Genomic DNA, 55309 nt, shown 5'->3' on the forward strand with positions numbered 1-55309 from the left:
CCCATCCCCCGGCCCAGCCCCGAGCAAAGCCCGCCCTAGTGGCGAACCCCAGTTGATCAACCCGTGCCCGGCATCCGCCTCATCCTCGCCTACCAGCCGCACCACCTGCTCCTGGTCATGCGTGTCGACAAACCGCACCCGGCTACCAATCCGGACCTTGCTATGCGAAGTCGCCGCCGGTACCACCTGGGCGCTTTGCACCCGCGCGCTGAAGTAGCGCAGATCCCGCTCGGTATCGGCCAGCCGTTGCTTGTCACCCCGTTCGCCCTGCGCCTGCAGTTCGCTGCGCAAGGCATTCAGCTCGGCCACCCGCGTTTGCAGCTGGCGCAGGCCACTGGCCGTCACATAGTTGGGCTGTTCGCTGATGCGCCGCTCGACCGGCTGGTCGGCCTGGTCGGCGGCTTGGTCTTCGTTGACGAATGCTCGGCTCATGTAGGGCCTCCTTGTGCATGAGACCATCATGGCAGGCCGCCGGTTTAAAGGAATGTCCGTTTGCGACTCAATTGTGGCGATAGGCCTTGGCAGCGCCGCGGTCCTTTTCCTGTTCCCACTCGCGGTCGCGCTGGTCCCAGAAGCGCTCGTGGTATTGGCGCTGTTCTTCGCTGTTCTGCATGGCGTGACACTGGCGGAAGCCATCGTCCCAGCCGGTTTCGTACTGACGCTCGTGCAGGTAGCGCGGTACGTTTTTGCGAAAGTTGCCCACCATCAGCCCGGCCGCCTGGCGGCCACTGCTGCAGCCGTCCTGGAAGCCATCCGCATAGGCAGGAGGGTAACCGTGGCTGACCATCTGCTCGTGGGTGGTTTCGCAACCTGACAGCAACAACGCAATGCACACGCCAAACCAGTACCGCGACATAGCCACAAAGCCCTCCAGTTGATGATGGGAAGTCTAGGTGGCGGTTTGTCGGGTAGGTGTCAAAACAGTGTCAAAGAGTTGGTTCAGTCACACTGCTTTGCTGGCTTAACTGGCCAATTCGCGGGCGTGCCCGCGAAAGGCCGTAAAACGGCCTCAGTAGTGATACCACTTCAGCTCCAGCATCACCTCGTTTTGCGCCGTAGCCAAGTGGCTGAATTCCCGCGAGGCACTCAGCCGCAACCCCAGGTTCTGGCTGATCTCCCACTGCTGGTTCAGGCTCACACTGCGTCGCACTTCGCCGTTGGTGAAGTAATCGCCCTTGGCCTCCAGCGTCATGTTGCCCAGCCCGTTGCGCCACAGCAGCCCGCCATTGAAGCCAGCCGCCGGGGCAATGAACTGAGCGAAGTCGTTGTGATGCTCGACCCGCACCGTGCCCAAGGCAAACCCCAGCAAACCGTCGGCCAGCTGCCAGGTGCCGCCAGCGCCACCATTCACATGGCTCACCAGCACTTCGTCATCATGCTTGCCCGGCACCCGCTCCAGCCCCCCAGCCACTTGCCATGACCAAGGCTTGAGCAGCTCGTTACGGGGTGTCAGTGAACGGATGGTGGCCAGGTCCAGGCGCTGCACCTGCCAATCGTTTCCTTCGTACTGGCGCAGCTTCAATTGCAGGATTTCGATCTGTGCGCCCAGCGGGAAGCCATAGGCGTTGTCATTCAGGTCGTGGTAGGCCATGCGCAGGCCATATTCGGCGTAGGCGCGGTCTTCACGGGTGCCCACGCCCAGTTGCCAGGTGCGCGAGTCATGGCCATCCTCGGGCAGGCCGGGGCGCTCGATCTGCAGGGGCGGCGGCGGGTTGCTGTTGATCGCCCGCAGCAACTCGAAGCTGCGTTTGGCCTGCCCTGGATCGCGTTCCTGGCCATTGGCCCGATACCGCTCAAGACGATACGCGGCATCTTGCACCAACGCTTGGCGTTCGCGAGGCAGGGCCTGGAATTCAGGGCTTTGCAATTGCGCAGTGTCGGCGCTTACAGCCAGCACCTGGCGCTTTTCGTTGGGGGCGAGTGGCTCGGCCCTGGCCAGCAATTCACGTTCGCGAGAGGGGCGGTAGGTTTCGCTGGCGACCAGGCCGGATTGCTTCACGGCTTTTACCGTGTCGGTGGGAATGGCGGTCAGCGGGAACTGAGACGTCAGGTCCAGGCTCGGCCGGGCCACTTGCAGCAGCTCCAGCAGGCGATACGAGCAGTTTTCGTCGAAGAAGAAGTAGTCGAACTGGATCTGCTTCAGCTCCCACACATGCTCGACCATACGTCCGGTTTCTTCGGGGGTCAGGTCCAGCTGGTATTCCCACAGGTCGCGGTTTTCCAGGCTGCGGTATTCGGACAGTTTTTCCTGGTAGGGCATCAGCGCGAACAGCCCCGGGTAGCCACCCATCAGGCCTTTCCAGGCGTACAGGATGCTGTTGTCGCTGCCTTCGATATAGGCACCGAAGTTGATGGCGTAGCTCAGCAGCGTGGTGTCGTCGCTGCGGGTGTTGGACTGGTCGATGCGCAGCAGGGTGTGCCCGAACATCGACGACGGGCTGTTCAGGTAGGCTGCCGGGAAGATCAACGCGGCGCTGTGCGGGTCGATCGACTGGTACCAGGTCTTGAATTCCTGGCAGTCCGGTTGTGGCAAGTCTTGCAGGTCGAGCTGTTCGCGCAGCCAGCGGGTGCGCGCGGGGAATACGCACTGGGCGTGCTTGTCACCGAGACTGGCCGGGGCATACAGCGCAGCGACCGTGGCCTTGAGTTCCTGGTCCGGATGGTGCGCGCCATCTTCGGCGAGGAAGAACGCATCATCATCCACATAGCTGCGCCAGCCGCCGAGCTTGGCGGTTTCGTAATGTCCAATGGCGAGCCAGTAGGGGGTATTGGCCAATTGCTGGAGACGGCCTGGATCCAGCAGGGGGGCGGCATGAACAGGGGCGCAGGCACACAGCGCCAGGGCAGCGAGGCGTTTGAGCATATCGGGCAACTACTTCTTGACGATGCCGAAAAAGGCGAAACCCGCCCCGGGTGGGGCGGGAGCAGCTGTGCTTAGGCCTCGGTAGCGTATTTGGCCAGGCGGGGGTCGCTCTTCAGAACGGCCAGGGTGTTGCTGTGGACAGTTTCGGCAGTGACGTCGGCGCTGCTGAAGATCTGGTTGAAGTGCTGGTGGGTGACCGAGTTGAAGTAGCTGCGGTCCTCCGGTGCTACGCCGAGAACGACGGCATAGGTGGTCAGTGCTTCGCCCTGGCCCATGGCCATGTCTTCGGAAAGCTCGTTCATCATGCCGTTCATGGCGAACCAGGACTTGCCGCCGTAGGTCAGCGAAGCCTTGGTCGAGCAGCCGTTGGTGCCGGAGGTCATGCCGAAGGTGGCGTTACCGGAGGTGCCGTTGGTGGTAGAAGCCAGGAAGTGTGCCGGCGTGCCGCGCTGGCCTTCGAACAGCATGTTGCCCCAGCCGCAGTTCGGGCCGCCAGGCGCTTCGGCCATGGCGTTCAGCGAGACCACGGTGAACAGAGTACCCAGAAGAATCCGTTTCATAGCATTTGTTCTCTTTGTCTTAACCAAGGGTCAGGGTTTCTGGCAACTCGGTTGCCAGGTCGGGAAAGCTTTTCACCCACCCGCGCAGCTTGGAGTTTAGGCACGATCTAAAGGTTGCGTTGTTGATTGCGAAAAATTTGCTGTCACAGGACTGCACCGGCTGCGACATAAAGTCCCGTGGAGCCTTGCAAGGCGCGCGCGGGCAGCGCCAGAATGCTGCGTATCTGCCCGCCGAAGTAAGGAAACCCAATGCCCGATCCTGTCGCTGCGCGCCTGCGTCTTGCGCCTGAAGCCCTGACCCGGCGTTTCTCCCCCGAGCAGTTTGCTTTTACCCATACCGACGATCTGGAGCCGTTTCGCGGAGTTCTGGGCCAGGAACGTGCTGTCGAGGCCCTGCAGTTTGGCGTGGCCATGCCGCGTCCTGGTTACAATGTGTATGTGATGGGCGAGCCCGGCACCGGGCGCTTCTCGTTCGTCAAGCGCTACCTCAAGGCCGAGGGCAAACGCCAGCAGACCCCGGCCGACTGGGTCTACGTCAACCACTTCGACGACACCCGTGAACCACGTGCACTGGAGCTACCGTCCGGAAGCGCCGCCGAGTTCATCAGCGACATGGGCGGATTGATCGACAACCTGCTGTCGACGTTCCCGGCGGTGTTCGAACACCCGTCCTACCAGCAGAAGAAGGGCGCCATCGACCGCGCTTTCAACCAGCGTTATGACCGTGCTCTGGATGTGATCGAGCGCGCGTCGCTGGAAAAGGACGTGGCCTTGTACCGCGATGCCAGCAACGTCGCCTTCACGCCGATGGCTGATGGCAAGGCGCTGGATGAAGCTGAATTTGCCCAACTGCCGGAGGAGGTGCGCGAGCAGTTCCACGAGGACATTGCCCTGCTTGAGGAGCGCCTCAACGAGGAGCTGGCCAGCCTGCCGCAATGGAAGCGCGAATCGAACAACCAGCTGCGCCAGCTCAACGAAGAAACCATCACCCTGGCACTGCAGCCGTTGCTGGCGCCGCTGTCGGAAAAGTACGCCGAAAACGCGGCGGTGTGCGCCTACCTGCAATCGGTGCAATTGAACCTGTTGCGTACGTTGGTCGAGCAACTGGTCGATGACAGCAAGTCCGACGCCGTGGCCCGCAAGCTGCTCGAAGAGCAGTACGCGCCCAGCCTGGTGGTGGGCCATCACGCTGACGGTGGTGCGCCGGTGGTGTTCGAGCCGCACCCGACCTACGACAATTTGTTTGGCCGTATCGAATACAGCACCGACCAAGGTGCGCTGTATACCTCCTATCGCCAACTGCGCCCAGGCGCGCTGCACCGGGCCAACGGCGGCTTCCTGATTCTGGAAGCCGAGAAAATGCTGGGCGAGCCGTTCGTATGGGACGCGCTCAAGCGTGCGCTGCAGTCGCGCAAGCTGAAGATGGAGTCGCCGATCGGTGAGCTGGGCCGTGTTGCCACTGTCAGCCTGCAGCCGCAGGTGATTCCGCTGAACGTCAAGCTGGTGATCATCGGCTCGCGCCAGCTGTACTACGCGCTGCAGGACCACGACCCGGACTTCCAGGAGATGTTCCGCGTGCTGGTGGACTTCGATGAAGACATGCCGATGGTCGACGAGAACCTGGAGCAGTTCGCCCAGCTGTTGCGCACCCGCACCAACGAAGAGGGCATGGCGCCGCTGACCAGTGACGCGGTGGCGCGTCTGGCCACCTACAGTGCGCGTCTGGCTGAAAACCAGTCACGCCTGTCGGCGCGTATCGGCGACCTGTTCCAGCTGGTCAGCGAGGCTGATTTCATTCGCCAGCTGGCCAGTGACGAAATGACCGACGCAGGCCACATCGAGCGTGCGCTCAAGGCCAAGGCCACCCGTACCGGCCGTGTGTCGCAACGGGTGCTGGACGACATGCTCGCCGGCATCATCCTGATCGACACAGAAGGCGCGGCCATCGGCAAGTGCAACGGCCTGACCGTGCTGGAAGTGGGTGACTCGGCGTTCGGCATGCCCGCGCGTATTTCGGCCACCGTCTACCCCGGCGGCAGCGGTATTGTCGATATCGAGCGTGAGGTCAACCTTGGCCAGCCGATCCACTCCAAAGGGGTGATGATCCTCACCGGTTACCTGGGCAGCCGCTATGCCCAGGAGTTCCCGCTGGCGATCTCCGCGAGCATCGCCCTGGAGCAGTCCTACGGCTACGTGGACGGCGACAGCGCCTCGCTGGGCGAAGCCTGCACGCTGATCTCGGCCTTGTCGCGCACGCCGCTCAAGCAGTGCTTCGCCATCACAGGTTCCATCAACCAGTTCGGTGAAGTGCAGGCGGTGGGTGGGGTGAACGAGAAGATCGAGGGCTTCTTCCGCCTCTGCGAGGCGCGTGGCCTGACCGGCGAGCAGGGGGTGATCATTCCGCGTGCCAACGTCGCCACCCTGATGCTTGACGAGCGCGTGTTGCAGGCGGTGGAGAACGGCATGTTCCACGTCTACGCGGTCAGCCAGGCTGATGAGGCGCTGAGCCTGCTGGTGGGCGAGGAGGCCGGGGTACTCGACGACAAGGGGCTGTTCACCGAGGGTAGCGTCAACGCTCGGGTGGTGGAGCGCCTGCGTGAAATTGCCGAGATGATCAGCGAGGAAGACATCGAGAAGGCAGAAAAGGAACGCCTGGAAGAGGTAATTGCCCAGGCCAAACCGGCCTGAGTCAATAAACTGGCGCTGGCGGCGATGTGCTACCGTTTAGCGCCAGTTTTCCATCTTTCTGTACTGTTCCTCTATGCTGGAACTTAAGGACGGTACAGCGTTCAGGATGGAAACAGCCTGAGGGTTTCGGGCTGAACAAGGCTCATTGGAGGGGACGCGGCCATGCGCAACCTCAGCCTCACACGCCAGTGCCTGGGCCTGGTGACCCGTATCGAATGCAGCATCCGCCCGCTGGCCGGTGACAACGGCATGTGGACGTTGCTGTTCGCCGCCGGCATGGCCGGTGAACAACCCTCCGCGATCAAGGCGCAGGGCCCGTTTCATGGGCCACTGGTGGCCGAGTCGGTGCTCAATGCCATTGTCGACAGCCTGACCCTGCATGGGTACCAGGTGGCCGAGGACCCGCAGATCTGGTGTTTGCATTTGCAGGCGCAGTTGCGGCGGATCAATGGTGAGCGGTGTCGCAACCTGGGGGATTACCAGTTTCATCCTGAGACCTGAAGAATGCCGGGGCCGCTTTGCGGCCCATCGCGACACAAGGCCGCTCCCACAGGTAAAGCATCGCCTTGCTGTGGGAGTGTGGCCTTGTGTCGCGATCAGGCTGCGGAGCAGCCCCCGGGCTTTTGCTGTAACAGGTGGCTGGCTATACTCGCCGTCGTTTTTCAGTCACCTGACGAGTCTCAAAACCCTCCATGGAACGTATCCTCGAAAATGCGATGTACGCCTCGCGCTGGCTGCTCGCCCCGATCTACTTCGGCCTGTCCCTCGGCCTGCTGGCCCTGGCGCTGAAATTCTTCCAGGAAGTGGTCCACGTCCTGCCCAACGTCTTTGCCCTCAGCGAAGCCGACCTGATCCTGGTGATCCTGTCGCTGATCGACATGTCGCTGGTCGGTGGCCTGCTGGTGATGGTGATGATTTCCGGTTACGAAAACTTCGTCTCGCAGCTGGACATTGATGAAAGCAAGGAAAAGCTCAACTGGCTGGGCAAGATGGACTCCTCGTCGCTGAAGATGAAGGTTGCCGCGTCGATCGTGGCGATTTCGTCCATTCACCTGCTGCGGGTGTTCATGGATGCGCAGAACATCTCCACCGATTACCTGATGTGGTACGTGATCATCCACATGACCTTCGTGGTCTCGGCGTTCTGCATGGGCTACCTGGACAAGCTGACCAAGCACTGAGTCCCGCCAGGCCTCACTGCAGCTCCTGTGGGAGCGGGCATGCCCGCGAACACCGGCAAAGCCGGTGCCAGCCACCGCGTGGCCTGCTTCGCGGGCTCGCCCGCTCCCACAGAGATCGAGGCTCAACTGACGAGTGGCGTCAGTCATGCCTTGCGCATTCTCCCTTCCTGTACAAAAAATGAGCTCTCATGCGTGGTTCCCATCGCGAGGTGCTCTCATGAACCTGCATCAGCTCAATACCGAGGCCAGGGCTGGCCATGTCGACGAACTGAACCTGATCGCCATCGAAGGCGGTGACTACCTGCTCGAGGCTCGGGTCAAAGGCCATCCTCACCCCCTGTCCGATACCCGCGGTGAACGCTTGCGCGTGCACTCGGTGGAAGATGCGCGCAAGTTGCTGCAAACCATCCCCTTGCTCTCGATGAACCTGGTGCACTGGTCGGTGCAGGACGAAATGTGCGGCATGGGTACGCACCCGGAAGAAGACCTGAAGGTGCCGATTTCCCAGCGTTCGGCCTGGTAGCTGCTCGCAGCGCCCCAGTGTGCTAGGCTGCTCGCCCTTTTTATCAAGGGCGCGGCTGCATTGCGCCCTGCAGTGGAGCACGACAATGTCCGAACTCAACCTGTCTACCGACGAAACGCGCGTCAGCTACGGTATCGGCCGTCAGCTGGGCGGCCAGCTGCGCGACAACCCGCCACCAGGCGTTAGCCTGGAAGCCATCCTGGCCGGCCTGACCGACGCCTTCAACGGTGCCGACAGCCGCGTCAGCGAAGCCGACCTGTCGGCCAGCTTCAAGGTCATCCGTGAGGTGATGCAAGCCGAAGCTGCAGCCAAGGCCGAAGCCGCCGCTGCTGCTGGCAAGGAGTTCCTGGTCGAGAACGCCAAGCGTGAAGGCATCACCACGCTGGCTTCGGGCCTGCAGTTCGAAGTGCTGACCGCTGGCGAAGGCGCCAAGCCGACCCGCGAAGACAACGTGCGTACGCACTACCACGGCACCCTGATCGACGGCACCGTGTTCGACAGCTCCTACGAGCGTGGCCAGCCGGCTGAATTCCCGGTCGGCGGCGTGATCGCTGGCTGGACCGAAGCCCTGCAGCTGATGAACGCTGGCAGCAAATGGCGCCTGTACGTGCCAAGCGAGCTGGCTTACGGCGCCCAAGGCGTTGGCAGCATCCCGCCGCACAGCGTACTGGTGTTCGACGTCGAGCTGCTCGACGTTCTGTAATGCCCTAGAGGCCGGCCCTGCCGGCCTCAATTCCAGTCTGTCCCCTCAGGGCGCAATGCCCGCGCATAGCAGAACAGAAACAGATTCCGTACCAGTTCCTTGAGCACCCCCGGCTCACTCGAATTCAGCCCGCTCATGTCCAGGTCACCCTGGTCACGCAGTTCGTCGAGGGCTTCTTCTTCAAGCACCGCGCACACTTCGCCGGTTTCCCGATGAAGAATGCGCAGGTAGGGGTGAGGGCGTTCCAGCCAGGCGTCGATCAGATAAGTCATGGCGATTCTCCTTGGACAGCAATTCCAATGAGAATAATTCTTATTACCAGAATAGCAAGCGCCAATTGCCGTTTTTTTGCCTGATCAAACTTTGCGGACGAACTCGGACTTCAGCTTCATGGCGCCGATGCCGTCGATTTTGCAGTCGATGTCGTGGTCGCCGTCGCACAGGCGGATGTTCTTGACCTTGGTGCCAACCTTGACCACCAGGGACGAACCCTTGACCTTGAGGTCCTTGATCACGGTGACGGTGTCACCGTCTTGCAGGATGTTGCCGACCGAATCCTTTTTCACCACCTCGTCACTGGCCGCCTCGGCATCGCCGCCGGCCGACCACTCGTGGGCGCATTCAGGGCAGATCAGCTGAGTGCCATCCTCATAGGTGTATTCGGAGTTGCATTTTGGGCAGGGTGGCAGAGTGCTCACTTCGGTTCCTCAAACAAACAGACGGGCGGTTAAAAGCCCACATTGTAAAAGGTAATTTCCCGGAAGTGATTATGTCCGGACAAAAAGCATCGCGGGCAAGCCGGCTCCCACAAATGGTGTAGGAGCGGGCTTGCCCGCGAATGAAGGCGACTCGGTCTGTCAGTGCGTACGCGCGACCGCAAACTCGCTCAGTTCAACCAGCGCATCCCGGTATTCACTGGCAGGCAGCACTTCGAGGCAGGCGATGGCACGCTTCACGTAATCGCGCGCCAGCTCGGCGGTGTACTGCAGCGCGCCCGACTCTTCGACCGCGACGCGAATCTGTTCCAGATCTTCCAGGCCACCCTTCTGGATCGCCTGGCGTACCAGCGCCGCCTGCTCGGCAGTGCCTTCGCGCATGGTGTAGATCAGTGGCAGGGTAGGTTTGCCCTCGGCCAGGTCGTCACCGACGTTCTTGCCCAGGGTCTGCGAGTCACCCTTGTAGTCCAGCAGGTCGTCGACCAGTTGGAAGGCCACGCCCAGATGGTCGCCAAAGGTACGCAGGGCTTCGCGCTGCTCGTCGGTGGCCTGGGCCAGTGCCGCAGCACTGTGGGTAGACGCTTCGAACAGCATCGCCGTCTTGCCGCGAATGACCTCCATGTAGACTTCCTCGGTGGTGCTGGCGTCGCGTACGCGCGACAGTTGCAGCACTTCACCTTCGGCAATCACCCGGGTGGCCTTGGACAGAATCTGCATGACCGGCATCGAGCCCAGTTCGACCATCATTTCGAACGAGCGCGAATAAAGGAAGTCGCCCACCAGCACGCTCGGCGCGTTGCCCCACAGGGCATTGGCAGTAGAGCGGCCACGGCGCATGCCGGACATGTCGACAACGTCGTCGTGCAGCAGGGTGGCGGTGTGCAGGAACTCGATGGTGGCGGCCAGCAGGCGCAGGTCGTCGCCTTCGCGGCCCAAGGCCTTGCCACACAGCAGTACCAGCAGGGGACGCAGGCGCTTGCCACCGGCGGACGTGATATAGTCGCCGATCTTCGATACCAGCGGCACGCGCGAGGTCAGCTGCTTCTTGATGATCTCGTCGACGGCGCTGAAATCATCAGCCACCGCGCGGTAGAAGGTTTGGGGTTGCATCGGCTGCTCCAGTGAGGTTGCGCGGCATGCTAGGTCGCAGGTCCCGGTGTGTCAAGGCGCGGTGCCCGCAGGCCGGGGGCGGCACTTGCAAGCAAAACCGCGGTTGCGTACAATCGCGCACCCTAACTTCCTGGGCAGCACCTGCCTTACGCAATTGCGCCGGGCCGTTCCAGCCCTGTGCAGCCATGCCAGCCAATACTCATCATATAAAGCGCTGGGTGAGCAGGATTATCGGAGAAATACCATGTCTTACGCAGTAATCGTTACCGGCGGCAAGCAGTACAAAGTCGCTGAAGGTGAATTCCTCAAGATCGAAAAACTGGAAGTCGCCACTGGCGAATCCGTGACCTTCGATCGCGTTCTGCTGGTCGCCAACGGTGAAGAAGTCACCATCGGTGCTCCAGTTGTTGCTGGCGCTAAAGTAGTGGCCGAAGTCGTTTCGCAAGGCCGCCACGACAAGGTTCGCATCATCAAGTTCCGTCGTCGTAAGCACCACATGAAGCGTATGGGCCACCGCCAGTGGTTCACCGAGATCAAAATCACCGGCATCCAGGCTTAATCCCCTAGATCCCCTGAATTTATTTGGAGAATTGAACCATGGCTCACAAGAAGGCTGGTGGTAGTACTCGTAACGGTCGCGACTCAGAATCTAAACGCCTTGGCGTGAAGATGTATGGCGGCCAGGTTATCAAGCCAGGCAACATCATCGTCCGTCAGCGCGGTACCGAATTCCACGCTGGCTACGGCGTTGGCATGGGCAAGGACCACACCTTGTTCGCCAAGATCGAAGGCGTGATCAAGTTCGAGAAGAAAGGCGAGTTCATGCGCCGTTACGTGAGCATCGTCGCCGCTTAATCGCGACGTCGCTCCAGAAGCCCCGTCATGCGACGGGGCTTTTTCGTTTGTGGTGAGCCTCTTGCAAAGCTGTTTGTCTGGGTTGCCGGCGTTGGTTTCTACGGTCGTACGGGGCCGCCGCGCTCATTTTTGCAAGAGCCTCATGTTTTTGAGTCATTCAGCTCGTCTACCGACGAGAGGCGGTTTTAATGAAGTTTGTTGACGAAGTATCCATTCGGGTCAAGGCCGGTGACGGTGGCAACGGTTGCATGAGCTTCCGTCGCGAGAAGTTCATCGAGAACGGCGGCCCTAACGGCGGTGACGGCGGTGACGGTGGCTCGGTGTACATGATTGCCGACGAAAACCTGAACACCCTGGTCGACTACCGCTACACCCGTCACCATGAAGCCCAGCGTGGCTCCAACGGCGGTAGCACTGACTGCACCGGCAAGAAGGGTGAAGACCTGTTCCTGCGCGTGCCGGTCGGCACCACCGTGATCGATGCTTCCACACAGGAAGTGATCGGTGACCTGGTTACCCCCGGCCAGAAGCTGATGGTCGCGCAAGGTGGCTGGCACGGGCTGGGCAACACCCGTTTCAAGTCGAGCACCAACCGTGCACCGCGCCAGACCACCCCAGGCAAACCGGGTGAGCAGCGTGACCTGAAGATGGAAATGAAGGTGTTGGCCGACGTCGGCCTGCTGGGCTTGCCGAACGCTGGCAAGAGTACCTTCATCCGTTCGGTCTCGGCCGCCAAGCCGAAAGTCGCCGACTACCCGTTCACTACCCTGGTGCCAAACCTGGGCGTGGTCAGCGTCGACCGCTGGAAGAGCTTCGTCATCGCCGACATCCCCGGCCTGATCGAAGGCGCCTCTGAAGGTGCCGGTCTGGGTATCCGCTTCCTCAAGCACCTGGCGCGTACGCGCGTGCTGCTGCACCTGGTGGACATCGCGCCGCTGGACGAAAGCAGCCCGGCCGATGCCGCCGAAGTCATCGTCAACGAGCTGACCCGCTTCAGCCCGTCGCTGGCCGAGCGTGAGCGCTGGCTGGTGCTGAACAAGGCCGATATGGTCATGGACGACGAGCGCGACGAGCGTGTGCAGGAAGTGATCGATCGTCTGGAGTGGGAAGGCCCGGTCTACGTGATCTCGGCTATTTCCAAGCAGGGCACCGACAAGCTCAGCCACGACCTGATGCGCTACCTTGAAGACCGCGCCGACCGCCTGGCCAACGACCCGGCCTACGCCGAAGAGTTGGCCGACCTCGACCAGCGTATCGAAGACGAAGCCCGTGCCCAGTTGCAGGCCCTGGACGACGCCCGTACCTTGCGCCGTACCGGCGTCAAGAGCGTGCACGACATTGGCGACGATGACGGTTGGGACGATGATTTCGAGGACGACGAAGACGGTCCGGAAATCATTTACGTGCGCGACTGATCGGTTGCAGTACACTAAACGCCGCTCTCTGGAGCGGCGTTTTTGTATCCACGGTATCTACAGATTCGACATAGGTTGGAAGAAGATGCGAAGCAAGGTGACGGGCGCCAAGCGCTGGGTCGTTAAGATTGGCAGTGCTCTGCTGACCGCCGATGGCAAGGGCCTCGACCGCGGTGCAATGGCCGTTTGGGTCGAGCAGATGGTCGCGCTGCGTGAGGCAGGCGTGGAGTTGGTACTGGTCTCCTCCGGGGCCGTGGCTGCCGGCATGAGCCAGCTGGGCTGGACCAAGCGACCGAGTGCGATGAACGAGCTGCAGGCGGCTGCCTCGCTCGGCCAGATGCGCCTGGTGCAGGCCTGGGAGTCGAGCTTCGGGGAGCACGGGAAGCACACCGCGCAGATCCTGCTGACCCATGACGATCTGTCCGACCGCAAGCGTTACCTGAATGCCCGCAGCACCCTGCGCACCTTGGTCGATCTGGGTGTGGTGCCGGTGATCAACGAAAACGACACCGTGGTCACCGACGAGATCCGCTTTGGCGACAACGACACCCTGGCGGCGCTGGTGGCCAACCTGGTCGAGGCCGACCTGCTGGTGATCCTCACCGACCGCGATGGTATGTTCGATGCCGACCCGCGCAACAACCCCGAGGCGCAGTTGATCTACGAAGCCCGTGCCGACGACCCCTCGCTGGATGCCGTGGCCGGTGGTACCGGTGGTGCCCTGGGCCGTGGCGGCATGCAGACCAAGCTGCGTGCGGCGCGCCTGGCTGCCCGTTCCGGTGCCCACACCATCATTATCGGTGGCCGCATCGAGCGCGTGCTGGACCGTCTGAAGGCGGGCGAGCGCCTGGGCACCTTGCTGTCCCCTGAGCGCGGCATGCTCGCTGCGCGCAAGCAGTGGTTGGCCGGTCACCTGCAAACCCGTGGCACCTTGGTGCTGGATGCCGGTGCCGTGCAAGCGCTGCGTCAGGCCAACAAGAGCTTGCTGCCGGTTGGCGTGAAGACAGTGCAGGGTAGCTTCCGTCGTGGCGAGATGGTGGTGTGCGTCGGTCCGGACGGTGTTGAAGTGGCTCGCGGCCTGGCCAACTACAGCGCCCTGGAGGCGCAGAAGATCATTGGTCAGTCGTCCGAAGCCATCGAGTCGATCCTTGGCTATAGCGCCGAGCCGGAACTTGTACACCGCGACAACCTGGTGCTGGTATGAGCCTGCTGAAGAGCGTAATCGCGGTGGCAGCGTGCGTGCTGCCGATGTTGGCTGGCGCCGAAGAGATCGGCCAGGTGTCCACCGTGTTCAAGTTCCTCGGGCCGAACGACCGCATTGTGGTCGAGGCGTTCGATGACCCTAAGGTTGAGGGCGTGACGTGCTACCTGTCACGTGCCAAGACTGGCGGAGTGAAGGGGGGCTTGGGGCTGGCCGAGGACCGGGCGGAGGCATCGATTGCCTGTCGTCAGGTCGGGCCAATCAACTTCAAGGGTGAGCTCAAAGATGGCGAGGAAGTGTTCAAGGAGCGCACCTCGCTGGTGTTCAAGACCATGCAGGTGGTGCGTTTTCTCGACAAGAAGCGCAATACGCTGGTGTACCTGGTGTACAGCGACCGCATGATCGAAGGCAGCCCGCAGAATGCGGTGACTGCCATTCCGATCCTGCCTTGGGCTCATTGATAGCCCGCGCCTACATACGCTCGGTGGTTGGACACAGGCCGTCGTACGCATCGGTGGTTGGGCGCAGGCCGTCGTGTAGGAGCGGGTTCACCCGCGAAAGGGCCGGCCCTGCTGGCCAATTTCCACCAACCGTTCACCGTTGCCGCCGCCACCGTATTCGCGGGTAAACCCGCTCCTACATACGCTCGGTGGTTGGACACAGGCCGCCGTAGGAGCGGGTTCACCCGCGAAAGGGCCGGGCCTGCTGGCCAATTTCCACCCGCCGTTCACCGTTGCCGCCGCCACCGTATTCGCGGGTAAACCCGCGCCTACATACGCTCGGTGGTTGGACACAGGCCGTCGTGCGCATCGGTGATTGGACACAGGCCGCCGTAGGAGCGGGTTTACCCGCGAATGGGCCGCAACGCGGCCCCGGCTATCTCAGGCCAGCTCCTCGGCCTGATCCTCACGCACAACCGCTTTCACTTCATCCAGCCGGCTGATGAACTTCCAGTCCGCCTCGTCGATGTAGATGCCGTTCGGCCCGCTGCCACCTTCCAGGTCGATCGCAACGTGCGCCGAGACCTGTGGTTTCACACTCGCCAGGATCGGCACGAAGCCCAGTTGCTGGCTGGTCTCCAGCAGTGCCGCCTGGTTGCGTTCGTCGATGTCTGCCGCTTCGTCCAGGTAGTACGGCAGGCGAATGCGCCCGGCCAGGTCACGGTCCATCAGGTGCAGCAACAGGTACATGTTGGTCAGCGCCTTGATGGTCATGGTGGTGCCGTTGGACGCCGCACCGTCGATGTCGGCGTGGATGATCGGCTGGCCATTGACCTTGGTGATCTCGAACGCCAGTTCGAACAGGTCCTTCAGGCCCAGCTGGTTGTGGTTGGCCGCCACCAGCCGTGCCAGGTACTCCTTGGCCTCTTCGTTCTTGTTGTCCTGATCGGCACTCTGGGTCAGGTCGAAGACCGACAGGGTTTCGCCTTCTTCGTACTGGCCGGCACTGTGGATAATCTGGTCGATGTGCTTGAGCGCTTCCTTGTTCGGCGCCAGTACCACGCGGAAGCTTTCCAGGTTGGACACCTGGCGCTTGTTGATCTCGCGGTTGAACAGGGCCAGCTGGTGCTCGAGGCTGTCGTAGTCGCTGCGGATGTTGCGCAGGGTTCGGGCGATGTCGGTGACCGCAGCGCGGCGTGCCTTGGCCAAGGTCAGGGCTTCGTCGGTACGGTGCGCGTAGGCGTTCACCAGCAGTTGCAGGCGGCGTTCCATGTCGTCTTCGCTGTCGAACTTGGCCACGCCTTTGAGGCGCACCTGGGCGTACAGCGCCTCGATCTGGTTGTCCACCCGCTGCAGGCCTTGCCAGCTGTCCTGGTAGTCATTGAGCAGCGGCAGCAGGTTGTCCATCGAGTCGTCGATGGCTTCCATGTATGGCGTGCCGTAGGGCAGGTCGGCCGGCAGCAGCTGGCGACGGCGCAAGGCGTCTTCCAGCGTGCGCTGCTTGGACTCGAGGTCGCCGAGCTGACGGCCGACCAGTTGCAACTTGGCTGACAGCTGCTGGACGCGCTCGGTGAAGGCGTCGCTGGAGCGCTTGAGTTCGTCCTGGGCCGCTTCCAGCTGCGAGAGCTGTTCCAGCTTCTCGGGCTCTTCGGCGGTGAGGGTTTGGCTACGGCGGAAGTCTTCCAGCGCCTTCTGCGCGTCCAGCACTTCCTGGTACAGGGTTTCGGTCTGCGCTTTGGACGCGGAGCGGTCGGCGGCCACGGCCTGCTGGGTCTTGAGCTGCTTGAGTTCTTTTTCCAGGCGCTCTTTCTGGTCGCGCAGGGCGGCGCGGTCGGCCAGGGCCTGCAGGGCCGGTGGGTCGATGTGGGTCAGGTCGATGGCCAGGCCCGGGGCCTCGAAGCGCTCGCCCTTGAAGCCGTCGAGCACCGCTTCCAGCGATTTTACCCACAGGTCGCTGTCGTCCAGCTCGATGCCGCGGTCGCCCAGCGGCAGGCTGAACAGCGCACCGTTGAACAGGCGCATCAGGCGGTCGACGTCCTGCTGCGAGAACTCCTCGCGCAGGCGGGCATAGCTGTTGTTGTCAGCGTGATCCAGCTGCTGCTTGACCTGCTTCAGGCGTTTTTCCAGGTCGCGTACGCGCTCGTCGAGGTCTTCGGCACTGAACTGCCGTGACTGGGCCAGCGCGCCGGCCAGCTCGTCGTGGGCGTCTTTGGCCGCCAGCAGTTGCTGCTCCAGTACCTTGACGTCATCGACCAGCGCAAAGCGGTGCTTGAGCACCGACAGCTCGCCTAGCCAGCGCTGGATACCGGTAATTTCACGCTCCAGGCGCATCAGCTCCTGGGTGCCGCCACGCTGGTCGTTCTGCAGGCGGTCCTGCTCGCCACGGTAGTGCTCGGACTGGATGACCAGCTCTTCCTTGCGCGCCATGGCGTATTCCTGCCAGGTGCCCAGCAGGGTGTCGAGCACAGGCGAAATGCGGTGCAGCTTGCCACGCAGGATGTCGCGCTGGGCCACGCCACCGGCCAGGGCCTCGACCAACGGGCCGGCAGCCACCAGGGCGTTGTAGTCCTGCTCCATGCGGCGTACGTCGCGGAAGGCTTCCTCGCACGCAGCGATGTAGTCGACGCTGCCCGAGCGCAGGCTGTGCTCGAAGGCGTCGAGGAACAGCTGCTTGAGCTTGGCGGCGGTGATCTCACGCATGTGCAGCAGGTTGATGAACAGCGCGCGGAAGGTTTTCAGGCTTTGCTCGCTGGTGGAGCGCAGCGGGATCATGGTCAGGTCCAGCGGCACCGAAGTGTGTCCGCCCACCAGCAGCCGGCGCAGTTCGTCCGGCTTCAGTTCGTAAGCCTTGAACCCCAGGCGTTCAAGGTTGGTGAACAGCTCTTTCTGACGCAGGCAGGTGTCGTTCTTCTGGTAGTGGGCCAGGTCCAGTTCGCCTTTGTAGGCGAAGAACTGGTGGCCGAAACCGCCACCCGGGCCGCGCCCGACCACACCGATCACGTGCGGGCCGTGGGGCAGGCTCAGTTCGCAAAGAATGTACGACGTGTCGCTGGCGAAGTAGAAGCGGCGCGACTGCTCAAGGCTGTACTTGCCGAAACTCATGTCCGACATACGTGCCAGGATCGGGAACTGCAGGGCATTGATCGATGCCGATTTACCCAGGTTGTTGGCGCCGTATACCGACAGCGGGTGCTCCAGCGGGAACAGGCCAAGGCTGTAGCCGGCGGTGTTGAGCAATGCGAAGCGGCGGATGCCGTAGCGTTCCTGGCTCATGCGTCAATCTCCTGTTGCTCTTCGCGGATGGCCCGGGCCAGGGCGTCCTCTTCGCTTTCCTCGCCCTGGAAAGGCGTGAGGTCGAGCGGGTCGTCGGTACGGTTGAGTTCTTCGGCGCTTTCTTCCTCGACCAGTACCGGGGTCGGCAGCGGCAGGGCGCTGTGCAGGGTGGCGGCCAGGTCGCGGTCCTGCTGCACCGAAAGGCACACATCGAGGAAGCGATGCATGGGCGGCAGGAAGCGGTAGATGCCGCCTTCCTCATGGGCGAAGCCGAGTTGGGTCATGCGGCGCAGGATTTTTTCTTCCAGCTCGTCCACGGTCTGCACTTCGGCCTGCAGGAACAGGTCGCGGTACTTGTCCAGCAGCGAGGGCAGTTCGTCGCGACCGATGCTGCCGCCATCGAGCACGGCCATCGGGTCGCGGCCCTGGTCAGCAAGGTGCTCGACCAGGATGAAGGTGAACAGCGACAGGCGCTGCGCGGTCTTGTTGACCTGCGCGGCGGTCATGTCGGGCACGAAGTAATAGAAACCACGGGTATCGCACACCAGTTCGAAGCCCAGGGCCTTGAACAGGGTGCGGTACTGGTCCTGGAAGTTCGACAGCTGGGCGTACAGCTCAGGGTCGCGCCGGCTGACGTGGAAGCCTTTGAACAGCTCGCGGAAGATCGGCGCGAGCTGGGACAGTTCGGAAAGATCAAGATGCATGGGCTGGGCTCGCGTTGGGTTCGGTAGGCGCGCTAGGGGCGTCTTCGCGGCTGGAGGTCAGGGCGAACGAATGCAGGCTGACCAAATGTTCCTGAGTGGTGTATTCGCGGCGGTCGAGGCGTTCGCGCTTGAAGCGCTTTTCCCGCGACAGGCGCGAGAACCAGTACAGCAGCTCGTCGGTGGCGCCTTCGGGCTCCTGCTCCAGCAGCCAGACCATCAAGTCTGGCAGTGGCAGGGCCTGTTCGCAGCGTTCGGCCATTTCCTTGACCGTGCGCGGGGCACGGGGCAGGGCGCCGGACTGGGTCTTGTGGGCTTTGGGGAAGCGCGCCGGTTTGGGCTCGAAGCGGGCCAGTGCGTAAACGTAGGCCTCGACCTGGCTGGCACTGCCAAGGAAGGTGCTTTGCGGGCGGGTGAACATCGGCATGGCCGCCTGCGGCACGGCATCAATGCCCTTGCGCCGGATCACCGACAGGGCCAGTGCAGCGCCGCGGGTCACGGCGTTGTGGCGGCGGGCTTCTTCGCGCAGCGGCAGCAGCAGTTCGCGGGCGTGGCGCAGGGTCAACTGGGCGCTGGTCTGCATTTCCAGAATGCGCGCGTGGGTGCGCAGCAGCATGTCGTCGTCGACCAGGTGGCCCAGGCGCGCCTGTTCGCCCAGCAGTTTCAGCAGCACGGTCTCGACCTTGCGTACACCCTGTTCGAAGGCGCCGTCGGCGTTGACCAGCTGGATCATCGGCTCGACGTACTCGTCCCAGGTGGCCAGCACTTCGGCATATCGTTGGCGCAGCGGAATCTGGCGGTTGCTGGTCTTGGCCCGTTCGGCCACGGCCACCAGTGCCTGCTCGTCGTTGTCGAGCTTTTTCAGCACATCGCGCACACGCATGTCGAGCAGGCGCAGCTGGCGTGCCAGGTCGTCGCTGTCGCGGTTGTCGAAGGCATCCTGGATGTGCCCGGCCAGGCGCTCCAGGTGGCGCAAGTAGGCTTCGATCTCCAGGCACAGGCCCAGCCGGTGTTCGCGGCGCAGGTAGGCGAGGAAGTCGTGGATCTGCGCGTTGAGCTCGAAACGGTTCGGGCTCTTGGCCACCGGGACCAGGATATCCAGGCGGATCCACACGTCGAGTAGCTGGGTGATGTCCTGCGGGGTGCTTTCGAGCTGCTGGCGGGCCACATGCTGGCGCAGTTCGACCAGGCTCAGGGTGCCCTGGTCGAAACGCTCGCACAGCGGCTCGATCAGGGCCCAGTGTTCGGCTAGGGCGCGCAGGACGCGCTTGGGTTCGATCATTGGCTTCGACTCGTTGCCAAGAAAAAGGGGGCGATTGTACTGCATTCGCGGGGGTGGTTTTTACCCCTTGGTCTGTAATGAGAGATAACCTTTAGGTTTGTGGGTGTATGTCGTTGTTCTAGTGGCACTCGTGAGATCGAGCGCCGCCCGCGCGGCGCTCGGTCTGATAGGCGCTGCAAAAACCACGGCGTACACGTTAGAATGCCCAATTGCCTTCACCCCCTCGGATATCCGCCCCTTGCTGACCGAACCCCGTCGCCGCGCCTACCTTTCCGCCATGCAAGTGGTGCACTGGCTGCCGCGCGCCGAGCTGCCGTTCGCCGCACCGTCGCGGCCCGAGCTGCTGCTGCCGGTTGTGCCAGTCGAGGACATCGATTTCGAGGTCAGGCCGGCATCGGTAACCAACGAAGCGCCTGTCACCCCCCAGGCCCGCTCCGGCGAGCGGCCGAAAATCGAGATCCCGCGCCCGGGCAGTGTGGCAAAACCCGCCGTCAAGCCTGCCGAGGCACAAGAGCAGCCCGCTGCTCCGCGCCCGGCACCGGTGCCGCCACCGCGCTTCTCGCTGCAGTTGTTGCGCGCCGGCAGTTGCCTGCTGCTGGTTGAACTGGCCACCGGTCAGCCCTTCCAGAGCCGCGATCCCTCCTATCTGCTGCTCAAGGACATGCTGCGCGCCGCCGGCCTGCCCGACGCCCCGCAGATCATCGGCGAGCCGGTACGCTGGCCACTGCTGGTGCGCGGCAACATGGACCAGGGGCCGGAGGCTGCGCGCGATTTCGTCCAGGGCTTCGTTCAGGCGCGCCTGGAAGACGCCCCGTGTACCTGTCTGTGGCTGGTCGGCCTGCCGGCACTGCGTTTTGCCGCCAATGTCGACGCCGACGCCTATTACCAAACCCTGACGCTCGACAGCCTGGGCGACGCCTGGGCATTGCCGGGCCTTGAACTGTTGATGGACGAGCCGCAGCGCAAGGCGGACGTCTGGAAAGCCATGCGCCAGCTGATGGCGCGCTGGAAGAGCGTTGAATGAGTGACTCGATCAGCTTCCGCCCGATGACCGAGGCGGATCTGGATGCCGTACTTAAGATCGAATATGCCGCATTCAGTCATCCCTGGACCCGTGGAATCTTTCAGGATGCGCTCAAGTCGTACGAAGTCTGGCTGATGTTCGATGGCCAGCAGCAAGTGGGCCATGGTGTGATCAATGTGATCATCGATGAAGCGCACCTGCTCAACATCACCGTAAAACCGGAAAACCAAGGCTGCGGCCTGGGCCTGCGCCTGCTCGAACACCTGATGGCCCGGGCCTATCAGCTCAATGGCCGCGAATGCTTCCTGGAAGTGCGCGCCAGCAACCAGTCGGCCTATCGTTTATATGAACGTTACGGCTTCAACGAAATTGGCCGCCGCCGCGACTATTATCCGGTCGCCGGCGGCCGTGAAGACGCCCTGGTGATGGCCTGTACCCTGTTCGAAGACTGACTTTCCAGCGGCTTACCCCGTCACGCAGGCACCCCTCTGCTTCGGCCACCCGCTGACGCTGCAGTAACGGTTGCGCGTTGAACTAGTATGAATTCCGGTGGGAGCGCAGGCTTTGTTCTCAGGGACGGATAAAGAATGAGAAAACTGCTTTTGGCAGCGGGCTTGTGTTTAGCGAGCATTGCCCACGCTGACGAACGCGACGTGTGGATGTTCGCCCAGTGGGCGGGTGATCATCAAACCCGCCCTTTCCGCGAAATGCTGGTAGATGCCCGGCTTTACGGTGTAGTGCCAATTCACCAGTTGCTGCGCTCGGCTTCGGACTGGAAACTGTGCCACGCATCGCCTTTCGCTGTACCGCCCCCCGGCAATTGGGCGGCTGTACGCTCGACCCTCGCGTTGATCAAGGCACTCGACGATCAAGGCATCCTGCGCCAGTTCGAGGTCGTTTCGGCTTACCGTGAGCCGCGCCTGAACGCCTGTGCGGGCGGGGCAGCCAACAGTGCGCATACCCGCGCGTTCGCCGTCGATATACTGCTGCCGGCCTGGGCCGACCCCAATCCGCTGTGCCGTTTCTGGCAGCAGCACGGCCAAGCCTGGAACATGGGCCTGGGCCGCTACCCGTCAGGCCGCATTCATGTGGATACCGCCGGCTATCGCACCTGGGGCGGCGATGGCGGTGCGGGGTCGTCGTTCTGCGTCAAACCCAAATGAGCCAGGCAACCCCGGCATTCGTCCATTAGCCACTCTGCGAAGCGCTGGCACTTGCTGCTGTCGGCCAGAGGCTGTGGGCTAAGCAGGTGGTAGGCCGAGCCATCGCGCACAAAACCGTACGGTGCCTGCAATTGCCCGCTGTCGAGTTCGTCGCACACCATCAGGGCTGAGGCCATGGCCAGGCCCAGGCCGGCGTTGGCGGCCTGGATCGACAGGTAGAAATGCTCGTAGTCGCTGCGTTCGCAGTGCCGCGCCTGTTGGCCGCTCAGGCGCAGCCAGGTGGGCCAGGCAGCAGGGCGTGTGGTGCTGTGCAGCAGCCGTTGGCCATCGAGTCTGGCGCTGGCGGCGGGGTGGCACACCGGGCCGATCCATTCATCGCAGACCTTCTGGTTGAACAGCTGGTTATTCCAGTGGAAGTCGTCACGGCGGATGGCCATGTCGACCCCACTGCGGGCGAAGTCCAGCGGCCCGCCGGCAGCCACCAGGTGTAACTGCAGGTCGGGATGGGTGGCATGGAAGCGCGGCAGGCGCGGGATCAGCCAGCGCATGGCGATGGTCGGCTCGCAGGACAGCACAAGCACATTGTCGCGGACCTGGTGCTGCAAGCGCTGCACGGCGCCTTCCAGTTGCTCGAAGATCGCCTGGGTGGTGCCATGCAGGGCGCGCCCGGCAGGGGTGAGGAAAATGGCCCTGTTGCGCCGTTCGAACAGTTCCACGCCAAGGCTTTCTTCCAGCAGGCGTATTTGGCGGCTGACCGCGCCGTGAGTGACGTGCAAGTGCTCGGCGGCGCGCACGAAGCTCTCGGTCTGGGCGGCAATGTCGAAGTAGCGGAAGGCGTTGAGTGGCGGCAGTTTCATGATTTCCCTGTTCAGCTGTGCCGGCCTCTTCGCGGGTAAACCCGCTGCTACATGGCCACATAGTTCCCTGCAGGAGCGGATTTAGCCGCGAAGAGGCCAAGGCAGGCTGTACGTATCTGTGAGCAAAACTATCAGATCCATCTCAGCATAAATCGTTTTTTCCGCATCTGTAAGCGCTCGATAATCGGCGGTCTGTGCATTTCCATCGCCTATCGAGAGCCATCAGCATGACCGAACTCATCGCCGTCGCCCTGTTTACCCTGCTCGCCGTCATCAGCCCTGGCGCCGATTTCGCCATGGTCACCCGCAGCAGTTATGCGCAGGGCCGCAAGGCCGGGCTGGCGGCCGCCATAGGTATCGCACTGGGGGTGCAGGTGCATGTGTTGTACACAGTGTTGGGCATTGCCGTAATCATCAGCCAGAGCCCGGCGCTGTTCCTCGTCATGAAAGTGCTGGGTGCGGGCTACCTGATCTACCTCGGGTACAAGTCATTGACCAACACCCGACGCATCAGCCTGGACGGGGTTGGCCAGTCTGCTGCCAGCGTACTGCAAGCGCTGCGCACCGGCTTTTTGACCAACGCCCTCAACCCCAAGACCATGCTGTTTGTCATCAGTGCCTTCACCCAGGTGGTGCAGCCTGGCAGCCCGCTGGCGCTGAACTTCGCCTACGGTGCGTTCATGTCCGTTGCCCATTGGCTATGGTTCAGCCTCGTGGCGGTATTTTTCTCCAGTACGGCATTGCGCAGGGCGATGATCGAGCGGCAAGTGCTGGTGGACCGGGCCATTGGTCTGGCATTGATCGGGCTTGGCCTGGCTGTGGCGGTGACCGGAATACGTTGAGGCGACGATAGCAGCGCCGAAACCTGTGGTTCGGCGCCCGGCTGCTGCTGGATGGGTTAGCGCGGGCACCAGCAACTTTTTCGCAGGCAAAGAAAAAGGGCTTACCTTGCGGTAAGCCCTTCGTCTTGTTTGGTGGCTACACAGGGACTTGAACCCCGGACCCCAGCATTATGAATGCTATGCTCTAACCAACTGAGCTATGTAGCCGATGGCGCGCATTATTCTCTTGAACGCCCCCTCTGTCAACACTCATTTCAAAAAAAATTTGCACGCTTTCAAAAACTTAGCGGCCAGCCCCGGTTTCAGCGCACCACAAGCCAGTGCCCGAGCACGCCCAGCAACTGCAACTGCTGGGCTGCAGCCAGGGATTGCAGGCTTTGGTCAGGCCGGTCGAGGTTGAAGTCGCCGCTTACACGGCGATGAGCCACGTGTTCATCCATCATCCACAGACGCTGCCCTTGGTAACCGGCAAGGCGCTCCAGCACCTGCCTCAATGGCATGTCTGTGGCTTTAAGGCGACCGTTGCGCCAACTGTCAGCGGTTTTCAGATCAGCCTTCCGCACCGGATCGATGCGTGTGTCATCGAAGGTTACTCGCTCACCTGCCGAGACCATTCGCTGCTCCCCCCCCTGGGTGACCATCGCCTTGCCACTGAATACCACGAGTTCGTCACGCCCCGCATGGCGGGCTATCTGCAAGCGAGTGCCGTATACCTGGATGCGTGCGTTGCCCACTTCCACGTCCATGGCCCGCCCGTCGAGCACGACTTCCATATGCACCTGGCCCTGCACCAGGTGCAGTTGGCGGGTGCGGCCGCGCAGGTCGACGTTCATCGCGCTGGCGCTGTCCAGGTTCAATGTCGTGCCATCCGCCAAGCGTATGCTGCGGCGCTCTCCCACATCAGTGTGCAGCTCGCTGGCCAGACGCTGTATCAGCGGCGAGTACAGGTAAGCAGCAGCGCCTAACCCTAGCAAGAACACAAGCGCCAACCCTTTACCCAGATGACTGCGACGGACAGTGACATGCCGTGGGCGAGGGCGGGCAGGTGCGGGTTGCAGCTGTTGCCAGAACGTCTCCAGCTCGGCGTAGGCGTGGGCGTTCTCTTGTACCTGGCACCAGGCTGCAAATGCCTGGCGCTGGGTTTCGTCGCAACCGGGCTGGCGCAGCAACGAAAACCACGCCAGCGCTTCCTGTTGTGGGTCGGGCTGCAGCTGCTTGGCGGACATCGGGCTCATGGGGGGCGGTCTGCTCACGATAGGGGCCGTTTGGCCTAACGATGACGGGAGTCATTGGCAGAAGATGCTAATTATATTGAGAACCATTTTCAAGTGCGTGGCGACAGGGGGATAAAAAAGGTAGCTATGTATCTATTTGATTCCTGATAATCGGATCCCAAACCAGAGGACGGAGATTCAGGCAAATGGCCACCAGTAGTGCCTCCACCGCATCCACCCCGGCAGCGGCAAGCCAAGCCTCGCCGATGGTGATGCGCATCATCGGTTTCTGCGCCTTGGCGCACTTGATCAACGACCTGATCCAGTCGGTGCTGCCGGCGATCTACCCGATGCTCAAGGCCAACTACGACCTGAGCTTCGCCCAGATCGGCATGATCACGCTCACGTTTCAGATCACCGCCTCGCTGTTGCAGCCTTGGGTCGGCTTCTTCACCGACCGCCGGCCCACGCCAAATCTGTTGCCGCTAGGCACCCTGTGCACGTTGGTGGGGATCGTGATGCTGGCCTTCGTTGGCAGTTTCCCGATGATCCTGCTGGCGTCGGCGCTGGTGGGCATTGGCTCGTCGACCTTCCACCCGGAAACCTCGCGTATTGCACGGCTGGCCTCGGGCGGGCGCTTCGGCCTGGCCCAGTCGACCTTCCAGGTCGGTGGCAACACCGGCTCCGCTCTGGGCCCGCTGCTGGCGGCGGCCATCGTCATTCCGTTCGGCCAGACCCATGTGGCCTGGTTCGGCCTGGCCGGGCTGTTCTTCCTCGGCGTTACCCTGATGCTGCGCGGCTGGTACAAGGAGCACCTCAATCAGGCCAAGGCGCGCAAGACGGTTCAGGCCACCCACGGCATTTCGCGCAATCGGGTAATTGCGGCGCTGATCGTGCTGGGCTTGCTGGTGTTTTCCAAGTACTTCTACATGGCCAGCTTCACCAGCTACTTTACCTTCTACCTGATCGAGAAGTTCGGTGTGTCGGTGGCCAGCTCGCAGCTGCACCTGTTCCTGTTCCTCGGCGCAGTGGCGGCGGGCACCTTCTTTGGCGGGCCGATCGGTGACCGTATCGGGCGCAAGGCAGTCATCTGGTTTTCAATACTGGGCGTGGCGCCGTTCACGCTGGCGCTGCCGTATGCCGACTTGTTCTGGACCACGGTGCTGAGCGTGGTGATCGGCTTTATCCTGGCTTCTGCGTTTTCCGCGATCGTGGTGTATGCGCAGGAACTGGTGCCGGGCAGCGTGGGCATGATTGCCGGGATCTTCTTCGGCCTGATGTTCGGCTTTGGTGGCATTGGCGCTGCGCTGTTGGGGTACGTAGCAGACCTGCGTGGTATCGAATACGTGTATGGGTTGTGCTCGTTCCTGCCATTGTTCGGGTTGTTGGCGGTGTTTCTGCCAAGTACAGGTAAACGCTGAAAGCGCCGGGGGCCTGGCAGAGGCCCCTGGGCAATTGACGAGCCCCCCGGAGGTGGCTAGAGTGCCGCCTCTTTTTTCAATCACCTGCGTAGTAGCCAAAGCAATGCGCCGTACCCAGTCCCTCCCACACGCCCGCCAGCCTGCCTTCCAGGCACTGCGTCGTGCATGGCCGAGTGACACGGTGCTCAAGCGCCGCCGCAGCGTGCTGTTTGCCTTCACCTTCTCACCACACCTCGCCTGAACGGATCTGCGCTTTAGCGTCGCTCGCCGTCTCGGCGTGCGCGCCTGTTTCTGCACGTCTTTTCGGTTTGCCAGGAGTGGTACATGAACATGCGTTTGTTGGCGGGCTTGTTGTTCGCTGTTTCTGTCGTGGGTTTCAGTTTGGGGGCCAGCTTGCCGCTGGTGTCGTTGCGCCTGCATGAAGCGGGGGCGAGCACCCTGGAAATCGGCATCATCTCGGCCATCCCTGCCGCCGGCATGATGCTCTCGGCTTTTCTGGTCGACGTCTGCTGCCGCCATCTCACCCGGCGCACTATCTATCTGCTGTGTTTCAGCCTGTGCACGGTCAGCATCGCCTTGCTCGAGTCCGCGTTCGGCTCGTTGTGGCTGCTGGCGTTGCTGCGCCTGGGCCTGGGGCTTGGCATGGGGATCGCCATCATCCTCGGCGAGTCGTGGGTCAACGAACTGTGCCCCGAACATAACCGCGGCAAGATCATGGCCCTGTACGCCACCAGCTTTACGGGCTTTCAGGTGCTGGGCCCGGCCATGCTGGCAGTGTTGGGCGCAGATAGCCCGTGGATCACGGGTGTCGTCACGGCCTGTTATGGGCTGGCGTTGCTGTGCATTGTGCTGACGGTGCCCAACGACCATGTCGAGCACGAAGAGGGCGAAAAAAGCTTCGGCCTGGCCGGGTTCTTCCGTGTGGCACCGGCGTTGTGCATGGCGGTGCTGTTCTTCTCGTTCTTCGATGCCGTGGTGCTGTCGCTGCTGCCGGTGTACGCCACCAGCCATGGCTTTGCCGTTGGCGTGGCGGCGTTGATGGTGACGGTGGTGTTTGCCGGCGACATGCTGTTCCAGCTGCCGCTGGGCTGGTTGGCCGACCGGGTTGAGCGCACAGGGTTGCACCTGGCGTGCGGGCTGGTGGCGATGGTGATCGGCATCGGTTTGCCTTGGCTGCTGAATCTGACCTGGCTGCTGTGGCCGCTGCTGGTGGTGCTGGGCGCGGTGGCGGGGGGCATCTATACCTTGGCGCTGGTGCTGATCGGGCAGCGCTTCAAGGGCCAGGACCTGGTCACTGCCAACGCCAGTGTGGGCTTGCTGTGGGGCGTAGGCAGCCTGGTCGGGCCGCTGGTCAGTGGGGCGGCCATGAATGTCGCGCCGCATGGTTTGCCCATGGCGCTGGCACTGATGGCCGGGCTGTTCGTGTGCTTTGCCAGGCAGTCATACCGGCGCCGTGGGCGGATGCGGGCTGTGGCGCAGTGATATCCCTTTACGCCGCGCCGATGCTTACCCAATAGCGTGTCCTGTACTCGACCCGCACGGGCAGGCTGCGGGTGAGCAGTTGCAGGATTTGCCCGGTGTCAGCCAACTGATAGGTGCCGGAAACCTTCAAGCCCGCCACTTCTGGAGCACAGCGCAACAGGCCCGGTCGGTAGCGGCCGAGTTCGCTGGCAAACTCGGCAAGCGGCATCTGCTGCACGCTGAGTACACCTTCGGTCCAACCCCAGGGGTCGTTGTGCAGTGTTCTGGCCTGAATGCTGCCGTCGGCTCTGACTTGCAAGGTTTCACCGGGCAGCACCTGCCTCGCTGAGGCTGAGGCAGGGAACAGCGTGACTTCACCACGACGCACCGACAGCAGCAGCCCCTGGCTGTTTTCGCGCAGCAACAGCTGGCCATCGAAGGTGGTCAGCGGGCCGACACGGGTGGCGACGTGGAACGGGCGGTTGTCGTTGGGGTTGCTGTCGAGGCTGACCTCGCCATGGATCAGTTTCAGCTGGCGTTGCTCCGCGCTGTAGTGCAAGTCGATGGCACTGGCGGTGTTGAGCTGCAGACGGCTGCCGTCACTGCCTTGCCATTGGCGCCGTTCGCCTGTGGCAGTGCTGGTGTCGGCCAGCAGCTGTGGCAGGCCTAGCGGTTCGCGCGCGGCCCAGCCCAGGCTGCCGCCCACGGCCAACAGCCCCAGCAACTTCAGGTGGTCCCTGCGGCTGGCTTTTGGGTACTGGCTAGCGTCCAGGGTGCGCCGGCTCAAGTCCTTGGGCAGCCCGGCCAGTTCATCACCCAGATTACTGACTCGCTGCCAGGCCAGGCGGTTGTGTGGGTGGCTGGCCAGCCAGTGTTGAAACTGCTGCTCGGTGCGCGGGCTGGGGGTGTCGAAACGCAGCTTCACCAGCCAGTCGATGGCCTGATCGACCTGCGCCTGTGCGGGCGTACCATCAGGCATCGGCATAGCGCAACCGGTAGCAGACGCCCAAGGCCTTGGCCAGATCGCGCTCGACGGTGGCCCTGGACACCTCCAGACGTTGGGCAACCTGCACGATGCTCAAACCGTCTAGCTGGGCCAGCAGGAACGCTTGGCGGACGCGCGGTTTCAACTGGTGCAAGGCGCGGTCGAGGCGTTCAAGGCTATCGAGGATGACAAGCTTATCCTCTTCGCTGGGCACTTCTGCTTCGGGCAGGTGAGCCAGGCTTTCCTGGTAGGCCCGCTCCAGCGCGCGGCGGCGGAACTGGTCGATCATCAAGCCACGGGCGATGCTGCTGAGGTAGGCGCGCGGTTCTTTGAGCGGCGACACGTGGCGGGCGCGCAACAACCGCACGAAGGTATCCTGGGCCAGGTCTGCGGCATGTTCACTGCAACCGACCCGGCTGCGTAACCAGCCGCGCAACCAGGCATGGTGAGACTGGTAGAGCAGAGCGACCTCGGTGGGCTTGAGCGTGTCGTTGATCTGCATCGTAGAGAAGGCCCAGTCCAGTGATGTGTGCGATTGTGAATAGTTCTCAATTCTATGCGGGGAAGATGGCGCCGAGCAATGGCATGCCAAAGATTAGCTGCGCAAGAACCGGCGTTTGCCCGATGAACGGCTGCGCTAAGCTGGACCTGCAATCGACTTGATGGAGGTGCCATGATGCTGGCCGACCTTTCGCCTGAGGCCTATCACGAGGCCACGCAACACCTGGCGGCACTTGACCCGGACTGGTCGCGGCATATCGCAGCGATCGGGCCCTGCCTGCACCAGGCTACGCCGCGACGTGAGCCTTATGAGGCATTGGTGCGGGCGATTGCCTACCAGCAACTGCACGCCCGCGCCGCCGAGGCGATCCTGGGGCGTTTGCTGGCGCTGTTCCCGGCAGATGATTTTCCGCAGCCAGAGCAGTTGCTGGCGGTATCCCCGGAAACCCTGCGTGCCTGCGGCTTTTCGGCGAGCAAGCTGGTGACGGTCCAGGGCATTGCTCAAGCCACCCTGGAGGGCTTGGTACCGACGCGGGAGCAGGCGTTAACCATGGCTGACGAGGCGTTGATCGAACGCCTGGTGGCGCTGCGTGGGGTAGGGCGGTGGACGGTGGAGATGCTGCTGATCTATAGCCTGGGGCGTTCTGACATTCTGCCGGTGGACGATTTTGGCGTGCGCGAGGGGTATCGCCGGCTCAAAGGGCTGGAGACGGCGCCGACACCGGCGCAAATGCGTTCGCTGGGCGGCGCCTGGCGGCCGTTTCGTACCGTGGCGGCCTGGTACCTGTGGCGGGCCTGAGGTTTTTGCATCGCCCGTACAGGCAACAACATATCCGGGAAACAAAGATGAACCCCTACACCACCCCCGACCAACGCTGGCAAGCCGTAGAGAGCCGCGACACTGCCGCCACAGGCCACTTTGTCTACGCCGTACGTACCACTGGCGTCTACTGCCACCCCGGCTGCAAATCACGCCAGGCCAAGCGCGTGAACGTCGAGTTCTACGACACTGCCGCGGCTGCCGAGGCTGCCGGCTACCGTGCTTGCAAACGCTGTATCAGCAAGGCCAGCGCCACCCGCCATAGCCAGCTGGTTACCCACGCCTGCCGCTTGATCGAAACCAGCGACCCCGCGCCAAGCCTCGACCAACTCAGTGCACAGCTGGCCGTCAGCCCCTTCCACCTGCATCGGCTGTTCAAGGCCGAAACCGGAGTTACCCCCAAAGCCTACGCCACGGCCTTCCGGGCCCGGCGCCTGCGTGCGCATCTGGAAGACGGCCAGCACTCTGTCACTGATGCTATTTACAACGCCGGCTACAACTCCAACAGCCGCTTCTACGAAAGCGCCGACCAGCGCCTGGGCATGCGCCCCCGGCAATACCGCGCCGGCGGTGCCGGGGCAAGCATTCACTTCGCCCTTGGGCAGTGCTCGCTGGGTGCAATATTGGTCGCCCAGAGCGACAAGGGTATCTGCGCGATTCTGCTGGGCGACGACCCCGAGGGCTTGTTGCACGAGCTGCAGGATCAGTTCCCCAAGGCCCACCTGATTGGCGGCGACAGCGCCTACGAACAGAGGGTGGCCGAAGTGATCGGTTTCGTCGAAGCGCCCGCCTTGGGCCTGGCCCTGCCGCTGGATGTACAAGGCACCGCGTTTCAGGAGCGGGTGTGGCAGGCGCTGCGTGAGGTGCCGGCCGGCAGCCGGGTCAGCTACACCGACATCGCCGAGCGCATTGGCGCCCCCAAGGCCGTGCGGGCGGTAGCCATGGCCTGCGCGGCCAACCGTATTGCCGTGGCCATCCCTTGCCACCGCGTAGTGCGCCGGGATGGCGACATCAGCGGTTACCGCTGGGGCGTGGAGCGCAAACAGCAATTGCTGAAGCGAGAAACGGCACTCTCCTGACAGCACGAAGCCGCGTAGAATCCCCCGCCAAATCGAATTGCAAAGAGGAATATTCGATGAGGCGTGTCAGCCTTGCCCGTTATTGCCCAGGTCTGATTGCCCTGCTGGCCCTGATGCTGTTGCTTGTCAGCCCGGCCAGGTCGGCCCCGGCCACGCCATTGTCCAACCTGGCGGCTGCCGAAGCGCCCGCACTGGACGAAAACGCCAGCCTCGAACAGCTGAGTGACCGCTTGGACCTGATCCGCCAAGGCGTCACCAGCGAGGCCAACGACGACGTGCTGTCGCAACTGCGCCTGGGCGCGATGCAGGTTCAGCGTCAAGCTGATGCACTGAGTACACAGCGCACTGCCGATGTGGGAAAACTCGACGATCAGCTGAAGGTCATCGGCCCGGCCCAGCCGGACGAGGCTGCTACCCTGACGCAGCAGCGCAAAGCGCTGGAGGCCGAGAAAAAGGCGCTGGTAGCCCAGCAGGATCAGGCCACCAAGCTGACCCAGTCGGCCCGTGACCTGTCCACGCAAATCGTCAACCTGCGCCGCAGCCAGTTCAACTCGCAAATCACCAGCCGTGCAGCCTCGCCGCTGAGCCCAGCGTTCTGGCAGAGCATCATCCGCCCCACCCAGGACGACGTGGCGCGCCTGCGTGACCTGCGCAGCGAGGCGGCCGATGCCATCAGCAGCGCCTTCAGCGCCGAAAACCGCTGGCTGTTCGTTGCCAGCCTGGTGGCGGCGATTCTGGTGTGGACGTTGGTGCGGCGCGTGCTTGAACGCTTGCTGGCCAGTGCCATGGTTCACTGGCTGCCGGAGGGCCGCCTGCGCCGCAGCGCCTTGGCTCTGGGCGTTAGCCTGGCAACCCTGGGCACCATCGCCGGCTCGGTGTCGTTGCTGCGCTGGGGGCTGGAAAGCAATGCACGCTTGGGTTCGGATATCGCCAGCCTGACCAATCACATTCTCACCCTGGTGGTGTTCAGTGCCTTCATCACAGGCCTGGGCCGCGCCATGCTGATGCTGCAGCGTCCGTCCTGGCGGTTGCCGGCGATCCACGACGAAGTCGCCAGTGCGCTGGGCTGGTTCCCGAAGGTGCTGGCATTGGCACTGATGGTCATGATGACCATGGAGCGCATGAACAGCGTGATCGGCGCCAGCCTGGCGCTGACGGTGGCCGTCAACGGGCTGACCGCGCTGGTGGTGGCGCTCACCTTTGCAGGCGCGCTGCTGTGTTACCGCCGCACCCTGCGCAAGCATGGCCTGGAGCGCCCGACGGGCCTGGCCGGGCTGATCCCGTTCGTGATGGTCATCTGGCTGACGTTGATCCTGCTGGCACTGCTCACCGGCTACCTGACACTCGCCTATTTCCTCACCGCCAAGCTGTTGTGGGTCAGCCTGGTGATCACCTGCGCCTACTTGCTGACCACCTTCTTCGGCGACCTGTGCGAAACCCTGCTGTCACCCCGCCAGCCCGGTGGCCTGGCTCTGGCGTCGACCCTGGGCCTGGCGCCTCGCCACCAGGCCCAGGCCAGTACCATACTGGCCGGCATAGGCCGCACGGTCGTGCTGTTCCTGGCACTGTTGCTGGTGTTGATGCCGTCGGGCACCAGCCCTAGCGAATTGCTGTTGAGTCTGGGCGACTGGGATGGGACCGGCGGCAAGCTGCTCGGTAACCTGAACATCGTGCCGCAGGACATCCTGCTGGCCTTGGCCATCTTCCTCGGCGGCCTGTTCGCCATCCGTGTGGTCAAGCGCTGGCTGAGCGACCGCCTGCTGCCGGAAACCGAGATGGACGCCGGCATGCGGGCCTCGCTGGTAACCCTGGTGGGTTACCTGGGTTTCCTGTTCCTGGCCATGCTGGTGATGTCGACCTTGCGTATCAACCTCACCAGCCTGACCTGGGTGGTCAGTGCCCTGTCGGTCGGTATCGGTTTCGGTTTGCAGCAGATCGTGCAGAACTTCATTTCCGGCCTGATCCTGCTGACCGAGCGCCCGGTGAAGGTCGGCGACTGGGTCAGCCTGGCGGGTGTCGAGGGGGATATCCGCCGCATCAATGTCCGCGCCACCGAGATCCAGATGTCTGACCGTTCCACGGTGATCGTGCCCAACTCGCAGTTCATCTCGCAGAACGTGCGCAACGTGACCATGGGCAACGCGCTGGGCGTGGTCAGCATTACCCTGACACTGCCGCTGGAGACCGATGCCAACCGTGTGCGTGAGCTGCTGCTGGCGGCTTACCATGAGCATGAGGCGATTCTGGGTGCGCCAGCTACCTCGGTGTCGTTCAAGGACCTGACGGCCAGCGGTATGGTGATCGGTGTGAGTGGCTATGTGGCTGGGCCGCGGCAGGTATCGGGCACCCGCAGCGACCTGCTGTTCACCATTCTTGGCCGGTTGCGTGATGAAGGCATTCCACTGTCTTCGCCGCAGAGCATGGTGCTGGTGCAGGAAGGTACGCGGCCGGCTGACGAGTCGGTGTAGGCATCGGGGGGCAAGGCCCCCCAACTCAATGCTGTTTGGCCTGCCTGATACGCAGCAGTATCACCAGCAGCACCAGCAGGACTGGCGGCGCCATGGCCATCAAGCCATCGCGCGCCGTCAGTCCCAACCCCAGTACATTCAGCCCGCCATACAAAAGCTTGAACAGATTCAGCAGGTAATAGGTGATGGCGATGATCGACAGCCCCTCCACCGCTCGCTGGATTTTCACCTGGGCATCTGCCCGGGCATTGAGGCTGCGCAAGATCTCGGCGTTCTGCTCCTCCATCTCAACTTGCACCCGCGCCTGCAGCAAGTCGCCCAGGTTGGCCACGTTCTTCGCCAACTGCTCCAGCCGTTGCTCGGTGGCTGCGCAGTAGCGCACGGTCGGCTTGAACCGGCGCTCGATGAATACCCCAAGGCGCTGGCAGTCACCCACATGGCTTTCCCGCAACTCCCCCAGGCGTTCGAACACCAGCTGTGCGTAGGCCTGGGTGGCGCCAAAGCGGTGACGGGTTTTTACCGTGCGGCTTACAACCTGACGTGACAGGTGGGCAATGGCTTCCAAGAGCCCCTTGGAATCATGGCCATCGACCCCGGCACTGCGCTCGGAGAGGCAGACCAGGGTCTTGTCGAAGGCATCCAGTTCCTGGCTCAGTTGCTTGGCCGTGCTCAGGGTCAGCGAAGCCATCATGCGGTACGTCTCGATTTCCAGCAGGCGGCGGATCATGCGGCCCTGGCGGTAGGCATTGAGGCGCCTGTTGATGAACAGGAAGCGGTTGGTGCCATCCTCGGTCAGGCGGAAGTCGCTCCACACCACCGCATCGCCACCACCCACGCACGAGCCGCACGGGTCTTTGAAACCGTAGTGGGCCAGGTTCAGGTCCTGTTCGTGACGTACCAGCACCTGCACTGCATTGATCACCTGCGCCGCCTGCGGCGCAATCGCCTCGGCCAGCACCGGCGGTAAGGTTTGCCATGTGGTATCGGCTGTGGTGCATGGCACAACCAGCGTCAACGTGAAGAACTCGGTGTGCCGCTCCCATTTGAACGGGTGGCCATCCATGTCAGTGATGCCTTGTGCGGCACCGGTGTCCGAAACATCAGGGCAGCAGCGTTGTAGCAATGCTGTACAGGCAGCATCGCCGCCGAGCAAGGCCAGGTGGAAGACATGCGCCGGGCCGTCGAAATAGAGTGACGGACGGGCGTGCAGTTCATTGTGCAAGGCGGTGCGTTGAGGGTGCATGGGTGGTCCGGCCTGGTGTTGTGATTATGGGGGTACCAGGAAGTGGGACTTTGCGGGCACTGGAGAAAGTCACGCGGGGGGAATGTTTGTATGACCTGTACCGGCCTCTTCGCGGGGGAACTGCTCGTGGGCGCTCAACAGTTGAAAAGCCTTCGCGGTCGCCTGTAGGCGCGGGTTTACCCGCGACAGGGCCGGCCCTGCTGGCCAATTTCCACCGGCCGCTCACCGTCGCAGCCGCCACCGTATTCGCGGGTAAACCCGCTCCTACACACGCACAGGTCGTTGTAGGCGCGGGTTTACCCCCGAACACCGGCAGAGCCGGTGCCATCCACCGCGTTGGTTTCTTCGCGGGCATGCCCGCTCCCACAAGATGACCACAGGCCTGAGGTGTTGTGGATTACCTGTGGGGGGTTACCCGCGAGGAGGCCGGAAAACCATAGATTTCGCCTTGCCCCACGGTTTGATGATTAATCACCTCGATTTCAAAGCCTTTCCAGGCATTGCCGCCGTTGAAGCTGCAGGTTGCTGCCTGTCGACTGACACCGGTGAGAAGCTTCAAGGCGGCCCCTTGCGATATCAGCCCAGACAGCGGGTTACATGCTTGACCGACTGATAGGCTGACAACCCCCAAGGCCCCAGCTCACGGCCGATCCCGCTGCCCTTGGTGCCCCCCCAGGACGTTTCGACGAACACCGCCTGCACCGAGTTGATCCACACATGGCCAACCTCCAGCGCATCGGCCACGCGCTCGGCGCGTTCCAGGTCGGCGGAGCACACCGTGGCGACCAGCCCGAAGCGGCTGTCATTGGCTTCGGCAATGGCCTGTTCCTCGGTAGCAAAGCGCCGTGCGCAGAGCACCGGGCCAAAGATTTCCTCGGTCCACAGGCGGCTGTCTTTCCGCACATCGGTATACAGCGTCGGGCTGACGAACCAGCCTTCACGGTCCAGTGCATGGCCGCCAGCCAGGCACTGCAAACCTTCTTCCCGCGCCGTGGCAAAGTAGCTGGCCACCTTCAGCCATTGCGCCTGGCTGGTCAGCGGGCCCATGTCGACCTCTTCGGTCAAAGGATTACCCACCCGCAGGTTTTCCAGTGCCGCCTGCAAGCGCGGCAGCAGTGCATCGGCAATGCCGTCCTGCACCAGCAGCCGCGATGTGGCCGAACACATCTGGCCGGCGTTCCAGCTGATGCCGGCAACAATCCACTCCACCGCCTGGTCGACATCGCAATCATCGAACACCACAATGGCCGACTTGCCGCCCAGTTCCAGCGTCACCGGCCGGCACTGTGCCGAAGCGCTGCGCATCACCTGGCTGCCGACGCTGTTGCTACCTGTGAAGGACAACTTGTCCAGGCCGTTGTGGTTGCTCAGTGCGGCGCCGGTCTCGGCCTTGCCGTTGACGATGTTCAGCACCCCGGCGGGCAGGCCCAGGGCGTCGGCGATCTGGCCGTAGGCCTGCTCGATCAGCGGGGTGACCTCTGAAGGCTTGAGCACCACGGTGCAACCGGCGGCCAAGGCCGGAGCAAGTTTCCAGGCGCTGGTCACCAACGGGAAGTTCCACGGCACGATCAGGCCGACCACGCCCACCGGTTCAAGGCGGGTGCGGGCGGTGAAACCCGGCGCAGCCAGCGGCACAGTGCGGTTTTTCGATGGCAGTTGCTCGGCCAGCTCGGCGTAATAGCCAAAGGTGGCGATGGCGTCATCCAGGTCGATTTCCGCTTCGTGACGCGGTTTGCCGTTATTGCGCATCTGCAGGGTGACAAGCGCTTCACGGCGTTGCCCGAGCTGTTCGGCAAAACCACGCAGGAAGGCGGCACGTTCACTGGCGCCGGTGCTTTTCCAGGCGGGCAGGGCGCTGCGGGCAGCGGCGACGGCCTGGTCGACCTGGCTCACGCTGGCGGCCATCAGCTCGGCGAACGGTTGCCCCAGTGCAGGGTCGTTGACACTGATGCAGTCGCTGCCTTGGCCTTCGACCCAATGGCCGGCGATATAGTGGGAAGTGGTCATGGTCGGTTTCCAGTCAGGCCATTTCGGCAGTGGTCACAGGCGTATGCGCGGTGCTTTTGCAACGCACCCATCGCGGGCCCAAGGGGCCATACACGCCAGCAGGTTCAGGGAACAGGTTGAGCAACAGCAGGTACAGCACGCCAGCCAGCCCCAGCGTGACCGGCAGGCTCAGGTCGATGCCGCCCGCCAGGTCACCCAGTGGGCCGACGAACTGCCCCGGCAGGTTGACGAAGCACAGGCCAACCGCCGCGCTGGGGATCCACGCCCCCATGCCGCGCCAGTTCCAACCGTGCAGGAACCAGTAGTGGCCACCACGCTGACCGCGGGTGAACACCTGCAGGTCGTCGGCGTGGTAGAAGCCGCGGCGGGTAATCAGGCCAAGGATCATGATCACCATCCACGGGCTGGTGCAGGTAATGATCAGCACGGCAAAGGTCGATACGCTCTGCACGAGGTTGAAGGTGAAGCGGCCAATGAAGATGAAGCCGATCGCCAGCACGCCGATCAGCAGGGTGGCGCCGGCTCGGCTGAGCAAGCGTGGGAACACGCTGGACATGTCCAGGCCGGTGCCATACAGCGCGGTGGTGCCGGTGGACATGCCGCCGATCACCGCAATCAGGCACACCGGCAGGAAGAACCAGCTTGGCGCTACCGCCAGCAGTCCGCCCACATAATTGTTGGCGGCGATGTAGTCCGGCGCCTGGGTGGCGACCAGGGTGGCCGTACACAGGCCGAACAGGAACGGAATCAGCGTCGCCCCCTGTGCCGCGATCACGGCCAGCATGATGCGCGCCTTGGGTGTTTCACGTGGAATGTAGCGCGACCAGTCACCCAGAAACGCACCGAACGACACCGGGTTGCTCATGGCCAGGATCGCCGCGCCGACGAACGCAGCCCAGAAACCTGCCTGGCCAAGGTTGACGCTGCCTGCGTAGCCCGCATCGAAGGGCCCGGCAAAGGCGACGATGCCTAGCAGGAACAGCAGGCTCGAGGCCCACACGGCAATCTTGTTGACCCACAGCATGAAGCGGAAGCCAAAGATGCATACCACCAGTACCAGCACCGCGAACAAGCCGTAGGCCAGGCCCAGGGTCAGGTCGGTCTCTGGCAGGCCGGCCAGGCGCTTGGCACCACCGACCAATGCATCGCCCGAGCTCCACACCGAAAGCGAGAAAAACGCCACCGCCGTGAGCAGCGACAGGAACGAGCCGACGATGCGCCCGTGTACGCCAAAGTGCGCGCCTGATGAAACGGCGTTGTTGGTGCCGTTAAGCGCGCCGAACAGCCCCATCGGGGCAAGGATCAGTGCGCCGATGCCAACGCCAAGCAGAATCGCCCACACACCGGCCTGGAATGACAACCCGAAAAGCACCGGGAAGCTGCCCAATACGGCGGTAGCGAAGGTATTAGCACCGCCGAAGATCAGGCGGAACAGGTCCAGCGGGGAGGCGTCGCGTTGATCGGCGGGGATCTGTTCGACGCCGTTGGTCTCGATACCGGTCGAGTGGCTCATGGTGGTGCTCCAGCGCGGTTGTTGTAGCCAGCGCAGTGCGCGGGCCTTTTTGTGGGTGCGATGGCAGGGCGGCAGCGCCGCGTAAAGGGTGATCAGGCCGGTGTTACGACCGACAGGTGCTCGTGGCAGGCCAGCCACTGGTCACCATGGCGGCGGAAGACAATGGTCTCGCGCTCGCTCAACGGGTGCTCTTCACCGCCGATGCGGATACGCGTGGCCACATCGTGCATGAAAACAGCCACGTCGCCTTGCAGGCTTACATGGGCGTTGCCCGATTCGCAGGCAAGCACGGTAAAGCCCTCGGCCTGCCACTGGGCCCACAGCTCTTCATAGGCGCGACGCGACAGCAGCGGATACGGCAAGGTGTGAAACAGAAAGGTGGCGTCTTCGCTGAAACAGGCGAAATAGCGGGCGGTGTCGTTGCTGGCGAACGCCGCGACGAGGTCGGCGGCAGCTTGCCGCACTTGGAGTGTCTGGTCCACGGGAGTGGCCTCACGGTTTTTTTGTGATTGTGGTGAAGCGATTCTGGTGGCGGTGGGCGAGGGGAAAAATCGCTGGCGGCAAATAATCAGTTCAGGAATTTGTGAAGTGATGGGGCACATGGCAGTACAGGCAAGCCGACTGACGGTCTCTCCCACCCTCCATCCTTGCCTACGCTGATACTCCCAACCCGCTGAAGCAAGGAGATCCACCGTGGCCTTCCAATACAAGCGTCTGGACAAGAACAACGCAGCCGTACTGCTGGTCGACCATCAGACCGGTTTGCTCTCGCTGGTAAGGGACATCGACCCCGACCGCTTCAAGAACAACGTCTTGGCCCTGTCCGACCTGGCCAAATACTTCAAGCTGCCGACCATCCTCACCACCAGCTTCGAGACGGGGCCCAACGGCCCGCTGGTGCCGGAGCTGAAAGAGCAGTTCCCTGATGCCCCCTACATTGCACGCCCGGGCAACATCAACGCCTGGGACAACGAAGATTTCGTCAAAGCGGTAAAAGCCACCGGCAAGAAACAGCTGCTGATTGCTGGCGTGGTCACTGAAGTATGCGTGGCTTTCCCGGCCCTGTCGGCGTTGGAGGAGGGCTTCGAGGTATTCGTCGTCACCGACGCCTCTGGCACGTTCAACGAACTGACCCGTGATTCGGCCTGGCGACGCATGGAGGCTGCCGGGGCGCAGCTGATGACCTGGTTCGGCGTGGCCTGCGAACTGCACCGTGACTGGCGCAATGACATCGAAGGGCTGGGTACCCTGTTCTCCAACCATATCCCGGACTACCGCAACCTGATGACCAGTTACAACAAGCTGGCCAAATAGTGCCTCCCGGGGGCTGCACGACAGCCCCCACATCAATCTGCAAGCGAAGCGGCAAACTGGCATTAATCGACCATACTCACTCTTCATTCGCCTTCAGGAGCGTGTCATGTCGAAGCCGTCCAGGAAGCCCCCCAAAAAACAGCCAGAAAAGCTGGGCGGCAAGGCGTACGAAAAAGCGCTCAAGAACCTGCATGTAGAGTTGGTGAAGCTACAGGAGTGGGTGGTCGCCAAGGGCCTGAAGGTATGCATTGTCTTCGAAGGCCGCGATGGTGCCGGCAAGGGCGGCACCATCAAGGCCATTACCGAGCGTGTCAGCCCGCGGGTGTTTCGTGTGGTGGCGCTGCCCGCACCGACCGAGCGGGAAAAGACCCAGATGTACGTGCAGCGTTACCTGGGCCATCTGCCTGCGGCGGGTGAAGTGGTGATCTTCGATCGCAGCTGGTACAACCGTGCGGGCGTTGAGCGGGTAATGGGCTTTTGCTCTGGCGAGCAAGTGGACAAGTTTCTGACCGGAGTACCCGGGTTCGAAAGGGTCATGGTCGATTCAGGGATCATCCTCATCAAGTACTGGCTTGAAGTCAGCGCCGATGAGCAGACCCGGCGCCTGCAGGATCGCATCAACGACGGCCGCAAGCTGTGGAAGTTGTCGCCGATGGACCTCAAGTCGTATAGCCGCTGGGATGAATACACCCAAGCGCGTGACGAAATGTTCCAGGCGTCGGATACCGCTTGGGCGCCGTGGTTCATGGCCAACTCCAACGACAAACGTCGCGCCCGGCTGAATATCATCAGCCATCTGCTCAGCCGTATTCCCTACAAGGATATAACCCGCGACCAGCACGTGAAGCTGCCCAAACGCGGCAAGATCGGCAAGTACAAGGCGGTCGCCTACCCGTTCAAGTTCGTCGAAGAACGTTTCTGAACCCCTCCCTGCAGGGAGCTGCGAAGGTACGAGCTCATGCCACATGACGGCAGCCTGTTGCAGGCGACGGTGGTATTCCTTTTGGCTGTGGTGCTTCTGGTACCGCTGGCGCAGCGTCTGAAAATGGGCGCAGTACCGGGATACCTCTTGGCGGGTATCTTGATTGGTCCGTCGGTGTTTGGCCTGCTCGGCAACCCGGACAACGTGGCGCGGCTGTCGGAAATGGGCGTGGTCATGCTGTTGTTCGTGATTGGCCTGGAGTTGTCCCCAAGGCGCCTGTGGACCATGCGCCGGGCGCTATTTGGCGTCGGCAGTTTGCAAGTGGGGCTGACCGCCGTGCTGCTTGGGCTACTGGCATTCTGGCTGTTCGACCAATCGAAACCCGCCGCCATCGTGCTGGGGCTGGGCCTGGCGCTGTCGTCCACCGCTTTTGGCTTGCAGGTACTGGCCGAGCGCAAGGACCTGGGCAAACCTCATGGCCGCCTGGCCGTGGCCATCCTGCTGTTCCAGGACATTGCCGCCATTCCCTTGATTGCCGTGGTGCCGCTGCTCGGTGGCGATGTCAGCACTGCTGACGAAGGTGCCTGGCCTTTGTTGGCTGTAGCTGTCGGCATTGGAGTGTTGATTGTTTTTGGCCGTTATCTGCTGACCCCGATATTCAAGTGGACGGTGGGTTCGGGCCTGCCTGAGCTGTCGACCGCCACGGCCTTGCTGGTCGTGCTGGGCACCGCTTGGTTGATGGAGCATGTGGGTGTGTCGATGGCGCTGGGGGCGTTTCTGGCCGGTGTGCTGATGGCCGAGTCGCCGTTCCGCCATGAACTGGAAACCCAGATCGAGCCGATCAAAGGCCTGCTGCTTGGATTGTTCTTCGTTGGCGTAGGTATGAGTGCCGACCTGCGCCTGCTGTTCGGCATGCCGCTGATGGTGCTGGGCCTCACCGTGCTGCTGGTGGTGATCAAGCTGCCCTTGCTGTATGGCCTGGGGCATACGGTCGGTGGGCTCAACCAGGCCCAGGCGTTATGCCTGGGCGTGGTGCTGGCTTCGGGCGGCGAGTTTGCCTTCGTGGTGTTCAAGCTGGCGCTGGAGCACCAGGTACTCACCCAGCAGGTACACGACCTGCTGGTGCTGGCCATCACCTTGTCGATGGCGGTGGTGCCCTTGGTCATGATGGCCCTGGCGCGGCAGCTGCGCGATGACAGCCCTGTACAGGCATCCCCTGAAACGGGCCAGTGAATTGCGCCTTGCTGGCGCATTGGGTATCGGGAGGTGAATCATGCAGTCGAGTTTCAAGCTGGACAGCGCCCTTTCGCGGGGCTTGCTCGATGTGCTCATCAAGGCCGGTCTGGTAGCAGCCTTGGTGATCTTCGCTTTCCAGGTGTTTCAGCCGTTCCTGGAGTTGATGATGTGGGCGGTGATCCTGGCGGTTACGTTGTACCCGTTGCATTGCCGTATCCAGCGCCGCACCGGGCTCAAGCAAGGCTATGTGGCGACGCTGGTGGTGCTACTGGTTCTGGTGCTGCTGCTGGTACCTATCTACCTGGTGATGATGTCCATTGGCGAATCGGTAAACAGCCTGGTGACGCTGCTCAAGAGCGGCGCCTGGAGCGTGCCGGTCCCGCCTGATTCCGTGGCGACCTGGCCACTGATCGGGCCGAAGGTGCATGCGCTGTGGTTGGCGGCCTCCGAAAACATGGCCAGTGTGCTGAATCAGTGGATGCCCCAGATCAAGGGGGCCGGGCTAACGGTGCTGGGCGCTGCGGCCAGCGCCGGTGGGGCTTTCCTTCTGTTCATCGGCGCAATCATCATTTCCGGGGTCATCATGGCCTTCGGTGAACGCGGTGAAATCGCTGCCCAGCGCATCGCCATGCGGGTTTCAGGCGCAGAGCGCGGTAAACCCCTGGCCACGCTGTGTACGGCTACCATTCGCGCGGTGGCACAAGGGGTGATTGGCATTGCCTTCATCCAGATGCTGCTGATCGGTGTTGGTTTTATCGTCAAAGGGGTTCCCGGTGCCGGGATGCTGGCCATCGTCATCCTCATGCTGGGCATTGCACAGGCCCCGGCGACGCTGGTGACCTTGCCGGTGATCATTTATGTGTTCAACGCCGAAGGCTTCACGGTGGCGACCATCATTTTTGCCGTCTACACCTTTGTCGCCGGCCTTGCCGACAACGTGCTCAAGCCGCTGCTGATGGGACGCGGGGTCGATGTACCAATGCCGGTGGTACTGATCGGCGCATTGGGCGGGATGGTGGTCAAAGGCATCATCGGCTTGTTCATCGGCCCGGTAATCCTTGGCGTGGCCTACGTATTGTTCTGGCAATGGGTTGCGCTGCAGGTGCCGGAGCAACCGGCGCCACCTGCCGCCTGAGCCATGCCCAACCGCTGCTGTGGCCTGGGGCTGCTGATCGTGCTGGCCGGTTGCACCCAAGTCGGCCCGGATTATGAAAAGCCCCAAACGCCGTGGTTGGGCGGCTGGAGCACGCCAATGCTGGAGCAGGCCGAGCGCAGCGCGGCGGCGCCCGACCTGCGCCAGTGGTGGGCGGTGTTTGCCGACCCGACGCTGAATACGCTGATAGCTGAGGCCGATGCCAACAACACCAACCTGCGCGTGGCTGGCCTGCGTATCGCTGAAGCCCGTGCCCAGTTGGCCATCGTGCAAACCGGGCGTTATCCACAGCTGCAGCAACTGAGTGCGCAGAGCCTGTACCTGAAGCAGCACCAGTCCGGTACGCCCTCCGCCCGTGATTCGGTGTTCTGGCAATCCAGCGTGGGCTTCGACATCGGCTGGGAAATTGACTTCTGGGGCCGCTTCAGTCGCGCCATCGAAAGCGCCGATGCCGTCTATTTCGCCTCCCAGGCCAACTACGCCGATGCCATGCTGCTGCTACGTGCGCAGGTGGCCGACACCTACTTTGCCCTGCGCACTGCCGAAGCGCGGCTGGCTATTGCACAAGAGAACGCCAAGCGCCAGGCGCGTAGCCTGGAGATCACCGAGCGGTTGTTCCGCCACGGTGAAAATGACGAACTCGACTGGCAGCAGGCGCGTACTCAATACCTGGCGACCCAGGCCACCATTCCCGAGTTCGAGAACCAGCTCAATGCCCTGCGCAATGTGCTGTGTTCGCTGCTCGGCCGCCCGCCTGGGCCGCTGCCGCAGCTGGCGGCCGGCCATGGCCAACTGCCCTTGCCAGACCGGGCAGTGTTGCAGGATGTACCGGCCAGCCTGCTGCAGCGCCGCCCGGACATCCGTGCCGCCGAGCAGGCAGTGGCGGCGCAGTCGGCGCTGGTCGGGGTGGCCGAGGCCGATCTTTATCCACAGCTGAGCTTGCTTGGCAGTATCGGCTGGACCTTTTTATCGGCCAATCATCTGCCCGACACCTTCGACCTGGCGGCTGGCCCAAGCCTGATCTGGAACCCGTTCGACTATGGCCGGCGCAAGAACACCGTACGCGTGGAAGATGCCCGCTTGCAGCAACTGATCGAGTTGTACCACCAGGGCGTGCGCGAAGCCGCCCGTGAGGCCGACGATGCTGCCAGCGGGCTGGTGCGCTCGCTGCAGAGTGCAACCATTCGCGACCAGGCCTCTCAGGCTGCGCAGCGCTCGCTGAATCTGGCCAGCTCGCAATACCGCGAAGGCTTCGCTGATTTTCAACGGGTGCTCGATGCTCAGCAACTGCTGTTGCAGCAACAGGACGGTTACCTGGTCAGCCGTGGCAACGCGGTCAGCAGCCTGGTGACGTTGTACAAGGCCCTGGGTGGTGGTTGGGACGCCAGCCGCGCGCCGATCGACCCGGCGACCCGCCAGCAAATGCAGCAACGCACCGACTGGGGCGAATTGCTCGACGAGCCAGCCCCCACCGCGCATGCACAAGGTGAAATCGAATGAGCGACGCCACGCCCACGCCGCCCCCGTCAGCCCCGGATCGCGGCATGCGCTGGGTGCTGCTGCTGATTGCCGTCAGCCTGCTCTGGTACTTGCTGGCTGACCGCTATACGCCGTACACCCAGCAAGCTCGCCTGCAGGCTTACGTGGTCCCGGTGGCCGCCGAAGTGGCCGGGCAGATCAAGCGTGTGGCCGTAGGCAACAACCAGGAGGTGCGCCAGGGCGATGTGCTGTTCGAACTCGATCAGGAGCAGTACCGCATTGCCTTGGCCCGTGCCGAAGCCGACCTCGATACCGTGCGCCGGCAGATCGGCGCCAGTACCGCCGGCATCGATTCGGCGCAGGCAGCGCTGGTGGCCGCCCAGGCCAACGAACGTAAGGCGCGGCAGGACGCCGAGCGCCTCAAACGGCTGATTGACGAGGACCCCGGTACGGTGTCGGTGCGCCGCCTGGAAGGCGCCCAGGCCACCCGCGACCAGGCCATCAGCCAAGTGGCGGCAGCCCGCGCAGAGGTAGAGCGCGCCCGTGAGCAGCAGGGCGGGGCACAGGAAGACAACGCCCAGCTGCGTAGTGCTGCGGCCAATGTGGAAAAGGCCCGCCTGGACCTTGCCCGTACCGTGGTGCGTGCCGACGCGAACGGGTTGATCACCGACCTGCGCACAGACGTTGGCCACTATGTCGGGGCGGGCAGCCCGATGATGACCCTGATCAGTATCCATGATGTGTGGATAAGTGCCGACATGACCGAGAACAACCTCGGTCGTTTGCGCCCTGAAACCCCGGTGCTGGTGGTGCTCGATGCGCTACCGGGCACCGTGTTGAAAGGGCGTATCCGCAGCATTGGCTATGGCGTGAGCGTGGGCCAGAGCACGCCGCCGGGTACGCTGCCGACCGTGCAGAATAGCCGCGAGTGGCTGCGTTCGGCGCAGCGCTTTCCGGTGATTGTCCAGCTGGAGCGCGACCAGCTTCAGGACAAGACCGTGCTGCGGGTCGGTGGTCAGGCCGAGGTCATGGCCCTGCCCAGCGAAGGCAACCCACTGAACCTGCTGGGCCGGTTGTTCATGTGGCTGATGAGCTGGCTGTCGTATGCCTATTGAATGGCGCCGCTTGCGGGCGCTGCGCCTGGCCTGGGGTGTGGCGTTGTGCCTGGCGGTGAGTTTTGGTATCGGCTTGCCGGTGCCGATCCTGGCGCCGGTGTTTGCGGTGCTGTTACTGGCCATGCGCAGTCAGCCATTGCCGCTGCGTGCGGCACCGGCCCTGGCGTTACTGGTGCTGCTCGCTTGCGGCAGCGGGTTGCTGCTGATTCCGCTGTTGCGCCATGCTCCGTTGGCCGGGGTGTTACTGGTCGGGGTGGGTGTTTTCCTGACCTTGCGCTATGCACTGAAGGGCGGCAACGGCCTGCTGGCCAACCTGCTGGTGGTCGGCCTGACCATGATCGCCGCTGCCGGCACCAGTGACTTCACCCTGGCATTGTCGGTGGTCGAAGCGCTGGCCAAAGGCATGCTGCTGGCAGTGCTGGGCACGTCAGTGGCGCACAGGTTGTTCCCCGAACCTGCCAATGCGCCAGCACCGCCGGTGCCGCCGCTGCTGGGCAGCGAGCATGTCAGCTGGGTGGCGCTGCGTGCCACGTTGATCGTGATGCCGGCTTTTCTGCTGGCATTGATCGCCCCTGACCAGTACATGCCGTTGATCATGAAGGCCGTGAGCGTGGGGCAACAAGCCGGTGAAACCCGCGCGCGGCACGCCAGCCGGGAGCTGATCGGTTCAACCTTGCTTGCCGGGGTGTTGGCGATAGCGCTGTGGGTAGCGCTGAGCCTGTTCGTTCACCTGTGGATGTTCTTTTTGTGGGTACTGCTGTTCGCCCTCTGGCAGGCTCGGCGCCTGTACCAGGCGGTGCCGAGCCGGCAGAGCCCGGCGTACTGGGTCAGTTGCCTGACGACCCTGTTGATCTTGCTGGGGCAGTCGGTGCAGGACAGTGCAGGTGGGCAGGATGTGTACAAGGCATTTGCGGTGCGTATGGCGCTGTTTCTGGCGGTGTCGGTGTATGCCAGCGCCATGTTGATCTGGATTGACCGGCTTCGGAGGCGGCGCGGGCTTCTTCGCAGTTAAGCCCGCTCCCCCAGGCCATTCAGGGCTGCCAATCAACCCCACTCTCTTCCAGATAGGCATCCACCGCTGCGCCCACCGTTGGATGAAAGGCCTTCTCCCCCATATGCTCGAACAACTCGAACTGCCGCATCTTGTCCTTCACCGGGTCCTTCATTTCGGCGAACTGCAACTCCACCCCCCGCGCCTCCAATGCCCGGTCCAGCTCGGCCAGCATGTCCGCCGAAGTGATATCGATACTGGTCACAGGCTCAGCGGCAATTACCACCCGCTGTACCGGCGTTGGCGACGCGTCTACCGCCGCCATCACTGTGTTCTGGAACTGCTCGGCGTTGGCAAAGAACAACGGCGCGTCCCAGCGCAGCAGCACCAGCCCTGGAATACGCCGGGCCTGTGGATAACGCTGCATGTCATGGTAACCGCGCAGCCCATCCGCCCGGCCAAGCACCGCGTGGTGCGGCCGCCAGCCGTCCCACAGGAACTCGATCACCGACACCACCACGGCAATGCAGATACCGGGAATGGCGCCGAACACTGCCACGCCGACAAAGCAGGTGAACGACAGCCAGAACTCCCACTGCTGCATGCGGAAGATACGCTTGAGGTCGGCAAACTCGAACAGCCCCAGTGCAGCGGCAATCACCACCGCAGCCAAAGCGCTGTTGGGCAGGTGCTGCATCAGATTGGGCGCTACCAGCAGCAACAGGGTTACCGCCAGGGCGCCGATGATGCCGGTGAGCTGGGTCTGCGAGCCGGCAGCTTCGGCCACTGGGGTGCGCGATGAACTGCTGCTGATCGGGATGCCCTGGAACAGCCCCGAGGCCAGGTTGGCCACGCCCAGGCCGAACATTTCCTGGTTGGGGTTCACCCGCATCTTGAGGCGCGCGGCATAGGAGCGTGACAGCACACTGGTGTCGGCGAACGACACCAGCGCCACTGCGATCCCGCCCAGTAGCACCTCGACCAGGTCAATGTCGCTGACCCAGGGGAAGACGAAGCCGGGCAGGCCTTGGGGCAATTGCCCGAGTACCTTGACGCCCATCTGATCGAGGTTGAACACGCTCACTGCCAGCGTCGCCAGTACCACGGCGATCAGGATGCCCGGCAGGCGCTTGAACGGTTTGAGCAGCAGAATCAGCGCCAGGCTACCGGCACCCACGACAAAGCTTGGCCAGTGCCCTTGGCCGGCGTATAGCGCCTGGCCCAAGGACCAAAGGTCACGCAAGGGCCCTTCGCTGTCGACTTTGATGCCGAACAGCTTGGGCAACTGGCTGATCAATACGGTCAAGGCGATGCCGTTCATGTACCCATAGCGGATGGGCTTGGACAGCAACTCGGTGATAAAGCCCAGGCGCAGCAGCCCGGCAATCACACAGAACGCCCCTGCGACCAAGGCCATCATGCTGGCGATGGCGATCGCCCGCTGCGGGTCGCTGGCCGCGTATTGCACCACCACCGCCAGGATAGGCGCGGCCAGCGCCGAGTCCGGGCCCAGCACCAGGATACGGCTGGGACCGAACAGGGCATAGGCCAGCAGAGGGATGATGGTGGCGTACAGGCCATAGATGCCGGGGACGCCGGAAGCCTCGGCGTAGGCGATGCCCACAGGCACCAGCATGGTGGTGAGTACCAGGCCGGCGGCGATGTCCTTGGGTAGCCAGGCTGCCTTGTAGTGGAGCAGGGTGACCAGGCCGGGTAACCAGCGTTGCCAGTCGAAACGAGTGGGGTGGGGCATGGTGTCGGCTCTGGGCGAGAAGGGCGCTGAACCTCAGCTTAGATGCTGGGGGCGGGGCCCGCTTTGTGGCCCGTTGCGACACAAGGCCGCCCCTGCACAGGGCGCATGTCCGGGCAAAACAAAACCCCTTGAAGCGCAAGCCTCAAGGGGTTTGTGTGTGCTGCAGGTTACCGCTTAGACGTTGAAGCGGAAGTGCATCACGTCGCCGTCTTTGACGATGTAATCCTTGCCTTCCAGACGCCACTTACCGGCTTCCTTGGCACCGGCTTCACCCTTGAACTGGATGAAGTCGTCATAGGCCACCACTTCAGCGCGGATGAAGCCTTTTTCGAAGTCGGTGTGGATAACGCCGGCTGCCTGCGGGGCAGTGGCTCCGACGCGAACGGTCCAGGCGCGTACTTCCTGCACGCCGGCAGTGAAGTAGGTCTGCAGGTTCAGCAGCTCGTAACCGGCGCGGATCACGCGGTTCAGGCCAGGCTCTTCCAGGCCCAGGGCCTCGAGGAACATGTCCTTCTCTTCACCGTCTTCCAGCTCGGCGATTTCCGCTTCGATCTTGTTGCACACCGGCACCACGACCGCGCCTTCTTCCTCGGCAATGGCCTTGACCACGTCCAGGTGCGGGTTGTTGTCGAAGCCGTCTTCGGCCACGTTGGCGATGTACATCACCGGTTTGCTGGTCAGCAAGTGGAAGCCACGGATGACGGCCTTTTCGTCGTCAGCCATGTGCTTCATCAGGCTGCGCGCAGGCTTGCCTTCGGTAAAGTGCGGGATCAGCTTTTCCAGAATGGCCTTTTGCGCCAAGGCATCCTTGTCGCCGCCCTTGGCGTTGCGGGCTACCTTCTGCAGTTGCTTTTCGCAGCTGTCGAGGTCGGCGAAGATCAGTTCGAGGTCGATGATCTCGATGTCACGCTTGGGGTCGACGCTGTTGGAAACGTGGATCACGTTCTCGTCTTCGAAGCAGCGCACCACGTGGGCAATGGCGTCGGTCTCGCGGATGTTGGCGAGGAACTTGTTGCCCAGGCCTTCGCCTTTCGAGGCACCGGCAACCAGGCCGGCGATGTCGACGAATTCCATGGTGGTCGGCAGGATGCGGTTTGGCTTGACGATTTCAGCCAGCGCAGCCAGGCGAGCGTCGGGCATAGGCACGATGCCGCTGTTCGGCTCGATGGTGCAGAAAGGGAAATTCTCCGCCGCGATGCCAGACTTGGTCAGGGCGTTGAACAGGGTGGACTTGCCGACGTTGGGCAGGCCGACGATGCCGCAATTGAAACCCATGGGTATTCCCCTCTCTAAAGGAAATCAGGCCTTCTGGCTGTGCAGCTCGCGCATCGCCTTGGCGAAATCGCCGGCAAGCACGTCCGGCAGCACGCCGAGGGCAAAATCGATGCTGGCGTCGAGCTTCTCCTGCTCGGCGCGCGGCGCGCGGCCCAGGACGAAGTTGGATACCAGTTTGGCGTCACCCGGGTGGCCGATGCCAAGCCGCAGGCGGTGGAAGTCGTTCTGGTTACCGAGCTGCGCGATGATGTCGCGCAGGCCGTTGTGCCCACCATGGCCGCCGCCGCGCTTGAGCTTGGCAACGCCGGGGGGCAGATCGAGTTCGTCGTGTGCCACCAGTATCGCTTCCGGCTTGATGCGGAAGAAATTGGCCAAGGCCGCTACGGACTGGCCGCTGCGGTTCATGTAGGTGGTGGGGATCAACAAACGAACGTCGTTGCCCTGATGGCTGAATTTAGCCGTCAGGCCGAAATACTTTTTGTCAGCGGTCAGCGAAACACGCTGGGCGCTGGCAAGGCGTTCAACGAAAAGAGCCCCTGCGTTATGCCGGGTCTGTTCGTATTCGGGGCCGGGGTTACCCAGGCCAACGATCAACTGGATGGCGGTCACGTCAGGGGCTCTTCCTTGGAGTTGGTGGGTTACAGTGCGCGCGGCACTGTAACCCGATCAACGCCGGCGTGCGAGTGGATTACTCGGCAGCGCCTTCTGCTTCTGGAGCAACGCGTGGAGCGTGAACGTTGGCAACAGCTTTGTCATCACCGTGGGCCAGAGCGACGAACTCTACGCCTTTCGGAGCTTTCAGGTCCGACAGGTGGATGATGGTGCCGATTTCGGCGTTGCCCAGGTCAACTTCGATGAACTCAGGCAGGTCTTTGGCTTCGCAGGAAACTTCGATCTCGGACTCAACGTGGGAGATCTCGCCGCCTTTCTTGACCGGGGCTTCTTCGTTGATGAAGTGAACCGGAACCTTGGCGGTCAGCTTCTGGCCAGCAACGACGCGAACGAAGTCAGCGTGCATGATGAACTGCTTGGCTGGGTGGCGCTGCATGGCCTTGATGATGACGTTCTGCTTAACACCGTCAACGTTCAGTTCGATAACGTGGCTGAAGGCAGCTTCGTTTTCGAACAGCTTGGTGATTTCCTTGGCCAGGATGGTCAGGGATTGAGCTTCTTTATCACCACCGTAGACAACGGCTGGGATGCTCAGCGAGTGACGCAGGCGGCGGCTCGCACCTTTCCCCAGGTCAGTACGCGCTTGGGCGTTCAGAATAAAATCAGTCATTTTGTTTCTCCAAAATAGCCCCCCGAGGGCGTTTGCGACCAGCGCCAACGGGGATGGCAAAAAAGCCCCGCCCCAACACAGGTTGGGGCGGGGCGCTTCACATCAACACGTGTCCCGCTTAGCGGAACATCGCGCTGATCGATTCTTCGTTGCTGATGCGGCGTACCGCTTCAGCGACAACCGGTGCGATATCCAGCTGGCGGATACGATCACAGGCTTGAGCAGCGGCGGACAGCGGAACGGTGTTGGTCACCACCAGCTCGTCCAGTACCGACTTCTCGATGTTCTCGATGGCGCGGCCCGACAGGACAGGGTGCGTGCAATAGGCGTAAACCTTGGCAGCGCCGTGCTCTTTCAGGGCTTTGGCCGCGTGGCACAGGGTGCCGGCGGTGTCGACCATGTCGTCTACCAGGATGCAGGTGCGCCCTTCGACGTCGCCGATGATGTGCATAACCTCGGAGTGGTTAGCCTTTTCGCGGCGTTTGTCGATGATACCCAGATCGACGCCCAGGGACTTGGCGACAGCGCGTGCGCGCACGACACCACCGATGTCCGGGGAGACGATCATCAGGTTCTCGAAACGCTGGTCTTCGATGTCGTCAACCAGTACGGGCGAGCCGTAGATGTTGTCGACGGGGATATCGAAGAAGCCTTGGATCTGGTCAGCGTGCAGGTCGACGGTGAGTACACGGTCGATACCTACGACAGTGAGCATGTCAGCAACAACTTTGGCGCTGATGGCTACACGTGCCGAACGCGGACGGCGGTCCTGGCGGGCATATCCGAAGTAGGGAATCACGGCGGTGATTCGGGATGCTGAGGAGCGGCGGAAGGCGTCGGCCATCACTACCAGTTCCATCAGGTTATCGTTGGTCGGGGCGCAGGTCGGCTGAATAATGAAAACGTCTTTACCGCGAACATTTTCATTGATCTCAGTACTGATCTCGCCGTCGGAGAATTTACCGACAGAGACGTCACCGAGAGGGATATGCAGCTGACGTACGACACGCCGAGCCAGATCGGGGTTAGCGTTCCCCGTAAAGACCATCATCTTGGACACGCGCAGTACCTGAAGGCTGAGGGTATACCTGGATGAGTATAAGGAAAATGGCAGGGGCGGCTGGATTCGAACCAACGCATGGCAGGATCAAAACCTGCTGCCTTACCGCTTGGCGACGCCCCTGTATCTGTTGCTGCGAACGCTCATGCGCTCGACTTCTTGACCAGACTTTGCAGCTTGCGATGCAACATCGAAATATTGCTTCCTTTCGCCACAAACCCTGTTTGGGTCGCTGAAAGAAGGGCCAGAACTTTATCAGCTTCGGCTTTGCTTGGGAAGGCCCCAAACACACAACTTCCAGTGCCGGTTAGTCGAGCCTCAGTGAATTTTCCCAGTGAATTCAACGCATTGCGAACTTCTGGGTAATTCTGCTCTACCACCGGTTGGCAGTCATTTCGACTGTTTCCCTCGGGAACGGGGCGCATCTTAAGGGGGAGAGAATCACGTGTCAACTGTGGATGTGAAAAAATTTCTACTGTGCTGACAGACACTTGCGGCACCAGCACGACATACCAGGGTTCGATCGGGTCGACCGGGGTCAGTTGTTCGCCTACGCCTTGCGCGAATGCTGCGTGGCCGCGTACGAACACCGGCACATCGGCGCCCAGGCTAAGCCCCAGTGCGGCCAGGCGGTCTTCGTCCCAGTCCAGTTGCCACAGGTGGGCCAGGGCGAGCAGGGTGGTCGCGGCGTCCGAGCTGCCACCGCCGATACCTCCGCCCATGGGCAGTACCTTGGTCAGCCAGATGTCGGCGCCAAGCGTGGTGCCCGATTGTGCTTGCAACATGCGCGCGGCCCGTACGATCAGGTTGCTGTCGTGGGGGACGGCCTCGATCTCGGTGTGCAAGCGGATCACGCCATCGTCACGCAGGGCAAAACTCAGTTCGTCGCCATGGTCTAGAAACTGAAACACCGTTTCCAGTTCGTGGTAACCGTCTGCGCGGCGGCCGATGATGTGCAGCCACAGGTTGAGCTTGGCCGGGGCGGGCAGGGTGAGCTTTTGCATGCGATCAATGCCCCAGCTGGCGCGGCTGCCAGTCCTTGACCACCAGGGTCACGTCCAGGTCCTTGCCGTGCAGTTTCAGGCGCTCGGGCAACCAGTAGCCGTTCTGTTCGGTGTAGCTCAGGTACTGCACCTGCCAGCCATCCTGGTCGAGGCTGGCCAGGCGGCTGTCGCCATCCAGGGTCAGCTTGCTCTTGCTGTCGGGGGCGGGCAGGCCGCGCACCCACCAGACCAGGTGCGAAACCGGCAGTTGCCAGCCCAGTTGCTCTTCCAGCAGCGCTTCTGGGCTGGTGGCTTCGTAGCGGCCCTGGTTGGCCACTTCCAGCACCACGCCACCCGGGCGGCCGGTAAGGCGTGCGGCGCCACGGCCCAGCGGGCCGGCCAGGCGAATGTCGTAATAGTCCTGACGTTGCAGCCAGAACAGCGTGCCGCTGCCGGAATCGCGCGGGGCACGGATACCGACCTTGCCGTTGATCTGCCAGCCATCGAGGCTGCTCAGCTGCGCTTTGTGGGCGCGCCACTGCTGCGGGTCGCCGTGGCCCTGCAGGGCCTCGCGGCTACCGAAGCCGGCACAGCCGGCCAGCAGGGCGATCATGATAAAGGTGATGCAATGGCGCAGGAACATGGCGTTAAAGAGTCTCGGATCCGGTCAGGCGCAAAAGGGTCTTGCGCAGGATAGGGCTGTCGGCCTGGGCCTCGAAGCCCTTGGCCCATACATGGCGAGCTTCGCGGCGCTTGCCGTTGGCCCACAGTACTTCGCCCAGGTGGGCGGCCACTTCGTGGTCGGGGAAGTTGGCAAAGGCCTGGCGCAGGTAGGTTTCAGCGACGTCGAGGTTGCCCAGGCGATAGTTGACCCAACCCAGGCTGTCGAGCACTGCCGGGTCATCGGGGGTCAATTGGTGGGCCTTGTCGATCAGTGCCTTGGCTTCGGCATAGCGGGTGGTGCGGTCGGCCAGGGTGTAGCCCAGGGCGTTCAGGGCCATGGCGTTTTCTGGCTCGCGGGCGATGATGGCGCGCAGGTCTTTTTCCATCTGCGTCAAATCGTTGCGCTTCTCGGCCAGCATGGCGCGGGTGTAAAGCAGGTTGAGGTCGTCCGGGTAGCGCTGGATGGCTTGCTGCAGCACCTGATTGGCCTGGGCGTCCTTGTTGTTGTTGCTGTAGCTTTCCGATTCGATCAGGAATAGCTGGATGGCGTAGTCTGGCTGGGCTTCGCGCGCTTCGGCGAGCAGGCGCGAGGCATCGCTGCCGCGACCGTTGGCGATCAGGATGTCAGCCTGGCGCAGCTGTGCCGGCAGGTAGTCTGGGCCTGGGCCGACCAGGGCGTATTCATCCAGAGCGCCAGCAGGGTCGTGGCGCTCCTCGTGGATGCGGCCCAGGTTCAGGTGCGCGGCGTCAACGTAGCTGTCGCGCTCGATCAGCTCCTGCAAGTAGCCTTCGGCTTCATCCCAGTCTTTGTTCTCCAGGCACACCAGCGCCAGCGAGTAGCGCAATTCGTCATCATCGGGGTATTGCTGGACCAGGCTGATGAACTCGCCTTTGGCATCGGCGATACGGTCCTGTTCGACCAGGGTGCGAGCGTAGGTGAGGCGCAGGCGTTTGTCGTCCGGGTTGTCGCGAATCGCCCCGCGCAGCAGTGGCAGGGCCTCTGGACCACGGTCCAGGGCCTGCAGCAGACGGGCGCGCAGCAGGATCGGGGCGACTTCGCCGTTTTGTGCCGGGTGCGACTCAAGCAGTTCCAGGGCTTCTTCGGTCTTGCCGTCCTGGTTCAGCAGCAGGGCCTTGCCGAATATCAGCTGGCCGTTGTCGGGGTATTTCACCAGCAGGCGTTCGAAACTTTGCAGCAGGCCGTCGCGGGTGCTCTGGTCGGTTTCGGCTGCGGACAGGGCGAGGAAGTCGAAGTGGGTGTCGCCCTGGCCCTGCAGTACCTTTTCCATGTAGGCCATGGACTCGTCATAGCGGCCGGCGCGGGCCAGCTGGATGGCGGCGGCGCGCTGGGCGTCGAGGTTCTGCGGGTCGTTGCGCGCCCAGACCAGTGCATTCTCCAGTGACGGCTCGTCGGCGCCGAGGTACTCGGCAATGCGGTAGGCGCGCTCGGAAACTGCTGGGTCCTGGGTTTTTGCCGCCTGATCGGTGTAGTTGGCCAGGGCGATGTCGAAACGATTGCGCTGGCCGGCCAGCTCTGCCACCAACAGGCTATAGAGTGTGTCCTGCTTGAACGAACCATACACCACGGGCTTTTCCGCCTCTGCCTTGCCAGCTTCGGCGACGGGAGGCTCGGCCTTTTGCGGGGCCAGGCTCTGGCAGCCCTGGAGCAGGGCGAAGGCAAGCAGCAATGCGTATGGTTTGTTCATAGAAAGGCTTATTAGGAGGACTCACCGGCGGTCGGAGCATGATGACACAAGCGCGTAGGCAAACCCACCTGCGAAGGTATGAAGCTACGCTTAGCCTATGCAGACCGCACTGCGCGCGCAGGGTTCGCCCCAGGCTGGCCACGATGCCCAGCGTTCGTGCTGTTGTTCTGCTTCTGCTTCTGCTTCTGCTTCTAAGCGCGCGATAGTTCAGTCGACGCAGATTGCGACTTCAGGAGGCCGAGCGCAGGGCTTGCGGAGGGAGGTGACG

At 62.7% G+C, this 55309-nt stretch carries 53 protein-coding genes and 2 tRNA genes; 26 read left to right on the plus strand and 29 right to left on the minus strand.

Annotation, left to right across the window (positions count from 1 at the left end; translation table 11 throughout):
- The 4 genes from ACK59Z_RS19090 to ACK59Z_RS19105 all read right to left on the minus strand — a co-directional run.
- On the minus strand, positions 1-432 hold a 432-nt coding region (locus tag ACK59Z_RS19090), incomplete at its 3' end, for a GreA/GreB family elongation factor (protein WP_409293562.1).
- Positions 433-499: 67 nt separating this feature from the next.
- Entirely contained in the window at positions 500-856 is a 357-nt protein-coding gene (locus ACK59Z_RS19095; protein WP_108190737.1) for a hypothetical protein, read from the minus strand.
- Positions 857-1009: 153 nt separating this feature from the next.
- The gene (locus tag ACK59Z_RS19100; protein WP_108190736.1) at positions 1010-2863 is read right to left on the minus strand and encodes a DUF4105 domain-containing protein; all 1854 of its coding nucleotides are present in this window, start codon (positions 2861-2863) and stop codon (positions 1010-1012) included.
- A 71-nt stretch (positions 2864-2934) separates the two neighbouring features.
- Positions 2935-3423, minus strand: a complete 489-nt coding sequence (locus tag ACK59Z_RS19105; RefSeq protein ID WP_003247492.1) for a DUF3015 domain-containing protein — start codon at positions 3421-3423, stop codon at positions 2935-2937.
- A gap of 249 nt (positions 3424-3672) precedes the next feature.
- On the opposite strand from ACK59Z_RS19105, the gene ACK59Z_RS19110 reads away from it, so the two are divergent.
- The 5 genes from ACK59Z_RS19110 to ACK59Z_RS19130 all read left to right on the plus strand — a co-directional run bounded on the left by ACK59Z_RS19110 (position 3673) and on the right by ACK59Z_RS19130 (position 8518).
- Positions 3673-6111 (plus strand): Lon protease family protein, encoded by a 2439-nt coding sequence (locus tag ACK59Z_RS19110; RefSeq protein WP_004575710.1) that lies wholly within the window; start codon positions 3673-3675, stop codon positions 6109-6111.
- A 162-nt stretch (positions 6112-6273) separates the two neighbouring features.
- Complete coding sequence (locus ACK59Z_RS19115; RefSeq protein ID WP_003247487.1) at positions 6274-6612, plus strand: hypothetical protein; 339 nt, start codon at positions 6274-6276, stop codon at positions 6610-6612.
- A 191-nt stretch (positions 6613-6803) separates the two neighbouring features.
- Positions 6804-7292, plus strand: coding sequence for a TIGR00645 family protein (locus tag ACK59Z_RS19120; RefSeq protein ID WP_003247486.1), 489 nt, complete (start codon positions 6804-6806; stop codon positions 7290-7292).
- 217 nt (positions 7293-7509) lie between these two features.
- Positions 7510-7815 carry a DUF6482 family protein gene (locus ACK59Z_RS19125; RefSeq protein WP_003247483.1) on the plus strand — a complete coding sequence of 102 codons (306 nt, stop codon included), beginning with the start codon at positions 7510-7512 and terminating at the stop codon, positions 7813-7815.
- Positions 7816-7900: 85 nt separating this feature from the next.
- The gene (locus tag ACK59Z_RS19130; RefSeq protein WP_003247482.1) at positions 7901-8518 is read left to right on the plus strand and encodes an FKBP-type peptidyl-prolyl cis-trans isomerase; all 618 of its coding nucleotides are present in this window, start codon (positions 7901-7903) and stop codon (positions 8516-8518) included.
- Positions 8519-8544: 26 nt separating this feature from the next.
- Here ACK59Z_RS19130 and ACK59Z_RS19135 read toward each other — a convergent pair whose 3' ends face one another.
- The 3 genes from ACK59Z_RS19135 to ACK59Z_RS19145 form a co-directional block, all read right to left on the minus strand.
- Positions 8545-8790 (minus strand): hypothetical protein, encoded by a 246-nt coding sequence (locus ACK59Z_RS19135; protein WP_003247479.1) that lies wholly within the window; start codon positions 8788-8790, stop codon positions 8545-8547.
- Between the two features lie 84 nt (positions 8791-8874).
- On the minus strand, positions 8875-9216 hold the full coding sequence (locus tag ACK59Z_RS19140) for a zinc ribbon domain-containing protein YjdM (RefSeq protein ID WP_003247477.1): 342 nt from the start codon (positions 9214-9216) through the stop codon (positions 8875-8877).
- A 159-nt stretch (positions 9217-9375) separates the two neighbouring features.
- The gene (locus ACK59Z_RS19145) at positions 9376-10344 is read right to left on the minus strand and encodes a polyprenyl synthetase family protein (protein ID WP_003247469.1); all 969 of its coding nucleotides are present in this window, start codon (positions 10342-10344) and stop codon (positions 9376-9378) included.
- 244 nt (positions 10345-10588) lie between these two features.
- Here ACK59Z_RS19145 and rplU point away from each other — a divergent pair, with 244 nt between their 5' ends.
- The 5 genes from rplU to ACK59Z_RS19170 all read left to right on the plus strand — a co-directional run bounded on the left by rplU (position 10589) and on the right by ACK59Z_RS19170 (position 14276).
- Positions 10589-10903, plus strand: coding sequence for a 50S ribosomal protein L21 (rplU, locus tag ACK59Z_RS19150; RefSeq protein ID WP_003247466.1), 315 nt, complete (start codon positions 10589-10591; stop codon positions 10901-10903).
- Between the two features lie 38 nt (positions 10904-10941).
- Positions 10942-11199 (plus strand): 50S ribosomal protein L27, encoded by a 258-nt coding sequence (gene rpmA, locus ACK59Z_RS19155; protein WP_003247464.1) that lies wholly within the window; start codon positions 10942-10944, stop codon positions 11197-11199.
- A gap of 188 nt (positions 11200-11387) precedes the next feature.
- Positions 11388-12614 carry an Obg family GTPase CgtA gene (gene cgtA, locus ACK59Z_RS19160; RefSeq protein ID WP_003247460.1) on the plus strand — a complete coding sequence of 409 codons (1227 nt, stop codon included), beginning with the start codon at positions 11388-11390 and terminating at the stop codon, positions 12612-12614.
- 85 nt (positions 12615-12699) lie between these two features.
- Positions 12700-13818 carry a glutamate 5-kinase gene (gene proB / locus ACK59Z_RS19165; protein WP_003247458.1) on the plus strand — a complete coding sequence of 373 codons (1119 nt, stop codon included), beginning with the start codon at positions 12700-12702 and terminating at the stop codon, positions 13816-13818.
- A complete protein-coding gene (locus tag ACK59Z_RS19170; protein WP_003247456.1) occupies positions 13815-14276 on the plus strand; it encodes a CreA family protein in 462 nt (153 codons plus the stop codon). Before proB ends, ACK59Z_RS19170 begins: the two co-directional genes overlap by 4 nt.
- A 420-nt stretch (positions 14277-14696) precedes the next feature.
- On the opposite strand, the gene mksF is transcribed toward ACK59Z_RS19170, so the two are convergent.
- Genes mksF through mksB form a run of 3 tightly spaced genes read right to left on the minus strand, consistent with a single transcriptional unit; the run spans position 14697 to position 19511 of the window.
- Positions 14697-17528 (minus strand): Mks condensin complex protein MksF, encoded by a 2832-nt coding sequence (gene mksF, locus ACK59Z_RS19175; protein ID WP_409293563.1) that lies wholly within the window; start codon positions 17526-17528, stop codon positions 14697-14699.
- Positions 17525-18232, minus strand: a complete 708-nt coding sequence (gene mksE, locus ACK59Z_RS19180) for an Mks condensin complex protein MksE (RefSeq protein ID WP_003247452.1) — start codon at positions 18230-18232, stop codon at positions 17525-17527. Before mksE ends, mksF begins: the two co-directional genes overlap by 4 nt.
- Positions 18222-19511, minus strand: a complete 1290-nt coding sequence (gene mksB / locus ACK59Z_RS19185) for an Mks condensin complex protein MksB (RefSeq protein ID WP_003247449.1) — start codon at positions 19509-19511, stop codon at positions 18222-18224. Before mksB ends, mksE begins: the two co-directional genes overlap by 11 nt.
- A 238-nt stretch (positions 19512-19749) precedes the next feature.
- On the opposite strand from mksB, the gene ACK59Z_RS19190 reads away from it, so the two are divergent.
- The 3 genes from ACK59Z_RS19190 to ACK59Z_RS19200 all read left to right on the plus strand — a co-directional run bounded on the left by ACK59Z_RS19190 (position 19750) and on the right by ACK59Z_RS19200 (position 21698).
- Positions 19750-20535: a hypothetical protein gene (locus ACK59Z_RS19190; protein ID WP_003247448.1), complete on the plus strand. Its 786-nt coding sequence runs from the start codon at positions 19750-19752 to the stop codon at positions 20533-20535.
- Positions 20532-20987 carry a ribosomal protein S18-alanine N-acetyltransferase gene (gene rimI, locus ACK59Z_RS19195; protein ID WP_003247446.1) on the plus strand — a complete coding sequence of 152 codons (456 nt, stop codon included), beginning with the start codon at positions 20532-20534 and terminating at the stop codon, positions 20985-20987. Before ACK59Z_RS19190 ends, rimI begins: the two co-directional genes overlap by 4 nt.
- A 135-nt stretch (positions 20988-21122) precedes the next feature.
- Positions 21123-21698, plus strand: coding sequence for a D-Ala-D-Ala carboxypeptidase family metallohydrolase (locus ACK59Z_RS19200; RefSeq protein WP_409293564.1), 576 nt, complete (start codon positions 21123-21125; stop codon positions 21696-21698).
- Here the strand turns inward: ACK59Z_RS19200 and ACK59Z_RS19205 are convergent.
- Positions 21638-22555, minus strand: coding sequence for a LysR substrate-binding domain-containing protein (locus tag ACK59Z_RS19205; protein WP_108190734.1), 918 nt, complete (start codon positions 22553-22555; stop codon positions 21638-21640). The two genes, ACK59Z_RS19200 and ACK59Z_RS19205, sit on opposite strands and share 61 nt — an antisense overlap.
- 227 nt (positions 22556-22782) lie before the next feature.
- Between ACK59Z_RS19205 and ACK59Z_RS19210 the strand changes: the two genes are divergently transcribed.
- Positions 22783-23397 (plus strand): LysE family translocator, encoded by a 615-nt coding sequence (locus tag ACK59Z_RS19210; protein WP_060538635.1) that lies wholly within the window; start codon positions 22783-22785, stop codon positions 23395-23397.
- Positions 23398-23527: 130 nt separating this feature from the next.
- Here ACK59Z_RS19210 and ACK59Z_RS19215 read toward each other — a convergent pair.
- Positions 23528-23604, minus strand: a tRNA-Met gene (locus ACK59Z_RS19215).
- A gap of 95 nt (positions 23605-23699) precedes the next feature.
- A complete protein-coding gene (locus tag ACK59Z_RS19220) occupies positions 23700-24623 on the minus strand; it encodes a FecR domain-containing protein (RefSeq protein ID WP_108190733.1) in 924 nt (307 codons plus the stop codon).
- A gap of 194 nt (positions 24624-24817) precedes the next feature.
- On the opposite strand from ACK59Z_RS19220, the gene ACK59Z_RS19225 reads away from it, so the two are divergent.
- Both ACK59Z_RS19225 and ACK59Z_RS19230 read left to right on the plus strand, forming a co-directional pair.
- On the plus strand, positions 24818-26032 hold the full coding sequence (locus tag ACK59Z_RS19225) for an MFS transporter (protein WP_003247436.1): 1215 nt from the start codon (positions 24818-24820) through the stop codon (positions 26030-26032).
- A 324-nt stretch (positions 26033-26356) separates the two neighbouring features.
- Positions 26357-27514: an MFS transporter gene (locus tag ACK59Z_RS19230; RefSeq protein WP_047605089.1), complete on the plus strand. Its 1158-nt coding sequence runs from the start codon at positions 26357-26359 to the stop codon at positions 27512-27514.
- A gap of 7 nt (positions 27515-27521) precedes the next feature.
- Here ACK59Z_RS19230 and ACK59Z_RS19235 read toward each other — a convergent pair whose 3' ends face one another.
- Positions 27522-28478, minus strand: a complete 957-nt coding sequence (locus tag ACK59Z_RS19235; protein ID WP_409293565.1) for a FecR domain-containing protein — start codon at positions 28476-28478, stop codon at positions 27522-27524.
- Entirely contained in the window at positions 28465-28980 is a 516-nt protein-coding gene (locus ACK59Z_RS19240) for a sigma-70 family RNA polymerase sigma factor (RefSeq protein WP_003247432.1), read from the minus strand. The genes ACK59Z_RS19235 and ACK59Z_RS19240 overlap by 14 nt, the downstream gene beginning before the upstream one ends.
- Before the next feature lie 171 nt (positions 28981-29151).
- On the opposite strand from ACK59Z_RS19240, the gene ACK59Z_RS19245 reads away from it, so the two are divergent.
- From ACK59Z_RS19245 to ACK59Z_RS19255, 3 genes are read left to right on the plus strand one after another with little or no spacing between them, the layout of a single operon-like run.
- Entirely contained in the window at positions 29152-29778 is a 627-nt protein-coding gene (locus ACK59Z_RS19245; protein WP_041168291.1) for a DNA-3-methyladenine glycosylase, read from the plus strand.
- Positions 29779-29825: 47 nt separating this feature from the next.
- On the plus strand, positions 29826-30878 hold the full coding sequence (gene ada / locus ACK59Z_RS19250) for a bifunctional DNA-binding transcriptional regulator/O6-methylguanine-DNA methyltransferase Ada (protein ID WP_108190732.1): 1053 nt from the start codon (positions 29826-29828) through the stop codon (positions 30876-30878).
- A 56-nt stretch (positions 30879-30934) separates the two neighbouring features.
- Positions 30935-33346 (plus strand): DUF3772 domain-containing protein, encoded by a 2412-nt coding sequence (locus tag ACK59Z_RS19255; protein ID WP_409293566.1) that lies wholly within the window; start codon positions 30935-30937, stop codon positions 33344-33346.
- A 25-nt stretch (positions 33347-33371) separates the two neighbouring features.
- On the opposite strand, the gene ACK59Z_RS19260 is transcribed toward ACK59Z_RS19255, so the two are convergent.
- From ACK59Z_RS19260 to ACK59Z_RS19280, 5 genes are all read right to left on the minus strand, one after another.
- Complete coding sequence (locus ACK59Z_RS19260) at positions 33372-34589, minus strand: DUF3422 domain-containing protein (protein WP_003247428.1); 1218 nt, start codon at positions 34587-34589, stop codon at positions 33372-33374.
- A gap of 397 nt (positions 34590-34986) precedes the next feature.
- Positions 34987-35148: a hypothetical protein gene (locus ACK59Z_RS19265; RefSeq protein ID WP_176393427.1), complete on the minus strand. Its 162-nt coding sequence runs from the start codon at positions 35146-35148 to the stop codon at positions 34987-34989.
- 17 nt (positions 35149-35165) lie between these two features.
- Positions 35166-36596, minus strand: coding sequence for an aldehyde dehydrogenase family protein (locus ACK59Z_RS19270; RefSeq protein WP_409293567.1), 1431 nt, complete (start codon positions 36594-36596; stop codon positions 35166-35168).
- A gap of 13 nt (positions 36597-36609) precedes the next feature.
- Positions 36610-38109, minus strand: coding sequence for a cytosine permease (locus ACK59Z_RS19275; RefSeq protein WP_010951957.1), 1500 nt, complete (start codon positions 38107-38109; stop codon positions 36610-36612).
- Positions 38110-38201: 92 nt separating this feature from the next.
- Positions 38202-38591 carry a nuclear transport factor 2 family protein gene (locus tag ACK59Z_RS19280; RefSeq protein WP_004575697.1) on the minus strand — a complete coding sequence of 130 codons (390 nt, stop codon included), beginning with the start codon at positions 38589-38591 and terminating at the stop codon, positions 38202-38204.
- 211 nt (positions 38592-38802) lie between these two features.
- Here ACK59Z_RS19280 and ycaC point away from each other — a divergent pair, with 211 nt between their 5' ends.
- From ycaC to ACK59Z_RS19315, 7 genes are all read left to right on the plus strand, one after another.
- Positions 38803-39423: an isochorismate family cysteine hydrolase YcaC gene (gene ycaC, locus ACK59Z_RS19285; protein ID WP_010951959.1), complete on the plus strand. Its 621-nt coding sequence runs from the start codon at positions 38803-38805 to the stop codon at positions 39421-39423.
- Between the two features lie 106 nt (positions 39424-39529).
- On the plus strand, positions 39530-40345 hold the full coding sequence (ppk2, locus tag ACK59Z_RS19290; RefSeq protein WP_003247423.1) for a polyphosphate kinase 2: 816 nt from the start codon (positions 39530-39532) through the stop codon (positions 40343-40345).
- 36 nt (positions 40346-40381) lie between these two features.
- Entirely contained in the window at positions 40382-41578 is a 1197-nt protein-coding gene (locus tag ACK59Z_RS19295) for a monovalent cation:proton antiporter-2 (CPA2) family protein (protein ID WP_047605084.1), read from the plus strand.
- A 40-nt stretch (positions 41579-41618) separates the two neighbouring features.
- Complete coding sequence (locus ACK59Z_RS19300; RefSeq protein WP_409293568.1) at positions 41619-42716, plus strand: AI-2E family transporter; 1098 nt, start codon at positions 41619-41621, stop codon at positions 42714-42716.
- A 3-nt stretch (positions 42717-42719) separates the two neighbouring features.
- The gene (locus ACK59Z_RS19305; protein ID WP_409293569.1) at positions 42720-44234 is read left to right on the plus strand and encodes an efflux transporter outer membrane subunit; all 1515 of its coding nucleotides are present in this window, start codon (positions 42720-42722) and stop codon (positions 44232-44234) included.
- Entirely contained in the window at positions 44231-45328 is a 1098-nt protein-coding gene (locus ACK59Z_RS19310; RefSeq protein ID WP_003247419.1) for an HlyD family secretion protein, read from the plus strand. The genes ACK59Z_RS19305 and ACK59Z_RS19310 overlap by 4 nt, the downstream gene beginning before the upstream one ends.
- Positions 45318-46340: a DUF2955 domain-containing protein gene (locus tag ACK59Z_RS19315; RefSeq protein ID WP_409293570.1), complete on the plus strand. Its 1023-nt coding sequence runs from the start codon at positions 45318-45320 to the stop codon at positions 46338-46340. The genes ACK59Z_RS19310 and ACK59Z_RS19315 overlap by 11 nt, the downstream gene beginning before the upstream one ends.
- Before the next feature lie 19 nt (positions 46341-46359).
- Here the strand turns inward: ACK59Z_RS19315 and ACK59Z_RS19320 are convergent, their stop codons facing one another.
- From ACK59Z_RS19320 to ACK59Z_RS19360, 9 genes are all read right to left on the minus strand, one after another.
- A complete protein-coding gene (locus ACK59Z_RS19320) occupies positions 46360-48072 on the minus strand; it encodes a SulP family inorganic anion transporter (RefSeq protein WP_014862061.1) in 1713 nt (570 codons plus the stop codon).
- Positions 48073-48246: 174 nt separating this feature from the next.
- Positions 48247-49347 (minus strand): redox-regulated ATPase YchF, encoded by a 1101-nt coding sequence (ychF, locus tag ACK59Z_RS19325; protein ID WP_003247414.1) that lies wholly within the window; start codon positions 49345-49347, stop codon positions 48247-48249.
- Between the two features lie 24 nt (positions 49348-49371).
- Positions 49372-49956, minus strand: a complete 585-nt coding sequence (pth, locus tag ACK59Z_RS19330; protein WP_003247413.1) for an aminoacyl-tRNA hydrolase — start codon at positions 49954-49956, stop codon at positions 49372-49374.
- A gap of 79 nt (positions 49957-50035) precedes the next feature.
- Positions 50036-50629 carry a 50S ribosomal protein L25/general stress protein Ctc gene (locus tag ACK59Z_RS19335; protein WP_003247411.1) on the minus strand — a complete coding sequence of 198 codons (594 nt, stop codon included), beginning with the start codon at positions 50627-50629 and terminating at the stop codon, positions 50036-50038.
- A 118-nt stretch (positions 50630-50747) separates the two neighbouring features.
- Positions 50748-51689 carry a ribose-phosphate pyrophosphokinase gene (locus ACK59Z_RS19340; protein ID WP_003247410.1) on the minus strand — a complete coding sequence of 314 codons (942 nt, stop codon included), beginning with the start codon at positions 51687-51689 and terminating at the stop codon, positions 50748-50750.
- A gap of 48 nt (positions 51690-51737) precedes the next feature.
- Positions 51738-51812, minus strand: a tRNA-Gln gene (locus ACK59Z_RS19345).
- A 20-nt stretch (positions 51813-51832) separates the two neighbouring features.
- Positions 51833-52693: a 4-(cytidine 5'-diphospho)-2-C-methyl-D-erythritol kinase gene (gene ispE / locus ACK59Z_RS19350; RefSeq protein ID WP_019750445.1), complete on the minus strand. Its 861-nt coding sequence runs from the start codon at positions 52691-52693 to the stop codon at positions 51833-51835.
- Between the two features lie 4 nt (positions 52694-52697).
- Positions 52698-53315, minus strand: coding sequence for a lipoprotein insertase outer membrane protein LolB (gene lolB, locus ACK59Z_RS19355; protein ID WP_019750446.1), 618 nt, complete (start codon positions 53313-53315; stop codon positions 52698-52700).
- Positions 53316-53319: 4 nt separating this feature from the next.
- Positions 53320-55041, minus strand: coding sequence for a tetratricopeptide repeat protein (locus ACK59Z_RS19360; protein ID WP_003247399.1), 1722 nt, complete (start codon positions 55039-55041; stop codon positions 53320-53322).
- Positions 55042-55309 lie beyond the last annotated feature (268 nt).

Origin of the sequence: Pseudomonas sp. KCJK9058 (assembly GCF_046230975.1) — a bacterium.
In the GTDB taxonomy this organism is placed as follows: Bacteria; Pseudomonadota; Gammaproteobacteria; order Pseudomonadales; family Pseudomonadaceae; genus Aquipseudomonas; species Aquipseudomonas alloputida.

Excerpts from the sequence above, each read along its gene's own strand:
- ACK59Z_RS19255 (WP_409293566.1), top strand. The coding sequence starts at position 30,935 with ATGAGGCGTGTCAGCCTTGCCCGTTATTGCCCAGGTCTGATTGCCCTG.
- ACK59Z_RS19240 (WP_003247432.1), bottom strand. The coding sequence starts at position 28,980 with ATGCAGATCAACGACACGCTCAAGCCCACCGAGGTCGCTCTGCTCTAC.
- ACK59Z_RS19230 (WP_047605089.1), top strand. The coding sequence starts at position 26,357 with ATGAACATGCGTTTGTTGGCGGGCTTGTTGTTCGCTGTTTCTGTCGTG.
- ACK59Z_RS19145 (WP_003247469.1), bottom strand. The coding sequence starts at position 10,344 with ATGCAACCCCAAACCTTCTACCGCGCGGTGGCTGATGATTTCAGCGCC.
- ACK59Z_RS19210 (WP_060538635.1), top strand. The coding sequence starts at position 22,783 with ATGACCGAACTCATCGCCGTCGCCCTGTTTACCCTGCTCGCCGTCATC.
- rimI (WP_003247446.1), top strand. The coding sequence starts at position 20,532 with ATGAGTGACTCGATCAGCTTCCGCCCGATGACCGAGGCGGATCTGGAT.
- ACK59Z_RS19130 (WP_003247482.1), top strand. The coding sequence starts at position 7,901 with ATGTCCGAACTCAACCTGTCTACCGACGAAACGCGCGTCAGCTACGGT.
- ACK59Z_RS19110 (WP_004575710.1), top strand. The coding sequence starts at position 3,673 with ATGCCCGATCCTGTCGCTGCGCGCCTGCGTCTTGCGCCTGAAGCCCTG.
- ychF (WP_003247414.1), bottom strand. The coding sequence starts at position 49,347 with ATGGGTTTCAATTGCGGCATCGTCGGCCTGCCCAACGTCGGCAAGTCC.
- lolB (WP_019750446.1), bottom strand. The coding sequence starts at position 53,315 with ATGTTCCTGCGCCATTGCATCACCTTTATCATGATCGCCCTGCTGGCC.
- ACK59Z_RS19100 (WP_108190736.1), bottom strand. The coding sequence starts at position 2,863 with ATGCTCAAACGCCTCGCTGCCCTGGCGCTGTGTGCCTGCGCCCCTGTT.
- ACK59Z_RS19310 (WP_003247419.1), top strand. The coding sequence starts at position 44,231 with ATGAGCGACGCCACGCCCACGCCGCCCCCGTCAGCCCCGGATCGCGGC.
- ACK59Z_RS19245 (WP_041168291.1), top strand. The coding sequence starts at position 29,152 with ATGATGCTGGCCGACCTTTCGCCTGAGGCCTATCACGAGGCCACGCAA.
- ACK59Z_RS19225 (WP_003247436.1), top strand. The coding sequence starts at position 24,818 with ATGGCCACCAGTAGTGCCTCCACCGCATCCACCCCGGCAGCGGCAAGC.
- ACK59Z_RS19170 (WP_003247456.1), top strand. The coding sequence starts at position 13,815 with ATGAGCCTGCTGAAGAGCGTAATCGCGGTGGCAGCGTGCGTGCTGCCG.
- mksB (WP_003247449.1), bottom strand. The coding sequence starts at position 19,511 with ATGATCGAACCCAAGCGCGTCCTGCGCGCCCTAGCCGAACACTGGGCC.
- ACK59Z_RS19260 (WP_003247428.1), bottom strand. The coding sequence starts at position 34,589 with ATGCACCCTCAACGCACCGCCTTGCACAATGAACTGCACGCCCGTCCG.
- ACK59Z_RS19295 (WP_047605084.1), top strand. The coding sequence starts at position 40,382 with ATGCCACATGACGGCAGCCTGTTGCAGGCGACGGTGGTATTCCTTTTG.
- ACK59Z_RS19105 (WP_003247492.1), bottom strand. The coding sequence starts at position 3,423 with ATGAAACGGATTCTTCTGGGTACTCTGTTCACCGTGGTCTCGCTGAAC.
- ACK59Z_RS19270 (WP_409293567.1), bottom strand. The coding sequence starts at position 36,596 with ATGACCACTTCCCACTATATCGCCGGCCATTGGGTCGAAGGCCAAGGC.
- ACK59Z_RS19360 (WP_003247399.1), bottom strand. The coding sequence starts at position 55,041 with ATGAACAAACCATACGCATTGCTGCTTGCCTTCGCCCTGCTCCAGGGC.
- ACK59Z_RS19320 (WP_014862061.1), bottom strand. The coding sequence starts at position 48,072 with ATGCCCCACCCCACTCGTTTCGACTGGCAACGCTGGTTACCCGGCCTG.
- ACK59Z_RS19125 (WP_003247483.1), top strand. The coding sequence starts at position 7,510 with ATGAACCTGCATCAGCTCAATACCGAGGCCAGGGCTGGCCATGTCGAC.
- ACK59Z_RS19220 (WP_108190733.1), bottom strand. The coding sequence starts at position 24,623 with ATGTCCGCCAAGCAGCTGCAGCCCGACCCACAACAGGAAGCGCTGGCG.
- cgtA (WP_003247460.1), top strand. The coding sequence starts at position 11,388 with ATGAAGTTTGTTGACGAAGTATCCATTCGGGTCAAGGCCGGTGACGGT.
- ACK59Z_RS19135 (WP_003247479.1), bottom strand. The coding sequence starts at position 8,790 with ATGACTTATCTGATCGACGCCTGGCTGGAACGCCCTCACCCCTACCTG.
- ACK59Z_RS19120 (WP_003247486.1), top strand. The coding sequence starts at position 6,804 with ATGGAACGTATCCTCGAAAATGCGATGTACGCCTCGCGCTGGCTGCTC.
- ACK59Z_RS19235 (WP_409293565.1), bottom strand. The coding sequence starts at position 28,478 with ATGCCGATGCCTGATGGTACGCCCGCACAGGCGCAGGTCGATCAGGCC.
- mksE (WP_003247452.1), bottom strand. The coding sequence starts at position 18,232 with ATGCATCTTGATCTTTCCGAACTGTCCCAGCTCGCGCCGATCTTCCGC.
- ACK59Z_RS19315 (WP_409293570.1), top strand. The coding sequence starts at position 45,318 with ATGCCTATTGAATGGCGCCGCTTGCGGGCGCTGCGCCTGGCCTGGGGT.
- ACK59Z_RS19115 (WP_003247487.1), top strand. The coding sequence starts at position 6,274 with ATGCGCAACCTCAGCCTCACACGCCAGTGCCTGGGCCTGGTGACCCGT.
- ACK59Z_RS19205 (WP_108190734.1), bottom strand. The coding sequence starts at position 22,555 with ATGAAACTGCCGCCACTCAACGCCTTCCGCTACTTCGACATTGCCGCC.
- ada (WP_108190732.1), top strand. The coding sequence starts at position 29,826 with ATGAACCCCTACACCACCCCCGACCAACGCTGGCAAGCCGTAGAGAGC.
- ACK59Z_RS19300 (WP_409293568.1), top strand. The coding sequence starts at position 41,619 with ATGCAGTCGAGTTTCAAGCTGGACAGCGCCCTTTCGCGGGGCTTGCTC.
- ACK59Z_RS19335 (WP_003247411.1), bottom strand. The coding sequence starts at position 50,629 with ATGACTGATTTTATTCTGAACGCCCAAGCGCGTACTGACCTGGGGAAA.
- ACK59Z_RS19305 (WP_409293569.1), top strand. The coding sequence starts at position 42,720 with ATGCCCAACCGCTGCTGTGGCCTGGGGCTGCTGATCGTGCTGGCCGGT.
- mksF (WP_409293563.1), bottom strand. The coding sequence starts at position 17,528 with ATGAGCCAGGAACGCTACGGCATCCGCCGCTTCGCATTGCTCAACACC.
- ppk2 (WP_003247423.1), top strand. The coding sequence starts at position 39,530 with ATGTCGAAGCCGTCCAGGAAGCCCCCCAAAAAACAGCCAGAAAAGCTG.
- rpmA (WP_003247464.1), top strand. The coding sequence starts at position 10,942 with ATGGCTCACAAGAAGGCTGGTGGTAGTACTCGTAACGGTCGCGACTCA.
- ispE (WP_019750445.1), bottom strand. The coding sequence starts at position 52,693 with ATGCAAAAGCTCACCCTGCCCGCCCCGGCCAAGCTCAACCTGTGGCTG.
- proB (WP_003247458.1), top strand. The coding sequence starts at position 12,700 with ATGCGAAGCAAGGTGACGGGCGCCAAGCGCTGGGTCGTTAAGATTGGC.
- ACK59Z_RS19095 (WP_108190737.1), bottom strand. The coding sequence starts at position 856 with ATGTCGCGGTACTGGTTTGGCGTGTGCATTGCGTTGTTGCTGTCAGGT.
- ACK59Z_RS19200 (WP_409293564.1), top strand. The coding sequence starts at position 21,123 with ATGAGAAAACTGCTTTTGGCAGCGGGCTTGTGTTTAGCGAGCATTGCC.
- ACK59Z_RS19275 (WP_010951957.1), bottom strand. The coding sequence starts at position 38,109 with ATGAGCCACTCGACCGGTATCGAGACCAACGGCGTCGAACAGATCCCC.
- rplU (WP_003247466.1), top strand. The coding sequence starts at position 10,589 with ATGTCTTACGCAGTAATCGTTACCGGCGGCAAGCAGTACAAAGTCGCT.